45 protein-coding genes and 2 pseudogenes (2 of these 47 only partly in view) are annotated in these 57,155 nt (G+C 74.0%); 21 read left to right on the forward strand and 26 right to left on the reverse strand.

Annotation, left to right across the window (positions count from 1 at the left end):
- On the reverse strand, positions 1-105 hold the 5' portion of the coding sequence (locus ACIA5F_RS21465; protein WP_399355283.1) for a hypothetical protein. The gene continues 51 nt to the left of window position 1, outside the view; only the first 105 of its 156 coding nucleotides appear in the window; it begins with the start codon at positions 103-105; its stop codon lies off the left edge, out of view.
- A 431-nt stretch (positions 106-536) separates the two neighbouring features.
- Between ACIA5F_RS21465 and ACIA5F_RS21470 the strand changes: the two genes are divergently transcribed.
- Entirely contained in the window at positions 537-1,691 is a 1,155-nt protein-coding gene (locus ACIA5F_RS21470; protein ID WP_399355285.1) for a type ISP restriction/modification enzyme, read from the forward strand.
- Positions 1,692-1,857: 166 nt separating this feature from the next.
- Here ACIA5F_RS21470 and ACIA5F_RS21475 read toward each other — a convergent pair whose 3' ends face one another.
- Positions 1,858-2,127 (reverse strand): hypothetical protein, encoded by a 270-nt coding sequence (locus tag ACIA5F_RS21475; RefSeq protein WP_399355287.1) that lies wholly within the window; start codon positions 2,125-2,127, stop codon positions 1,858-1,860.
- A 270-nt stretch (positions 2,128-2,397) separates the two neighbouring features.
- Here ACIA5F_RS21475 and ACIA5F_RS21480 point away from each other — a divergent pair, with 270 nt between their 5' ends.
- The gene (locus ACIA5F_RS21480; RefSeq protein ID WP_399355289.1) at positions 2,398-3,513 is read left to right on the forward strand and encodes a protein kinase; all 1,116 of its coding nucleotides are present in this window, start codon (positions 2,398-2,400) and stop codon (positions 3,511-3,513) included.
- Between the two features lie 103 nt (positions 3,514-3,616).
- Here the strand turns inward: ACIA5F_RS21480 and ACIA5F_RS21485 are convergent, their stop codons facing one another.
- Positions 3,617-4,429, reverse strand: coding sequence for an SGNH/GDSL hydrolase family protein (locus ACIA5F_RS21485; protein WP_399355291.1), 813 nt, complete (start codon positions 4,427-4,429; stop codon positions 3,617-3,619).
- A 214-nt stretch (positions 4,430-4,643) separates the two neighbouring features.
- On the opposite strand from ACIA5F_RS21485, the gene ACIA5F_RS21490 reads away from it, so the two are divergent.
- Positions 4,644-5,744 carry a DUF5925 domain-containing protein gene (locus ACIA5F_RS21490; protein WP_399355293.1) on the forward strand — a complete coding sequence of 367 codons (1,101 nt, stop codon included), beginning with the start codon at positions 4,644-4,646 and terminating at the stop codon, positions 5,742-5,744.
- Positions 5,745-5,824: 80 nt separating this feature from the next.
- On the opposite strand, the gene ACIA5F_RS21495 is transcribed toward ACIA5F_RS21490, so the two are convergent.
- Positions 5,825-6,211: a GntR family transcriptional regulator gene (locus ACIA5F_RS21495; protein WP_399355295.1), complete on the reverse strand. Its 387-nt coding sequence runs from the start codon at positions 6,209-6,211 to the stop codon at positions 5,825-5,827.
- A gap of 351 nt (positions 6,212-6,562) precedes the next feature.
- Between ACIA5F_RS21495 and ACIA5F_RS21500 the strand changes: the two genes are divergently transcribed.
- A complete protein-coding gene (locus ACIA5F_RS21500; protein ID WP_399355297.1) occupies positions 6,563-7,648 on the forward strand; it encodes a lytic polysaccharide monooxygenase in 1,086 nt (361 codons plus the stop codon).
- A gap of 65 nt (positions 7,649-7,713) precedes the next feature.
- Here ACIA5F_RS21500 and ACIA5F_RS21505 read toward each other — a convergent pair whose 3' ends face one another.
- Positions 7,714-8,571: an esterase/lipase family protein gene (locus ACIA5F_RS21505; protein ID WP_399355299.1), complete on the reverse strand. Its 858-nt coding sequence runs from the start codon at positions 8,569-8,571 to the stop codon at positions 7,714-7,716.
- A gap of 302 nt (positions 8,572-8,873) precedes the next feature.
- Here ACIA5F_RS21505 and ACIA5F_RS21510 point away from each other — a divergent pair, with 302 nt between their 5' ends.
- Both ACIA5F_RS21510 and ACIA5F_RS21515 read left to right on the forward strand, forming a co-directional pair.
- The gene (locus tag ACIA5F_RS21510) at positions 8,874-10,061 is read left to right on the forward strand and encodes a DUF3533 domain-containing protein (RefSeq protein WP_399355301.1); all 1,188 of its coding nucleotides are present in this window, start codon (positions 8,874-8,876) and stop codon (positions 10,059-10,061) included.
- Positions 10,058-10,720, forward strand: coding sequence for an acetate uptake transporter (locus ACIA5F_RS21515; protein WP_399355303.1), 663 nt, complete (start codon positions 10,058-10,060; stop codon positions 10,718-10,720). Before ACIA5F_RS21510 ends, ACIA5F_RS21515 begins: the two co-directional genes overlap by 4 nt.
- Before the next feature lie 126 nt (positions 10,721-10,846).
- Here ACIA5F_RS21515 and adhE read toward each other — a convergent pair whose 3' ends face one another.
- Positions 10,847-13,495, reverse strand: coding sequence for a bifunctional acetaldehyde-CoA/alcohol dehydrogenase (gene adhE, locus ACIA5F_RS21520; RefSeq protein WP_399355305.1), 2,649 nt, complete (start codon positions 13,493-13,495; stop codon positions 10,847-10,849).
- Positions 13,496-13,818: 323 nt separating this feature from the next.
- Between adhE and ACIA5F_RS21525 the strand changes: the two genes are divergently transcribed.
- The 7 genes from ACIA5F_RS21525 to ACIA5F_RS21555 all read left to right on the forward strand — a co-directional run bounded on the left by ACIA5F_RS21525 (position 13,819) and on the right by ACIA5F_RS21555 (position 24,813).
- Positions 13,819-14,718, forward strand: a complete 900-nt coding sequence (locus tag ACIA5F_RS21525) for an alpha/beta fold hydrolase (protein WP_399355307.1) — start codon at positions 13,819-13,821, stop codon at positions 14,716-14,718.
- 287 nt (positions 14,719-15,005) lie between these two features.
- Positions 15,006-15,170 carry an FxSxx-COOH cyclophane-containing RiPP peptide gene (gene fxsA / locus ACIA5F_RS21530; RefSeq protein WP_399355309.1) on the forward strand — a complete coding sequence of 55 codons (165 nt, stop codon included), beginning with the start codon at positions 15,006-15,008 and terminating at the stop codon, positions 15,168-15,170.
- A gap of 29 nt (positions 15,171-15,199) precedes the next feature.
- Positions 15,200-17,461 carry a radical SAM/SPASM protein FxsBH, inactivated beta-hydroxylase extension form gene (gene fxsBH / locus ACIA5F_RS21535; RefSeq protein ID WP_399355311.1) on the forward strand — a complete coding sequence of 754 codons (2,262 nt, stop codon included), beginning with the start codon at positions 15,200-15,202 and terminating at the stop codon, positions 17,459-17,461.
- Positions 17,458-18,393 (forward strand): aminoglycoside N(3)-acetyltransferase, encoded by a 936-nt coding sequence (locus ACIA5F_RS21540; protein ID WP_399355314.1) that lies wholly within the window; start codon positions 17,458-17,460, stop codon positions 18,391-18,393. Before fxsBH ends, ACIA5F_RS21540 begins: the two co-directional genes overlap by 4 nt.
- 45 nt (positions 18,394-18,438) lie before the next feature.
- Entirely contained in the window at positions 18,439-19,812 is a 1,374-nt protein-coding gene (locus ACIA5F_RS21545; RefSeq protein ID WP_399355400.1) for a TIR-like protein FxsC, read from the forward strand.
- Positions 19,796-23,812 (forward strand): FxSxx-COOH system tetratricopeptide repeat protein, encoded by a 4,017-nt coding sequence (gene fxsT, locus ACIA5F_RS21550; RefSeq protein WP_399355316.1) that lies wholly within the window; start codon positions 19,796-19,798, stop codon positions 23,810-23,812. Before ACIA5F_RS21545 ends, fxsT begins: the two co-directional genes overlap by 17 nt.
- 107 nt (positions 23,813-23,919) lie before the next feature.
- Positions 23,920-24,813 carry a DUF4231 domain-containing protein gene (locus tag ACIA5F_RS21555; RefSeq protein WP_399355318.1) on the forward strand — a complete coding sequence of 298 codons (894 nt, stop codon included), beginning with the start codon at positions 23,920-23,922 and terminating at the stop codon, positions 24,811-24,813.
- Positions 24,814-24,966: 153 nt separating this feature from the next.
- Here ACIA5F_RS21555 and ACIA5F_RS21560 read toward each other — a convergent pair whose 3' ends face one another.
- The 3 genes from ACIA5F_RS21560 to ACIA5F_RS21570 all read right to left on the reverse strand — a co-directional run bounded on the left by ACIA5F_RS21560 (position 24,967) and on the right by ACIA5F_RS21570 (position 27,415).
- On the reverse strand, positions 24,967-25,446 hold the full coding sequence (locus ACIA5F_RS21560) for a hypothetical protein (RefSeq protein ID WP_399355320.1): 480 nt from the start codon (positions 25,444-25,446) through the stop codon (positions 24,967-24,969).
- 91 nt (positions 25,447-25,537) lie between these two features.
- Complete coding sequence (locus tag ACIA5F_RS21565) at positions 25,538-26,362, reverse strand: S1 family peptidase (RefSeq protein ID WP_399355402.1); 825 nt, start codon at positions 26,360-26,362, stop codon at positions 25,538-25,540.
- Between the two features lie 195 nt (positions 26,363-26,557).
- Positions 26,558-27,415 carry a DUF1684 domain-containing protein gene (locus tag ACIA5F_RS21570; RefSeq protein ID WP_399355322.1) on the reverse strand — a complete coding sequence of 286 codons (858 nt, stop codon included), beginning with the start codon at positions 27,413-27,415 and terminating at the stop codon, positions 26,558-26,560.
- Between the two features lie 751 nt (positions 27,416-28,166).
- Here ACIA5F_RS21570 and ACIA5F_RS21575 point away from each other — a divergent pair.
- Positions 28,167-28,613 (forward strand): cell division protein SepF, encoded by a 447-nt coding sequence (locus tag ACIA5F_RS21575; RefSeq protein ID WP_399355324.1) that lies wholly within the window; start codon positions 28,167-28,169, stop codon positions 28,611-28,613.
- 36 nt (positions 28,614-28,649) lie between these two features.
- Here ACIA5F_RS21575 and ACIA5F_RS21580 read toward each other — a convergent pair whose 3' ends face one another.
- Positions 28,650-29,822: an acyl-CoA dehydrogenase family protein gene (locus tag ACIA5F_RS21580; protein WP_399355326.1), complete on the reverse strand. Its 1,173-nt coding sequence runs from the start codon at positions 29,820-29,822 to the stop codon at positions 28,650-28,652.
- A gap of 264 nt (positions 29,823-30,086) precedes the next feature.
- The gene (locus ACIA5F_RS21585) at positions 30,087-31,880 is read right to left on the reverse strand and encodes an MFS transporter (RefSeq protein WP_399355328.1); all 1,794 of its coding nucleotides are present in this window, start codon (positions 31,878-31,880) and stop codon (positions 30,087-30,089) included.
- A 280-nt stretch (positions 31,881-32,160) separates the two neighbouring features.
- On the opposite strand from ACIA5F_RS21585, the gene ACIA5F_RS21590 reads away from it, so the two are divergent.
- A complete protein-coding gene (locus ACIA5F_RS21590; protein ID WP_399355330.1) occupies positions 32,161-33,276 on the forward strand; it encodes a glycosyltransferase family 39 protein in 1,116 nt (371 codons plus the stop codon).
- 294 nt (positions 33,277-33,570) lie between these two features.
- A complete protein-coding gene (locus ACIA5F_RS21595) occupies positions 33,571-34,653 on the forward strand; it encodes a phosphatase PAP2 family protein (RefSeq protein ID WP_399355332.1) in 1,083 nt (360 codons plus the stop codon).
- Between the two features lie 648 nt (positions 34,654-35,301).
- Here the strand turns inward: ACIA5F_RS21595 and ACIA5F_RS21600 are convergent.
- Positions 35,302-35,910 (reverse strand): annotated as a pseudogene (locus ACIA5F_RS21600) (transglycosylase family protein); the annotation flags it as partial.
- Between the two features lie 354 nt (positions 35,911-36,264).
- Between ACIA5F_RS21600 and ACIA5F_RS21605 the strand changes: the two are divergent.
- Both ACIA5F_RS21605 and ACIA5F_RS21610 read left to right on the forward strand, forming a co-directional pair.
- Positions 36,265-37,092, forward strand: coding sequence for a hypothetical protein (locus tag ACIA5F_RS21605; protein ID WP_399355334.1), 828 nt, complete (start codon positions 36,265-36,267; stop codon positions 37,090-37,092).
- A 213-nt stretch (positions 37,093-37,305) separates the two neighbouring features.
- On the forward strand, positions 37,306-37,707 hold the full coding sequence (locus ACIA5F_RS21610; RefSeq protein ID WP_399355336.1) for a hypothetical protein: 402 nt from the start codon (positions 37,306-37,308) through the stop codon (positions 37,705-37,707).
- Between the two features lie 40 nt (positions 37,708-37,747).
- On the opposite strand, the gene der is transcribed toward ACIA5F_RS21610, so the two are convergent.
- From der to ACIA5F_RS21630, 4 genes are all read right to left on the reverse strand, one after another.
- Entirely contained in the window at positions 37,748-39,205 is a 1,458-nt protein-coding gene (der, locus tag ACIA5F_RS21615; protein ID WP_399355338.1) for a ribosome biogenesis GTPase Der, read from the reverse strand.
- 75 nt (positions 39,206-39,280) lie between these two features.
- Positions 39,281-39,928: a lysophospholipid acyltransferase family protein gene (locus ACIA5F_RS21620; protein ID WP_399355341.1), complete on the reverse strand. Its 648-nt coding sequence runs from the start codon at positions 39,926-39,928 to the stop codon at positions 39,281-39,283.
- Positions 39,925-40,614, reverse strand: a complete 690-nt coding sequence (gene cmk, locus ACIA5F_RS21625; protein ID WP_399355343.1) for a (d)CMP kinase — start codon at positions 40,612-40,614, stop codon at positions 39,925-39,927. The genes ACIA5F_RS21620 and cmk overlap by 4 nt, the downstream gene beginning before the upstream one ends.
- Before the next feature lie 287 nt (positions 40,615-40,901).
- On the reverse strand, positions 40,902-41,990 hold the full coding sequence (locus ACIA5F_RS21630) for a prephenate dehydrogenase (RefSeq protein ID WP_399355345.1): 1,089 nt from the start codon (positions 41,988-41,990) through the stop codon (positions 40,902-40,904).
- 161 nt (positions 41,991-42,151) lie between these two features.
- On the opposite strand from ACIA5F_RS21630, the gene ACIA5F_RS21635 reads away from it, so the two are divergent.
- Together ACIA5F_RS21635 and ACIA5F_RS21640 are read left to right on the forward strand one after the other, a co-directional pair.
- A complete protein-coding gene (locus tag ACIA5F_RS21635) occupies positions 42,152-42,493 on the forward strand; it encodes a DUF952 domain-containing protein (RefSeq protein WP_399355348.1) in 342 nt (113 codons plus the stop codon).
- 80 nt (positions 42,494-42,573) lie between these two features.
- Positions 42,574-43,255, forward strand: a pseudogene (locus ACIA5F_RS21640) (DNA polymerase beta superfamily protein).
- A gap of 46 nt (positions 43,256-43,301) precedes the next feature.
- Here ACIA5F_RS21640 and ACIA5F_RS21645 read toward each other — a convergent pair.
- The 10 genes from ACIA5F_RS21645 to ACIA5F_RS21690 form a co-directional block, all read right to left on the reverse strand.
- Positions 43,302-44,351 (reverse strand): ADP-ribosylglycohydrolase family protein, encoded by a 1,050-nt coding sequence (locus ACIA5F_RS21645; protein WP_399355350.1) that lies wholly within the window; start codon positions 44,349-44,351, stop codon positions 43,302-43,304.
- Between the two features lie 203 nt (positions 44,352-44,554).
- The gene (locus ACIA5F_RS21650; RefSeq protein WP_399355352.1) at positions 44,555-46,000 is read right to left on the reverse strand and encodes a pseudouridine synthase; all 1,446 of its coding nucleotides are present in this window, start codon (positions 45,998-46,000) and stop codon (positions 44,555-44,557) included.
- 28 nt (positions 46,001-46,028) lie between these two features.
- Positions 46,029-46,733 (reverse strand): SMC-Scp complex subunit ScpB, encoded by a 705-nt coding sequence (gene scpB, locus ACIA5F_RS21655; protein WP_399355354.1) that lies wholly within the window; start codon positions 46,731-46,733, stop codon positions 46,029-46,031.
- Positions 46,730-47,839 (reverse strand): segregation and condensation protein A, encoded by a 1,110-nt coding sequence (locus ACIA5F_RS21660; RefSeq protein WP_399355356.1) that lies wholly within the window; start codon positions 47,837-47,839, stop codon positions 46,730-46,732. The genes scpB and ACIA5F_RS21660 overlap by 4 nt, the downstream gene beginning before the upstream one ends.
- Positions 47,840-47,883: 44 nt before the next feature.
- The gene (locus tag ACIA5F_RS21665; protein WP_399355357.1) at positions 47,884-48,399 is read right to left on the reverse strand and encodes a hypothetical protein; all 516 of its coding nucleotides are present in this window, start codon (positions 48,397-48,399) and stop codon (positions 47,884-47,886) included.
- Entirely contained in the window at positions 48,384-49,502 is a 1,119-nt protein-coding gene (locus ACIA5F_RS21670; protein ID WP_399355358.1) for a ParA family protein, read from the reverse strand. The genes ACIA5F_RS21665 and ACIA5F_RS21670 overlap by 16 nt, the downstream gene beginning before the upstream one ends.
- Positions 49,503-49,868: 366 nt before the next feature.
- Positions 49,869-50,984 (reverse strand): alanine dehydrogenase, encoded by a 1,116-nt coding sequence (gene ald, locus ACIA5F_RS21675; protein ID WP_399355360.1) that lies wholly within the window; start codon positions 50,982-50,984, stop codon positions 49,869-49,871.
- A 152-nt stretch (positions 50,985-51,136) separates the two neighbouring features.
- A complete protein-coding gene (locus ACIA5F_RS21680; protein WP_399355362.1) occupies positions 51,137-53,101 on the reverse strand; it encodes an AAA family ATPase in 1,965 nt (654 codons plus the stop codon).
- A 150-nt stretch (positions 53,102-53,251) separates the two neighbouring features.
- Positions 53,252-53,929, reverse strand: coding sequence for an NUDIX domain-containing protein (locus ACIA5F_RS21685; RefSeq protein ID WP_399355364.1), 678 nt, complete (start codon positions 53,927-53,929; stop codon positions 53,252-53,254).
- A gap of 86 nt (positions 53,930-54,015) precedes the next feature.
- Complete coding sequence (locus ACIA5F_RS21690; RefSeq protein WP_399355366.1) at positions 54,016-55,653, reverse strand: CTP synthase; 1,638 nt, start codon at positions 55,651-55,653, stop codon at positions 54,016-54,018.
- A gap of 517 nt (positions 55,654-56,170) precedes the next feature.
- On the opposite strand from ACIA5F_RS21690, the gene ACIA5F_RS21695 reads away from it, so the two are divergent.
- Positions 56,171-57,155, forward strand: the 5' portion of a protein-coding gene (locus tag ACIA5F_RS21695; RefSeq protein WP_399355368.1) for a glycoside hydrolase family 15 protein. 821 nt of this gene lie beyond the right edge of the window; only the first 985 of its 1,806 coding nucleotides appear in the window; the start codon lies at positions 56,171-56,173; the stop codon falls past the right edge of the window.

Raw genomic sequence — 57,155 nt, forward strand, 5'->3', positions numbered from 1 at the left:
GGTCCGGGTCGTCTGCGGGTGCCGCTGCTCGCGCGGGTCCCGGTCCTCCTCCAGGCGCTCGCCCTCGGCCTGCGACGGGGTCGAGTATTCGTCGTACTGGCTCATGGCCGCCTCCTCGTCGGAACACGCGGGTCCGGCACGCGCCCACCCGGCGCACGGGCACCCCGTACCCCGCATGTGCGGATACACCGAGCCTATCGCTTCGGCCGGTGAACGGCCCGGCCTCCCGGCACCCGCACCACCTCCGGCCCGCACCCCCTGTATCCCCCGGCATCCGGCCCGCGACCGCCTCCGTACGACCTAGTGCTGTGACCGGAAAGGTTTGCCGGTAGGCCCGCGGCGTCCGGTGCGACTGCGTTCGCTGCGCTCACTTCGTCTCGGCTCTTGCCTTGATCCTTCGGATGCCGAGCGCATCGCAAGGCGGAGGGTCACGGCTTGTACTGGACGTACTTGCGTGGTCCGACAACGCGGCGAGGCGCCGTGCCGGGCGTCGAGGGCCGGTGAACCTTTCCGGTCACAGCACTAGCATCGGCGCCGTGAGCGACGACGTACCGCTGCTGGACGATCTGATGCCCTGGGCCGTGGGCGGGCTGCGCCTGGGGCGGGAGTGGGTGGCCGCGCCCGACCCGGGGAGCCTGCGGGCCCGCTGGGCGGCCCTGGCCGGCGCCGAAGGGGCGGAGCAGGAGCGGCTGTTCCGCCCGAGCCGGAGCCGGACGCCCACCGCCGGGGCGGCGGCCCTGCCGGGGCAGCGCGCGGGCACCGCCCGGTTCGCCGACGCGCCCGGGGAGTTCCCCGAGCCCGTACGGGTGCTCCGCGAGCCCTTCGACGAGCAGTGGCTCCTCCCCGACCAGCGGCTCATCGACACGGCCCGCCCGGAGCTGTGGCGGGTCCGGGACGCGCACCAGCTGTTCGCCGTCGAGGTCCCGGAGCTGCTGGTGACCGCCCACCTCCCGGCCGGGCGGCTCGGGCGGGTCCGCCCCCTGTACCGCAGGCCGGGCGGCGCGGAGCCGAACCTCGCGCCCGGCCTGTGCTCCCTGCTCGGCGCGCGCCTCGGCGGCCGGGTCACCCCCGAGGACGTGCTGTGCTGGGCCCTCGCGGCGGGCCGCCCGGGGCCGCGCGGGTACGAGGTCCCGCTCGCCGCCGATCCGGGGTGCTGGCGGGCCGGGCTGGAGCTGGGCCGCCGGCTGCTCGCCGTCCAGCTGCGCGGGGGCCGTGGCGGTGAACCGCCCCGGCTGCCCGCCGGGCGCCGCCCGTACGTCCGCTCGGCGGTCCGGTCCTGGCCGCGGGGGCTCTCGTACGACGCCCCGGGCGAGAGCCTGGGGCTCGGGGACGGGAGCCTCTCCCCCGTCCCGGCCTGCGCCCGGGAGTACGAGGTGCGGGGCGTGCGGGTGCTGGACGCCTGGTTCGCCGCGCGGGTCGCCCACCGCGCGGCGGGGGTCGAGGGGCTGGCGGCGCTGGGTCCGGCCGGGTGGCCGCAGAGCTGGACCTCGGAGTTGTCCGCGCTGGTCACGACCCTGGCGCTGCTGGCCGCCCTGGCCCCGGAACGGGCCGCGTTCGCGCCGGGCCCGCCGCTGTCCGCCACGGCGCTGCGCGCCGCCGGGGTGCTGCCGCCGCCGCGCCGGGCCCGGCGCCCGGCCTCGGTGCTGGACCACCCCGAGGAGGGTCCGGGAGGGCAGTTCGCCCTGCTGTGAGCGGCGGGACCCCCGCCGGGTCCCGCCGCCGCCGGCCGGAACGCCGGACGGCGCCGCACCGGGGTGGGGTGCGGCGCCGGGACGGGTGTCGCGCAGGTCCGGGGAGCCGGGTGAGCCGGACGAGGACGAACGGCGGTGCAACGGTGGGAACGGTGGAACCGGGCAGTTACGAACGGCGGCTGCCGAAGAGCGTGCGACGCAGACGGCGCAGCGGCGCGAAGAGCGCGACGCGCGCGCCCCGGCTCCGCTGGCGGTGCGTGTGGTCGCGAGAGGTGAGCTCGCGCATCAGCAGGGTCGCCTCGGCGGTCTCGCGGTGCGGGACGGCAGGTCCGCCCAGCACGGCGAGATGGCGGTCGAGGCGCGAGCTGGTCGCGCTGCTGCCGCAGGTGATGGCAGGCACGCGGGGCGGCCTGCTGCGCATTGCTATCTGTTCCATGTCTCTCCCCACCCGTACGAGGGCACCCGGCCCGGGCAGGGTAACCCTATCGCCCCCGCGTCGGGCCCCGGTATCCCGGCGGCTCGAATGGTCCGTGCGGCAACCGGGAGTTGACGGCTGCCCGACGGAGCCTCCCCTCACTCCGCGTGCCGCAGGGCCGGGTTCGGGGCATCGTGCCACAAGTCCCGCCACGGAAGGGGCCAGTTGGCGCGAGCTGCGCTAACTTGAAGTGATCACCTGGTGACACATGGACACACGCAGGGGGCGCACATGAGTGGGAACGTGGGTGACGAGGGTGCGGAACCGGGCACCGATCGTGTCATCTCCGGCCGGTACCGGCTGCTGACGCCGCTGGGCCGGGGCCGTACGGGAACCGTGTGGCGGGCGCGGGACGAGGTGCTGGCCCGCGAGGTCGCCGTCAAGGAGGTGCGGGCGCCGGCCGGGCTGGACACGGCGGGCGCCCAGCGGCTGTACCGGCGGCTGGAGCGGGACGCGTGGGCGGCGGCCCGGGTCTCGCACCGCGGGATCGTCGCCGTCTACGACGTGGCCTCCGAGGACGGGCGGCCCTGGATCGTGACGGAGCTGGTGCGCGGGCTCTCGCTGGCCGACGTCCTGGGGTCCGGGGGGCCGATGGACCCGCAGCGCGCCGCGCACCTCGGGGAGCAGGTACTGGCCGCGCTGCGCTCCGCGCACGGGTCGGGGGTGCTGCACCGGGACGTCAGGCCCGGCAACGTGCTGATCGCCAACGACGGCCGGGTGGTGCTGAGCGACTTCGGGGGCGGGGGCCCGGAGGACTTCCCGGAGGACTCCCCGGAGCCCGTCGCGGCGGCCGGTTCCCCCGAGTTCCTGGCACCGGAGCGGGTCCCGGGGCGCGAGCCGGGGCCGGAGTCGGACCTGTGGTCGCTCGGGGTGATGCTGTACGCGGCCGTCGAGGGGGTCCAGCCGTTCCTGCGGGAGACCCCGGCGGCCACCTTGCGGGCGGTGGTGGAGGAGGAGGCGCCGCCGCCGCGCCGGGCCGGGCCGCTGGCCCCCGTCCTGGAAGGGCTGCTGCGCAAGGACCCGGCCGAGCGGCTCTCCGCGCCGGAGGCGGCCCGGATGCTGCGGGTGGTGGGCGCGGGCGGGACCGTACGGCCTCCCGGCGGGCCGGTGGCGGAGCCGGACACCCCGACGGCCACCGCGCACCACCACGACCACGGCCATGACCGTGACCGTGACGACGACGGCCACGCGCCGCAGGGCGGCGGGCCCTACGGGGTGCCCGCGGCCCCGGCGGAGGGGTCCGCACCCGGGTCGGGGCGGGAGGGGCGGGCCGGGCTGCTGCTGGCCGCCGGGGTCGCGGTGATCCTGCTGGCGCTGGCCGCGCTGGGCTGGCTGGTGCTGCGCTGACGCCGGGGGCGGGGCCCGGGGGGGCGGGGCCCGGGGGGGCGGGGCCTGCTCCCCCGGTGTCACCGTCCCGCCGGGTCCGGCGGGACGGTGTCCCGGGCGGCGCTCAGGCCGCGTTGGTGAGGACCGGCAGGTAACCACCGGACTGCCCGGCGGCGGTGGGGTGGTACGACTCGCCGATGTCGAGCCAGTTGACGCTGTGCAGCCACGCGCTGCCGGAGCAGATCTCGTGGCCGGTGAAGGCCGCGGCGACCCCGGCGAAGGCGAAGCCGTGGTCGGCGGCGCGCTTGGCGACGGCGGCGTTGAGGTGGTCGGCGGCGCCGTTGATGGCGGCGCGCTCGCCCTCGGTCAGCCCGGTGACGCAGGTGCCGTTCAGCTTGTAGAAGCGGGGGTAGCCGAGGACGACCACCCGGGCCTGGGGCGAGCGGCTCGCGATGGCGTTGTAGACCTGGTCGAGCTGGCCGGGGAGGGTGGCGTCCACGTACGCCCTGGCCTGGTTGACGCGTCCGACGCAGGTGGACTCGGACTGGAGCACACAGGTCGTCATCACGTCCGAGAAACCGGCGTCGTTGCCGCCGACGGTGATGCTGACGAGGTCGGTCCCGGTGTTGAGCGCGCCGAGCTGGCCGGAAAGGACGTCACCCGTACGAGCGCCCGAGCAGGCGGCGAAGGAGAAGGTCTTCGGGGCGTGCGCGGCGGCCCACAGGGCCGGGTAGGCGCGGCTGGTGCGTTTGCAGGCGCCGCTGGCGCTGTCGTAGTTGCCGGCGCCGACGCCGGAGGAGTACGAGTCGCCGAGGGCGACGTAGCCGAAGTCGGCCCGTTCCGAGGCCGCGGCCTGGCCCGCGCCGAACAGGGCGGCGCCCGCTGCCAGCAGCAGGGAGGTGGTCAGGGCGGCGAGGCGCGACAGCTTCTTGCTCATGTGTGCGGCTCCTTGTGGGGGGTTGCTCCTTCTTCCGTAGTACAACGAGCCGCGGTTATCTGGAAGTGTTCATGCCAAGAATGTTCGGGGTGGGGCCAGTGTCCGGATCTTCACCCCCCGAGGCGTTTCGGAACGGCAACCCTTGCGGGAAACCGGCACCCGTTCCGTCAGAACCGGGGTGCGTGGGGCCACTTCGTGCCGGATCATGGACGCCATGCCAGCCAACCCGTATGACGCGCTGCCGATCCGGCTCAACGTCGACGACAGCGACTCCCCGTCGGACGTCGTCGACGCGCTGTTCCTCGGCCGGTTCGCCTCCGGCGAGCAGCCGTACTCGCGGAGCGTGACGATCGAACGGGTGAAGGCCGAGGCCACCCTCCTGCCGCCCGGGGCCAGCGTGCTGCGCGCGGCGCGCGACAGCGACCGCAGTGCCACGCTCGCCGAGGGCGAGGGCTGGACCGTGCTCGTCTCCCGGTGGAGCCGGGGCGCGGACGTCACGGTGACGGCGGTCAGCGACCTCCTGGCCTCCAGCGTGCTCGGCGAGGCCACGGACGGGGCGCAGGACGAGCCCGAACCGCAGCCGGAGAACGTCACGATGGGCTTCTGGTACGTCTCCCCGCGCCGGGGCCCGTACCGCACGACCCGGCAGATCGCCGCGGGCACCTGGGCCGAGGTGCGGCCCAACTACACGGCGCCGGTGGCCGGGGCGATGGACCGGCTGATGAAGGTGACGCCCGACGACATCGCGGGCCGGCTGCTCCTGCTGCACGGCCCGCCGGGCACCGGCAAGACCTCCGCGCTGCGCACGCTGGCCCGGTCCTGGCGGGACTGGTGCCAGGTGGACTGCGTCCTCGACCCGGAGCGGCTCTTCAACGACGTCGGCTACCTGATGGACATCGCGATCGGCGAGGACGAGGGCACGTCGAAGGGCCGCTGGCGGCTGCTGCTGCTGGAGGACTGCGACGAGCTGATCCGCGGCGAGGCCCGCCACACGGCCGGGCAGGCGCTGTCGCGGCTGCTGAACCTGACGGACGGTCTGCTGGGCCAGGGCCGCAACGTCCTGGTCGGGGTGACCACCAACGAGGACCTCGAACGGCTCCACCCCGCGGTGGTCCGGCCGGGCCGCTGCCTGGCCCGGATCGAGGTCGGCCGGCTGACCCACCGGGAGGCGGTGGAGTGGCTCGGCACGGACGAGGGCGTCCCCCGCGAGGGCGCCACCCTGGCCGAGCTCTTCGCCCTGCGCCGCGGCACGACGGGCCCCGCGGCCCTGCTGCCCCCGCAGGGGCACGACGCGGAGGCCGGACTGTACCTGTAGGCCCCGCCCGGTCCGCGGCGGCGGCCCCGCCCGGACCCGCCCGCCCGCCCGGCGGTGAGGGCGCGTCAGCCGGTGTCGCGTCAGGCGGTGTAGCGGGCCCGGAGGGCGTCGGCGGCGGTGGCCGTGGCCGCCTCCAGGGAGAGTCCGAGCCGGTGGACGCGTTCCGCGTACGACTGGGCCGCGGCGGCGGCCTCCCGCGCGGACGTGTCGCCCGGGGCCGCGACGAACGTCCCGTTGCGGCCCCGCGTCTCGATCACCCCGTCCGCCTCCAGCGCCCGGTACGCCTTGGCGACCGTGTTGGCCGCGAGCCCGAGCTCCTGCGCGAGGCCCCGTACCGTCGGCAGCTTGAAGCCGGCCGGCAGCCTGCCCGACCGGGCCCGGCCGGAGATCTGCGCGCGCAACTGTTCGTACGGGGCGGGCGAACCGGCCGATCCGTCGAGGGTGATCTTCAGGGATGTCGGGGTCACGCGGGCGATTCTCCCCCATCACCGGGCGCCCCGGGGCGCCGGACGCGAAGCGGCGCGAAGCGGGGACGGCCCCGGACCCGCCGACGGTCCGGGCACGGACGGCGGCCGGCCGCGAGGCGGCGGGCACGGACCGGCCGGGGCGGCGCCGGCTCTTCCTGTGGGCCCGCTTAGCGCCTCCTTAAAAGGAGCCTAAGGATGACCGGCGCGGCCCCGGACCCGGCGGAACCGGGGGGCCGGGGGGCTAGCTTGGCGGGGCCGGGGAGAGCCGGGGGCGGCGCCGTCCGTACGGGAGGCGCCGTCCCCGGCTCGTTCCGCCGGCACACCCCGTCCCCGTCCGAAGGAGATCCACCCATGCCCGCACGCAGGACCCGCACCGCGACCCGTATCGCCGTCGCCGGCCTCGTCCCGCTCGCGGTGGCCGCGTACGCCACGGCTCCGGCCGCCGCCCACGGGTCGATGACGGACCCGGTCAGCCGGGTGGCGGCGTGCTACGCGGAGGGGCCGGAGGCCCCGAGGTCGGCGGCGTGCAAGGCCGCCGTGGCGGCCGGCGGGGTGCAGGCGCTCTACGACTGGAACGCGGTCAACATCGCCGACGCGGGCGGCCGGAGCCGGTCCCTGATCCCGGACGGGCAGCTGTGCTCGGCGGGCAACGCCAAGTACAAGGGCCTGGACCTGGCCCGCGCCGACTGGCCCGCGAGCCCGATGACGGCGGGCGCGCACACCTTCCGCTACCGGGGAACCGCCCCCCACCGGGGCTCCTTCGAGCTGTACATGACGAAGGACGGGTACGACCCGACGAAGCCGCTGAAGTGGTCCGACCTGGAGGCCGCGCCCTTCGCCAAGGCCACCGACCCGGGCATGCGGGGCGGCGAGTACGTCTTCTCCGCCACCGTCCCGAAGAAGTCCGGCCGCCACCTGGTCTACAGCGTCTGGCAGCGCTCGGACAGCCCGGAAGCCTTCTACACCTGCTCGGACGTGGTCTTCGGCAAGGACGGCGGGACCACGGCGGGCGGCGGTACGGGCACCACCCCCACGCCCACCCCCGGCACCGGCACCGCGCCCGCCCCGAAGCCCAGCGGCGGGACCACGGGCGGCACCGGCGGGACCGGTGGGACGCCCACCCCCGGCACCGGCGGGGACGGCCCGCGCCCCCAGGCCCCGACGGACCAGCAGATCTCGGACGGCTCGGGCAAGTCCTCCGTGGAGCACGACGGCCACGGGGACAACGACCCGAGGACGAACGGCAAGGCCGGCGCCGTACCGGTCGCCGCGCACTCCCCGTCACCGGCCGCCGGGGCCGCGGACCTCGCGGAGACCGGCGGCAGCGGAGCCACCCCGGTGATCGCCGCCGTCGGGGCCGCGACCCTGGCCGTCGGCGCGGCCGTCCTCTTCGGCATGGCCCGCCGCCGCACACCGGCGGACCGCGACGGCCGCTGAACCCGGTGGGCCCGGCCCGGCCGTGACCCCTCCCGCGGCCGGGCCGCGGACGGACCGCCCGCGCGTCAGTCGAGGACCGACGCGCAGGTGGTCCGTTCGGCGTTGGCCGGGTCGAGGGCGTTGAGCGCCTCGTGCCAGGCGATGCGGTCGGTGACCCCGATGGCCACGTGCTCGGAGAGGGCCAGCGGACACAGGTCCTGGAGCACGACGTTGCGCACGCCCGGCCCGTCGAGGAACTGGCTGCGGTACGGGGTGACCACCTGGTCGTAGCGGGTCGCGATCACGGTGTACTTCACCCCGGGCACGGTGTCCCCGCCCTGGTTGAGCCGGGTGAGGAAGGCGGAGCCCGCGATCTGGTCGGCGAGGGCGGGTGTCGCGGTGGTGAGGAGGTCCTCGGCGCCGGGGAAGTACGGGAGCAGCCCGGCGAGCCCGTGCAGGGTGGTCCCGTGGTTGTCGGGGGCGAGCCCGATCAGCGACTCGACCTTGGCGGCGCCGCCGAGGAACTTCAGGTAGTGGCGCGGCATCATGCCGCCCTGCGAGTGGCCGATGATGTCGGTCCTGGCCGATCCGGTGGCGGCGAGGACCTTGTCGACGAAGACGGCGAGCTGGGCGGCGGACCTGTCGACGGGGCCGAGTCCGTGGAGGAGCGGCACGCCGGGGAGCTGCCCGTAGTCGAGCGAGTAGACGCAGTACCCGCGCCGGACCAGGTACGGGGCGAGGCCCAGCCAGTTGTCGACGGAGTTCCCGAAGGTGCCGTGCACGAGCACGACGGGCCGGGGGTGGGCGGCGGAGGGCTTGCAGGACCAGTTGTTCCAGCCGCTGCCGGGCGCCGGGGCGGCCTGTGCGGCGCCGGTCGGGGCGGTCAGCGCGGCGGCGAGGGTGAGGACGGCCAGCGGGCGGAGCAGGCGTCGCCAGGGCAGCATCGTGTGATCTCCTTGCGGTTCGAGGGGAGGGGCGCGGGGTGGCGCGTCGACGTGTCGGTGCGTTGGTGTGTCGACGTGTTGGTGTGTCGACGTGTCGGTGCGGGGCCGTCCCGTGATCCGGATCACCGGGGCGCTGCTGCCGTCAAGTTACGGGCGAGTAGTGGAACGCGGAAGTTACGCGTCGGTAAAAACTGGTGCGGCGCCCGGCGCACCCGTCCGCGGGGCGCCCGCACACCGTCCACCGGTCACCCGTTCGGCTCTCCCCTGCTGCGGCCCGCCCCCGGCGCGCCGAGCGTGGGGGCATGACCCAGACCACCGACGCAGGCCCGTCCGGCGGCTTCCTCGCCGAGATCAAGGACGCCGTGACCACCCGCGCAGCCCTGCTGGTCCTGGGGGTGCTGGCGCTCCAGCTCGCCTTCATCACCTCGTACATCGGGGCCTTCCACCACCCCGGACCGCACGAGATCCCGCTCGCGGTGGCCGCTCCCGCCCCGGGGATCGCGGAGCGGACCGCGCGGCTCCTCGGCGATCTGCCCGGCAGCCCGCTCGACCCGCGCGCGGTCGCGGACGAGGCCACGGCAGTCGGCCAGGTCAGGAACCGGGACGTGGACGGCGCGCTGATCGTCGACCCGGCCGGTACGACGGACCAGCTGCTGGTCGCCGGAGGCGCCGGGACCTCGCTCGCGCAGGCCGTCGAGGAGGTCGTCGTGCTGGCCGAGGCGGGCCAGGGGCGCGCCGTCCGGATCGTGGACGTGGCTCCGGCGGCGGCGGGCGACGCGCGCGGGCTGAGCTCCTTCTACCTGGTCGTCGGCTGGTGCGTGGGCGGTTACCTGTGCGCCGCGATCCTCGCGATCAGCGCGGGCGCGCGGCCCGCGAACACGCACCGCGCCGTCATCCGGCTCGGCGCGCTGCTCGCGTACGCGGTCGTCGCCGGGCTGCTCGGCGCGGTGATCGCGGGCCCGGTGCTGGACGCGCTGCCCGGCAGCGTCCCGGCCCTGTGGGGGCTCGGCGCGCTGGTGGTCCTCGCGGTCGGCGCGATCACCCTGGCCTTCCAGGGGCTGGCGGGCGTGGTCGGCATCGGCCTGGCGATCCTGCTGGTGGTGGTCCTCGGCAACCCGAGCGCGGGCGGCGCCTACCCGTACCCGCTGCTGCCGCCGTTCTGGAGCGCCGTCGGCCCGGCCCTGCCGCCGGGCGCGGGGACGTACGCCGCGCGCTCCATCGCGTACTTCCGGGGCAACGGCGTGACCGGTCCGCTGCTGGTGCTGGCCGCCTGGGCGGTGGGCGGCGCGGTGGTCACCCTGGTCTGCTCGATGCTGCGCAGGGGGCGGCCGGGGCCCGCGGTGGGCAGCGGGCTCGATGCCGACCCGCCCTCCCCGGACCCGTACTCCCCCGGCACGCCGTCCCCGGGCGGGCCGTCCGCGGCCGGGCCGTCCGCGGCCGGGCCGTCCGCCGCCGGGCCGTCCCTCGGTGGAGAGGCGGCCGGGCGATGAACAGCCCCGTCCCGCGCAACCGTCAGGGCCCGGCCGCGCAGGCCGTGTCCGTCAAGCGGATGGAACCCAGCGCCCAGGCGCAGCTCGGCGCGCTCGGCCTCACCGGGTTCATCGTGGTCACCGTCCTCGCCACCGGGATCGACGCGGGCGTCCTCCCCGAGCGGCCGGGCCACGCGGTGCTGCCGGTGGTCGGCTTCTTCATCGGCGGTCTCGCCCAGCTCCTGGCCGGGCTCTTCCAGGCCCAGCGCGGCGACACCTGGCACGCCACGGTCTTCGGCGGCTTCGGGCTCTTCTGGATGGCCAAGGCGTGCCTGCTCCAGTGGGTGCTGCCGGCCACCGCCCCGGAGCTGCGCGGGGAGGTGAACGGGCTGTTCACGCTGCCCTGGGTGTTCGTGGTCTTCGTGCTGTGGATCGGCAGCTGGCGCATCCACCTGGTGCTGCTCTCCACCTTCAGCTGTGTCCTCGTCGTCTTCGTCGCCATGACGGTCACCGGCTTCACCGGGTCGCAGACCTGGAACCGGGTCACGGGCTGGAGCGGCCTGCTGGCCGCCCTCGGGGCGACGTACCTGCTCGCCGGGCAGATCCTGGCCGGCACCTGGGGCCGTCAGGTGCTCCCGATGGGCCGTTTCCTGGCCCCCGAGGAACAGCCGGAGGCCTGACGTCTGCCCCGTCCGGCCGGGCGCGGGCGCGCGCGTCAGGCCCGCCCGGGACGCCGTGTCCCGGGCGGGCCTGACGCGCTCTCCGTCCTCCGCCCTCCGTGTGCCGGGGCGGGGCGGGGCCGCCCGCTACTTCTTCGCGGCCTTCGCGGCCTCCGCCGCCCGGCCGGCCGGGGCGCCCTCGGCGTTGCCGTAGTACGCCTGCCGCATGAGCTGCTGCATGTCGTCGATCATCGGCATCCGCGGGTTGGCGGGGGCGCACTGGTCGGCGTACGCGTTCATGGCCTGGGCCGGGAGGGCCTCGACGAAGGCCCGCTCGTCCACGCCCTCCTCGGCGAAGGAGGCCGGGATGCCGCACTTGGCGCGCAGCTCCTCGACGGCCCTGGCGTAGGACTCGACGCCCTCGGCCGGGGTGGCGGCCGGCAGGCCCAGCAGCTTCGCGATCTCCTGGAACCGCTCCGGGGCCCGGTAGACCTCGGCCTTCGGCCACGGGGTGGCCTTGTGCGAGACCGTGCCGTTGTGACGGATCACGTGGGGCAGGAGCAGCGCGTTGGTGCGGCCGTGGGCGACGTGGAAGGTGTTGCCCAGGGTGTGCGCCATGGCGTGGACCAGGCCGAGGAAGGCGTTGGCGAAGGCCATGCCCGCGACCGTCGAGGCGTTGTGCATCCTCTCGCGGGCCTCGGGGTCGTTCGGGCCGTCCACGACGCATCGTTCGAGGTTCTCGAAGATCAGCTTGACGGCCTGGAGGCAGAGGCCGTCGGTGTAGTCGTTGGAGTAGGCGGAGACGTACGCCTCGGTGGCGTGCGTCAGGGCGTCGAAGCCGGAGTCCGCGGTCACGGTGGCCGGCAGGCCCATCGGCAGGACCGGGTCGACGATGGCGACGTCGGGGGTCAGCGCGTAGTCGGCGAGCGGGTACTTCTGGGCCACCGCCGGGTCGGAGATGACGGCGAAGGGGGTGACCTCGGAGCCGGTGCCCGAGGTGGTCGGGATGGCGACCATCTTGGCCTTGCCGCCCAGCGAGGGGAACTTGTAGGCGCGCTTGCGGATGTCGAAGAACTTCTCCTTGGTGTCCCCGAACTCCACCTCCGGGCGCTCGTACATCAGCCACATGATCTTCGCGGCGTCCATCGGCGAGCCGCCGCCGAGGCCGATGATCGTGTCGGGCTCGAAGTCGCGCATCATCGCGGCGCCGGCCCGGACGGTGGACAGCTCCGGGTTGGGCTCGACGTTGTCGATGACCTGGACGGCGACAAAACCCTCGCGGGCCTGGAGGATGTCGGTGACCTTCTGCACGAAGCCGAGGGCGACCATGGTCTTGTCGGTGACGATCGAGACGCGGCTGATGCCCTCCATCTCACCGAGGTAGCGGATGGAGTTGCGCTCGAAGTAGATCTTCGGCGGGACCTTGAACCACTGCATGTTGTTGCTCCGCCGTCCGATCCGCTTGATGTTGATCAGGTTGACCGCGGTGACGTTGTTCGACACCGAGTTGTGGCCGTACGAGCCGCAGCCGAGGGTCAGCGAGGGCAGGAAGGCGTTGTAGACGTCGCCGATGCCGCCGAAGGTGGAGGGCGCGTTGGCGATGACGCGGACGGCCTTGACCTTGCGGCCGAACTCCTCGACGAGCGCCTCGTCCTCGGCGTGGACGGCGGCGCTGTGGCCCAGTCCGTGGAACTCGACCATCGCGGCGGCCAGTTCCAGGCCGTGCTCGGTGTCGGACGCCTTGAGGGCGGCCAGGACGGGCGAGAGCTTCTCGCGGGTCAGCGGTTCGGCGTCGCCGACCTCGTTGCACTCGGCGAGCAGGACGGAGGTGCCGTCCGGGACGGTGAAGCCGGCCTGCTCGGCGATCCACTGCGGGGACTTGCCGACGACCGCCGGGTTCAGCTTGCCTCCGGCGCAGTCGGTGGCGTAGGCCGTCGTGCCGAAGACGAACTGCTCCAGCTTGGTCTTCTCGGCGGCGGTGACCACGTGGGCGCCGAGCCGCTCGAACTCGGCGATGCCCTTCTCGTAGATCTCCTGGTCCAGGATCACGGCCTGTTCGGAGGCGCAGATCATGCCGTTGTCGAACGCCTTGGAGAGCACGATGTCGTGGACCGCGCGGCCCAGCTTGGCGCTCCGGTGGACATAGGCCGGGACGTTGCCCGCGCCGACGCCCAGGGCCGGCTTGCCGCAGGAGTAGGCGGCCTTGACCATGGCGTTGCCGCCGGTGGCGAGGATGGTGGAGACGCCCGGGTGGTTCATGAGGGCGCCGGTGGCCTCCATGGAGGGGGCGCTCACCCACTGGACGCAGTTCTCGGGGGCGCCCGCGGCGACGGCGGCGTCGCGCACGATGCGGGCGGCCTCGGCGGAGCAGTTCTGCGCGGAGGGGTGGAAGGCGAAGACGATCGGGTTGCGGGTCTTCAGCGCGATCAGCGCCTTGAAGATCGTCGTGGAGGTCGGGTTGGTGACCGGGGTCATCGCGCAGACCACGCCGACGGGCTCGGCGATCTCGGTGATGCCGTTGATCTCGTCGCGGCGGATGACGCCCGCGGTCTTCAGGCCGCGCATCGAGTTCACGACGTGCTCGCAGGCGAAGAGGTTCTTGACCGCCTTGTCCTCGAAGATCCCGCGGCCGGTCTCCTGGACGGCGAGTTCGGCGAGGTCGCCGTGGCGGCTCAGCGCCGCCAGGGACGCCTTCTTGACGATGTGGTCGACCTGCTCCTGGGTGAACGTCTCGAACCGGTCGAGCGCCTTGAGCGCGCCCTGGACCAGTCCGTCCACCATCTCGTTGGCCTCCATGGCAGGAACTCCTTAGCTGTCGACCCGGCGTCCGAACCGGTGAATCGTTTCTCTGATGCCTCAATTCGACACCCGAAAAGGGGTGCGACGGGGCCGAAAAAGCCCTCACCCGGTGGGACGAAAGGCTGTTCACCACCGTTCACAGGCCCCCCATCAGCCCATGTGACCTGGGCATATTCCAGGGGACCAAAGACCCGCGTGCGCTTGTGAAAGCTTTCACAAGACATGGGGGCGAGTGCGCCCTGTCGCACGCCTTCCCCCCGCACGCACAATCTCCGTGACGACTCGCAGCGACGACCCGCACGGCCGTGAGGGAGGGGTCCATGGGCCACCAGGTCCGCACCGCGGACGGACGCGCGCTGACGGTGGAGCGCTGGGGCGACCCGGAGGGCAGGCCGGTCCTCCTCCTCCACGGCACCCCCGGCAGCCGCCTGGGCCCGGCCCCCCGCGGCATGGTCCTCTACCAGCGCCGGATGCAGCTCATCGCCTACGACCGGCCCGGCTACGGCGGCTCCGACCGGCACCCGGGCCGCACCGTCGCCGACGTGGCCCAGGACGTGGCCGCCGTCGCCGACGCCCTGGGCCTGGACACCTTCGCCGTGGCCGGCCGCTCCGGCGGCGCCGCGGGCGCCCTGGCCTGCGCCGCCCTGCTCCCGGACCGGGTCACCCGGACGGCGGCCATGGTGGGCCTGGCCCCCCGGGACGCGGAGGACCTGGACTGGTTCGCGGGCATGGCCGCCTCGAACGTACGGGAGTACACCGCCGCCTCCGCCGACCCCGAGGGGCTCGCGGCCCGGCTGATCCCCCGCGCCGACGGCATCCGCCGGGACCCCGGACGGCTCCTGGACGAGCTGCGCCGGGAGCTGACCGACAACGACCGCATGATCGTCTCGGACGCCGGTCTACGGGCGATGCTGCTGCGGAACTACCGCGAGGGGCTGCGCACCTCGGCGTACGGCTGGATCGACGACGCCCTCGCCTTCAGCCGCCCCTGGGGCTTCGACCCCGCCCTGATCCGCTGCCCGGTGCTGATCTGGCACGGGGAACTCGACGTGTTCTCCCCCGTGGGCCACTCCCGCTGGCTGGCCCGCCGCATCCCGGGCGCCACCACCACCATCGAACCCGCCGCCGCGCACTTCGCCGCCCTGCGCGCGCTGCCCGACGTACTGAACTGGCTGCTGCGGGAGACACCCGTGGCGGCGGCCGGGCAGCGGTCCGCCTGACCGGCGCGCCGGGCGCCCGGCGGCACGCGCGGCGGCACGCCCGTTACCGGTGCCGGGCGCCCGGCAGAGGAATGGATCTTGCTGTCCGGCGGGCGGCCGAATGCGGACGGCAAGGGAAAGGACCGGGCCTTTCTGGAGCGCTCGGCCACTTTCCCTAGAACGCTTGACCATGCGTCATGTCCAGCTTGCCGGTGGGGTGGGGCCGAGTAAAGTCGCCCCTTGACACCAGCATGTCGCTGTTGTCATTCACCTGCCCATTCCGTATGGGCTTCCCCAAGGACGGTGTCGTGAACACTTCCGCAACCCCCGCGGCCTCCACGGTCAAGACCCCCCGGGTCCCGCTCGACCGGATCGACGTGCGCAGCGCGTCCGCGGTCACGGCTCTCGGCCGCGTCCTTCCCTCGGAATCCGGGCGCCCGTCCGGGACCCCCCTCTTCAACTCCGCCCTCTGAGACCGGAGTACGCGCTCTAGACTGGTGGAATGACCGGCCTGATCGCTTTTCGCGAGATCGTCCTGAAAGTTCACAGCAGATGCGATCTCGCCTGTGATCATTGCTATGTCTACGAACACGCAGACCAGAGTTGGCGAGCCCGGCCGAAAGTGATCTCGCCCGAGGTCGTTTCCCGTACCGCGTCGCGGCTCGCCGAACACGCCCGCGCCCATGCGCTCCCTTCCGTCACGGTGATCCTGCACGGGGGAGAACCCCTCCTCGCGGGCCCCGGACGGCTCCGGCTCGTGTGCGAGGAATTCACCCGCGCGCTCGCGGGCACCGCCGCGCTCGATCTCCGTATCCACACCAATGGGCTCCAGCTCGGAACCCGTCATCTCGACCTCTTCGCCGAATACGGCGTCCGCGTCGGCATCTCCCTCGACGGGGACCGCGCCGCCAACGACCGCCACCGGCGTTTCGCGGACGGGCGCACCAGCCACCCGCTGGTCCTGGCCGCCGTCGCCCTGCTCCGTTCCGAGCCCTACCGCCACCTCTACCAGGGCCTGCTCTGCACCGTGGACGTGGCCAACGACCCCGTCGCCGTACTGGACGCGCTGGTCGGACTCGACCCCCCGCGCGTGGACTTCCTCCTCCCCCACTCCACCTGGGAGACGCCCCCGGCCCGCCCGGACGGCCTGCCCGACGCGTACGCGCGCTGGCTGCTGCGGGTCTTCGACCACTGGGAGCGGCTGGAGCGCCCGGTGCCCGTACGGCTCTTCTCCTCCCTGCTCTCCACCCTGCGCGGCGGCCCCAGCCTCACCGAGTCCCTCGGCCTCACCCCCACCGACCTCGTCGTGGTCGAGACCGACGGGAGCCTGGAGCAGGCCGACTCCCTCAAGAGCGCCTTCGACGGGGCGGCGGCCACCGGCTTCAACGTCTTCGACCACGCCTTCGACGAGGTCGCGGCCCATCCCGGGGTGCGCGCCCGGCAGCTGGGCCTGGCCGGTGTCAGCGCCGCGTGCCGCGCCTGCCCTGTCGTACGTTCGTGCGGCGGCGGGCTCTACACGCACCGCTACCGGAGCACCAACGGCTTCGACAACCCCTCCGTGTACTGCGCCGACCTGCGCGAGCTGGTGGACGGGGTCGAGGGCCGCACGGCGCTGCGGGAGACCGCCCCGGAGCTGACCGATCCCGCCGCGCTCGCCCGGTCCCAGCAGGAGCTGACCCGCGTCCTGCTGGCCCGGCTCCACGCGGACCTGGCGGCCGGGCCCGGCTGGGCGCGGGCCTGGGAGCTGCTGGCCGAGGTGGAGCGGGCCGGGGAGGCGGGCGCGGACGCGCTGGACGCCGTACTGGACCACCCGTTCACCCGGAGCTGGGTACTGGCCGCCCTGGACGCGGGGCGCGAGGGGCGCCGGGACGCCGGGCACGCCGGGCACGCCGCACGGAGGCTGACGGCGCTGGCCGCCGCGGCCGTGCTGCGGGGCGGGCTGGAACTGCCCGCCGAGGTGCTCTACCGGGACGGGGAGGTGTACCTGCCGACGCTGGGGCTGCTGCGGCTCGGGGAGCCCGGTACCGACGGCCGGGCCGCGCTGCGCGCCACCGACGAGGGGTACGCGGTACGGGACGGCCGCGCCGAGCACCGGTTCGGCCCCGCGCGGGGGGACGCGCGCTGGCAGCCCGTACGGCGCTGGTCGCCCGGCCCGGACGCGGCCCCGGTGGCCCTGGAGGACCTCGACCCGTACCGGAACTGCTTCGCCCGCCCGCCCCGGCTGCGGCTCGGCGCGGGCGAGGCCGAGGAGTGGCGGGTCAGGCTGGCCGGGGCGTGGGCGCTGCTGCGCGGGGCGGTGCCGGCGCAGGCGCGGGCGGGCGCCGCCGGGCTGACCACGCTGACCCCCCTGGCGGGCGGCCCCCGCTCGGGCGGCCGGGGCGAGGCGGGCCGGCACGGGCCGGGGGCGCTGGGGGTCCCGTACGCGGCCGGGACCCGGGAGACGGCGCTCGCGCTGCTGACCGGGGGACGCCGGGCCCGGCTCCGGGCGCTGACCGAGGTGGCCGACCTGTACGCGCTGGACGGCGAGTGGCAGCACCCGTCGCCGTGGCGGGAGCACCCGGTCCCGGTGTCGCGGCTGCTGGCCGACGCGCACGAGCAGGTGGCGGTGGAGGCGTACCTGCGGGCCACGGGGGACGCCGGACCGGGGGGCGCGGACCGGGTGCACCGCGCCCTGGACCGGCTGTCGGCCGCGGCCGAACTGACCGTCACCGGCAAGCGGCTGGTGGCGGAGCTGCGCCGGGAGCTGACGGAGGCCGGGGCATGAGTCCCCCGGCCTCCCCCGGCGCCCCGGCCCCACCTCCCGCCCCGTTCGCCCCTGCTCTCCCCCACACCCCGGCCTCCTCACCCGCCCCCGGTAACACGGCAGCCCCGGCCAACGTGCCCGGCTCCAGTGCCCCAACGGCCCCTGCCGCCCCGGCCGGCGCCCCCGCGCCGGGTGTCCGGCTGCGGCTGCCCGGAGTACGGCCCGGGGCGCGGCTCCTGGTGCACGCCTCCCTCGCCGGGACGGGACTGCGCGCCGGGCCGCTGCGCGACGCCCTGCTCGGGGCCCTCGGCCCGCACGGCACCCTGGTGGTCCCGGCCTTCACCCCGGCGAACTCCACCACCTCCACCGCCCACCTGGAGCGGATCGCCGGGCTCTCCGGGCCACAGGTGCGGGCCTTCCGCGCGCGGATGCCCGCCTTCGACCCGGCGCGCACCCCGAGCGAGGGCATGGGCGTCCTCGCCGAGGCGGTCCGCACCGCTCCGGGGGCCGTCCGCAGCGCCCATCCGCAGACCTCCTTCGCCGCCCTCGGGGCGGACGCGGAACGGCTCTGCGCCGGGCACCGGCTCGAAAGCCATCTGGGGGAGGACTCCCCTCTGGGAAAGCTGTGCCGGGAGGGGGGACAGGTACTCCTGATCAATGTGGGATTTTCGGTCTGTACCGCTTTCCATCTCGCGGAGTACCGAATTCCCGACCCCCCCTTGCGCATGTACGAGTGTGTGGTGAAGGTGAACCTTCCGGGGCGGCGGCGGGGGAAGGAGTGGAGGGGGTTCGAGGACGTCGTGCTGGACGACGGCGATTTCCCGGAGATCGGCAGGTCGTTCCCGGAGCCCCGGTTGCGCAGGGGGCGGGTGGGAGGGGCCCCGGCCGTGCTCTTCTCCGTCCCGGACGCCGTCGGTCACGCTCTTGACTGGATGGCCGGGAACAGACGCTGACCGACCGGACCGCGGGGGTGTCCTGCGCGGCGGCTGCCGGAAATGATGGTTCTTCGCTCGCATTCCTTTCGGGACGGGGGTCGTGTGCCCGCATCAGTGCAGCCGTACTTCTTTCTCAGTTACGCGCATACGCCACGGTTCGGAGCAGGCGGTCCCGATCCCGACATGTGGGTCGATCACCTCTTCCGCGACCTGTGCAGCCATGTCATGGCGCTGACCGATCTGCCCGCCGGGTCGGACGCCGGGTTCATGGACCGGGAGATCCGCAGCGGTGAGGGCTGGTCCGAACGGCTCGGGGCGGCGCTCGCCACCTGCCGGGTCTTCGTCCCGCTCTTCTCGCGCCGGTACTTCGCCAGCCAGATGTGCGGGAAGGAGTGGTTCGCCTTCGCACAGCGCGCCATCCGGCAGAGCGCGGTCAGCGACCGGCCGGCCGAGGCGATCGTGCCCGCGCTGTGGGTACCGGTCGCGCCCGCGCAACTGCCGCTCCCCGCCGAACGGCTGCAGTTCAACCACAACACCTTCGGCGAGCGGTACGTCACCGAGGGCTTCTACGGCCTGATCAAACTCCGCAGTTACGCCGAGGAGTACGAGCGGGCCGTCTACGAGCTGGCCAAACGGATCGTGCGGGTCGCCGAGTCCGTCCGCCTCGACTCCATCCGGCCCGTGGACTACCGGGTGGTGCCGAGCGCCTTCGGGCCCGCCGGCAGCGGCGCCCGCACCCTCCAGGTGACGGTGGCGGCGGCCTCCCGGCACGATCTGCCGGAGGGCCGCAGCCCCGAGTACTACGGGGAGAGCGCGCTGGAGTGGAACCCGTACCATCCGGCCTCCCGCAAGCCCGTCGCCGTCGTCGCCGAGGACCTGGTGCGCTCCCTCAACTACCAGACGACGCTGGCCTCCTTCGACGACGAGACCGGTCCCTTCGACACCAAGCAGCCGCCGGTCCGGCCGGAGATCCTGATCGTCGACCGCTGGTCGGTGCGGGACGAGCGGCGCAGGCGGCGGCTGGCCGCCTTCGACCAGGAGTCCCGGCCGTGGATCAACGTGGTCGTGCCGTGGAACCGCTCCGACCACCAGGGCCGGTCCAAGGAGAGCGAGCTGGCCCAGCGGCTGGAGGAGACCATGCCGGTGAAGATGGGACAGGGCCGGGCGGCCTGCCGGGCCGCCGCCAACGGGGTGGCCGACATGGAGACCCTCGGACAGATCCTGCCGCAGGTCGTCGAGGCCGCCGCCCAGCAGTTCCTCAGACACGCCCAGGTGTACCCGCCGACCAGCGGCACGCCCACCGAACGGCCCCGGCTGCTGGGGCCGATGGGGATGGACGGACCGCCCGCGCCACCCCCTCGGGCCCCCTTCCCGCCCGAGGCGCAGAGCGACCACGACGACACCGACCGGGGGGACGCGGATGACAGCCGACCGTGAAGGCCGTACCAGCGGTGACGACCGCGACAGCCGTGACAGCCGTGACGGACAGATCATCACCTTCTACTCGTACAAGGGCGGTACGGGCCGCACGATGGCGCTGGCCAACACCGCCTGGATACTCGCCGCCAACGGCAAGCGGGTGCTGGCCGTGGACTGGGACCTGGAGGCCCCGGGCCTGCACCGGTTCTTCCACCCCTTCCTCGACCCCTCCACCCTCGGCGCCACCACCGGGATCATCGACCTGATCGGCGAGTACGCCTGGGCGGCGACCAGCCCGGCGCAGCGCGCGGGCGACTGGCACAAGGACTACGCGCGCATCCGGCCGCACGCCGTCTCGCTCACCCCCGAGACCCTGGGCTGGGAGTTCCCGGACGGCGGCACCCTCGACTTCGTCTCGGCGGGCCGGCAGAACCGCGAGTACTCCGCGACCGTCTCCACCTTCGACTGGGACAACTTCTACGACCGGCTCGGCGGCGGCCTCTTCTTCGACGCCCTGCGCGCCGACATGAAGAGCGCCTACGACTACGTCCTGATCGACAGCCGGACCGGGCTCTCCGACATCGCGGACATCTGCACCGTCCACTTACCGGACGTCCTGGTCGACTGCTTCACCCTCTCCGACCAGTCCATCGACGGCGCCGCCGCCGTCGCCCGGCAGATCGACGAGCGGTTCCACGGCCGGGGCATCCGGATCTACCCGGTCCCGATGCGCATCGACGAGGGCGAGAAGGAGAAGGCCGACGCGGGCCGGGCACTGGCCCGGATCAAGTTCGACCGTTTCCCCGGCGGGCTCCTCGGGGACGAACTGACCTCCTACTGGGGCGCGGTGGAGATCCCGTACCGCCCCTACTACGCCTACGAGGAGACCCTGGCCACCTTCGGTGACGAGGCCGGGCTCACCAACTCCCTGCTCTCCGCCTTCGAACGGCTCACCGCCGTGGTCACCGAGGGCGCCGTCACCGCCATGCCGGCCGTCGGCGAGGAGGTGCGGCTGCGCATCCGGGACGCCTTCACCCGGCGCCGTCCGGCCCTGCCCGCCGACCTGTTCCTCTGCTACGTCGCCGAGAACCGGATGTGGGCCGACTGGATCGAGTCGGTGCTCACCCGGGCCGGTTTCCGGGTCGTGCCGAGGGACGTCTCCGCCGGGCCGGTCCCCGGGGCGGTCTCCGCCGGGTCCACCCTGGGCGGCGCGGGCCTCGGCCTCGACACCACCGCCGCCCGGACGGTGGTGCTGCTCTCCAGCGCCTACCTCAAGTCCGCGCGGGCCGTGGAGGTGTGGGAGCGCACGGCCGCCGAGGACCCGACCGGGGCCCGCCGCCGGCTGGTCCCCCTGCGCGTGGGCGACGTACGGCTGTCCACGCCCTACATCGACCGGAACCCGGTGGACCTCTTCCGCCTCGACGAGGCGCACGCCACCGCCGCCCTGCTGCGGGCGGTGGAGCGGGCGCCGGCCCTGCCCGACCCCGCGGGCGGCGCCCGGCCCGGCCCGCGGTTCCCGGGGACGGTCCCGAAGATCTGGAACGCGCCGCCCCGCAACCCGGGGTTCACCGGGCGCGGCATCGTCCTGGAGCGGATGCGCGACCGGCTCGGCGGCGGGATGGCCGTGGTGCTGCCGCAGCCGCAGACGCTGTACGGGCTGGGCGGTGTGGGCAAGACGCAGGTGGCGCTGGAGTACGTGCACCGGTTCATGGCCGACTACGACCTGGTGTGGTGGATCTCCTCGGAGCAGCCCGACGACGTGGTCGCCGCCCTCGCGGAGCTGGCCGTACGGCTGGGGGCGCAGACCGGCGAGGACATGTCGGCCGCGTCGCGGGAGGCGATCGACCTGCTGCGGCGCGGGGTGCCGTCCGCGCGCTGGCTGCTGGTCTTCGACAACGCCGACGACCCCGAGTCGCTCAAGCGGTACTTCCCGCCGGGCGGTCCGGGCCATGTCCTGGTGACCTCCCGCAACCAGTCCTGGTCGCAGTACGGTGACGCGCTCCCGGTGGACGTGTTCCTGCGCGAGGAGTCCGTGGAGCACCTGCGGCGCCGGGCCCCCGGGCTCTCCGGGGACGACGCGGAGCAGGTGGCCGTCGCGGTGGGGGACCTGCCGCTGGCCGTCGAGCAGGCGGGCGCCTGGATCGCGGAGACCGCGACCCCGGTCCCGGCGTACATCGAGCAGCTCGCCCGGCAGGCCGCCCGGGTCCTGGCGCTCAACCAGCCGCCCGGCTATCCGGAGCCGGTGGCCGCCACCTGGAACGTGTCCATCGAACGGCTCCAGTCCCGCTCCCCCGCGGCCGTGCGCCTCCTCCAGCTGTGCGCCTTCTTCGCGCCGGAGCCGATCTCGGCCAACCTCCTCTACAGCAAGGAGATGATCGACGCCCTCAAGCCGTACGACGCCTCCCTCCAGGAGAAGCTCGTGCTCGGCCGGGTGATCCGGGAGATCGGCCGGTTCGCGCTGGCCAAGGTCGACCAGGTCGGCAACAGCATCCAGGTGCACCGGCTGGTGCAGGCGGTGATCCGGGCGCAGCTCTCCGAGGAGGAGCAGCGCGAGGCCCGGCACGCGGTGCACCGCATCCTGGCGGGTGCCCGGCCGGACGACGACGAGCCGATCGACAATCCGGAGACCTGGCCCCGGTTCACCACCATCTGGCCGCACCTGGCGCCCTCGGAGGCCCGGTTCTGCAAGGAGCCGGAGACGCGCCGGCTCCTGATCGACCGGGTGCGGTACCTGTGGAAGCGCGGCGACTTCAAGGCCGCCCACCAGCTCGGCGAGGAGCTGCGCGAGGACTGGAAGGAGACGCTCGGCGGCGACGACCTCCAGTACCTGTACCTGCGGTTCCACCTCTCCAACATCCTGCGCTCGCAGGGCCGGTTCGTGGAGGCGATGGAGCTGGACGAGGTCACCCTGGAGCGGCAGCGGGCCGCGCTGGGGCCCTCGCACCCGCACACGTACATGACCACGAGCGGGCTGGCGATGGACCTGGGCGCGATGGGCCGCTACGGGGAGGCGATGGAGCTGGCGACGGCCGCGCACGAGGGGTTCGGCCAGATCTTCCACGAGGCGCACCCGCGCACCCTGGCCGCCGCGAACAACCTGGCCCTGAACCTGCGGATGGTCGGGCGGTACGCGCGGGCCCGGGAGATCGACCAGGAGGTCTTCGACCGGCGCACCGAGGTGCTGGGGCCGGAGCACCCGTACACCCTGTCCTCGGCGCAGAACCTCGCCCGCGACCTGCGCGAGGTGGGCCGGTACGACGATTCGGTGCAGTTGCTGGGCCGGACGTACGAGATCTACAAGCGGACGCTGGGCCGGGCCTTCCCGGGCACCCTGTCGGCGGCGAAGAACCTGGCGGTCTCGCTGCGCCGGGCGGGGGACCTCCAGGACGCGCTGCGGCTGACGACGGCGACCCGCAACCGCTACCGGGCCAAGTACACCTCGGTCAACCCTGACCTGCTGGCCTGCGACCTGAACCTGGCCTCGGACCTGTTCGCGACCGGTGACCCGGACGGGGCGCGGGACCTGGCGCGGGAGGTGGTGGACGAGTACGTGAAGGTGCCGGGCGAGCGGCACCCGTACACGCTGGCGGCGGTCAACAACCTGGCGGTCTTCCACTGGGGCGCGGGGGACGCGGGGGCGGCCGAGCCGATGCTGCGCCGAACGGTCCGCCTGATGCGGGAGGTCCTCGGCGACGAGCACCCGCACACCGTCTTCACCGATCTCAACCTGGCCAACGTCCTCGCCGCCCTGGGTGATCCGCGGGGGGCCCTGGAACTGGAGCGGCTCGCGGTGGCGCGGCTGCGCGAGGCGCTGGGGGCGCACCACCCGGAGACGCTGGCGAGCGCCTCGAACATGGCGGTCAGCCTGGACGCGCTGGGCCACGAGCAGGAGGCGGCCCGGGTCCGCGCCGAGGCGGTGGCCGAACTGACCAGGCTCCTCGGCGAGGAGCACGGGCTGACCCGTTACGCCCGCGACGAGCGCCGGGTCCACCGGGACCTGGAACCGCTCGCGGTGTGATCCGTACCGGGCGGTGGGGCGCGTTTCCCCGCCGCCCGGCCGTCCGCACCCCGGCCGCCCGCCGACGGGCGGCCCGACAGCTGACTGGGGGCGCTGTGACCGACAGCATGACCTTTCACAACGAGGACCTGCCCGGGCTCTTCCACCACACCGACCGGGCGGCGATCTCCCGGCAGCGCGAGTCGGCCCGGGCCACGCGGGCGCAGCTGGTGCTGCTGGTGGTGGCCGCCGGGGCCGCCGCCCTGCCCTCGGGGCCCGCGCTGGGCTCGTCGCGCCTGTTCGGGCTGGTGAGCGTGGCCGCGTACGCCGGGGTGCTGGCCGTGGGCGCGCGGTCGACCAGGCGCCGGGCCCGTCCGCAGTGGCAGCTCAACCGCAGCGCGGCGGAGTTCGTCAAGTCCCTGGCCTGGCGGTACGCGGTGCACGGGGCGCCGCTGGGCAGCGATGCCGCAGATCCGGACGCGGTGTACCGGGCGCGGCTGGAGGCGGGTCTGGACGAGCTGCGCAAGATGGGCTGGGAGGACCCGCGCGGCGGGGCGGTGCCGGCGGGCGGTGAGATCACCGCCGCGATGCGCCGGCTGCGCGGGCTGGGCTACCGGCTCCGGCGGGAGACGTACGTCCGGGACCGGCTGATCGAGCAGCGCACCTGGTACCGGCGGCGGACGGAGGTCTCCCGGCGGGCGACCGCGCTGTGGTCGTGGACGATCGTGGCGCTGACCTGTCTGGCGCTGCTGTTCGCGCTCCTGGGGTCGTTCGGGTCGGGTCCGGGACCGGGGCTGACGGGGCTGCTGAGCGCGGCGGCGGCGGCCGGGATCGCCTGGAACGAGGTGCGCCGCCACCATCCGCTGATCGAGGCGCACACGCTGGTCGAGCAGGACCTGGCGGCGATGATGGTGGTGATGCAGACGACCGTCACCGAGGCCCAGTGGCCGTCCGCCGTCTACGAGACCGAGCGGTACGTCTCCCCGCAGCACACGGACTGGCTGGCCCGGCACAGCAGCTGACGGACGGTCTCGCGCACGGACCGCGCACGAGCCGCGTACGGGGGCCCGTGCGCGGCGGGCCGGGCGGGCGGCCGGGGTGGCGCGGCCCGGCGGGCGGGCCGGGGGCGCGTGCGGGGCGGTCGCGGCGCGGCCGTGCGCCGGGCCGGTCGCGGGTCAGTCGCGGGCCACGCCCTCGCGCCAGACGACGGTGACGGGCTTCCCGAGCGCCCGCGCGTAGGCGACGATCTCGCCGGTCCCGCCGTGTCCCCGGGCGGGCAGGCCGTCCCAGACGGCGACGAGCCGGTCGCAGGAGTCGGCGATGTAGGTGCCGGCGGCGTAGTACGCCTCGTCGGTGGAGCGGGCGAAGTCCATCCGGACCTCCTGGGTGGCCCGGTGCCTGAGCCACCGGTAGTGGGCCAGGGCCCCGGCGTCCGCGAAGCCGTCCTCGTAGTCCCCGCTGGGGATCACCGCGGTGAGGTCGGCGCCGCACTCCAGGGCGATGTCGGCGAAGAGCTGGTCCGCTCCCTCGGCGAGGCTGGAGAAGGCCTCCAGCGGCCCGCCCTGCCCGGCCAGGACGGCCCGCAGGCCCCTCTCCACGTGGCCGAGCGCCTCACCGGGGATCGACCGGTGTCCGGTCACGCCGATGCGTTTCATACGCGGAACCTCCCCCGGGAAACACCCCTGGACATCGTCCCAGAAGGCGGGAGGACGTCCAGGGGTGCGGCGGGGGCGCGTGGGCCTACGGTCAGTAGACGCTGACCCCGTAGGCGTTCAGGGCCTCGACCACGGGCTGGAAGTAGGTGGTCCCGCCCGAGGAGCAGTTGCCGCTGCCGCCGGAGGTGAGGCCGACCGCGCGGGAGCCCGAGTAGAGCGGGCCGCCGCTGTCACCGGGTTCGGCGCAGACGTTGGTGCGGATCATGCCGTAGACGACGTCGCCGTTGCCGTAGTTGACGGTGGCGTTGAGGCCGGTGACCTGGCCGCTGTGGGTGCCGGTGGTCGAGCCGCGCCGGGTGACCTGCATGCCGTTGGTGGCGTCGACGGCGCTGGTGATGTCCTGGCCGCCGACGGTGCCCGGCGGCTCCGGGGTGCTGCTGGCGTAGCGGACGAGGCCGTAGTCGTTGACCGGGAAGCTGGTGCCGGCGGTCGGGCCGATCACGGTGGTGCGGGCGGAATTGGCCCACCAGGTGCCGGCGCCGTCGGTACAGTGCCCGGCGGTGAGCACGTAGTACGTACTGCCGCTGCGGACGTTGAAGCCGAGCGAGCAGCGCCAGCTCGTCGCGTAGATGGCGTCGCCGCCGGTGAGCAGTTTGGTCAGCTTGCCCGGGGTGCGCTCGATCCTCAGGGCCCCGGCGTCGGGACCGGCCTCGCGCGTGATCCGCGCGAGGGCGGCGGCGGAGACGGTGGAGTCCGCGGTGACCACGAGGGTCCCGTTGACGGGGTCGGTGTGCCAGGCGGTCCCGGCGACGTCGGCCCGCAGGACGGATGCCCCGGCCGAGGCGAGCCGGTCGGCGCTGAAGCCACCGCTCGGGGTGTCTGCGGTGGCCACGGTGGGCGCGGCGAGGGCGGCCATGGCGGCCAGCCCGGTCGTCACGGCCAGCAGCCTGGTACGGGTGATGCTTCTGATCCTCACTTCTCGTCCTCCAGGAAGGGGTCGGGGGGCCCGGCCTTCGTGGGGTGCCCGGGCCCGTGAGGCGCAGTCGGGGGCATGGCGGGCGCACGCATTCCCGCCGTGCTCCTGACAAGCACTGACGGGAGTGTGCTGGCGTCAGATACCGGTAGCAAGGGCGCCTTTCAGCCTCCGTTCACCCGCCTCGACCGCGAACGGCAGGGTGTTCCCGGGGGGTGGGAAGGGACAGATGAAGTGGTCCGCGAAGGCGCAGGGCGGCAGCAGGGCCCGGTTGAGGTCGACGGTGACCGAGCCGTCCGGGGCCGGGACGCCCGGCCGCAGGAAGCGGAAGCGGTAGCTGGTGCGCCCGCCGGTGGCATCGCCGAAGACGGCCCAGAGGCTGCCGTCGACCTCGTCCACGGCGACCTGGAGGGTGTGCTCGACGCCTTCGAAGGCGAAGTCCAGTTCGCCGCCGAGGTCGAGCCCGCGCGCCCGCCCGTCCGCGTTCTCCACCTGGACGGTCCGGTCCCCGCCGTACGGCCGGAAGCGGCCCGGCAGGGCGAAGGCCGGGTCGTACGGGGTGGCCTCGATGCCGGTGAAGGCGCGGCGGGCGGGTGCGGCGGGGTCGAAGACGCGGACCGCCCACTCCCCTTCCCGCCGGATCACGACGAGCCTCACCTCGCCCGCGGCGAGCCGGGAGTGCGCGGGCGGGCCCTCGTCGGCGGCGAGGACGGCGGACCCGGTGAAGGGCTCGTCGTCGAGGCGCAGACCGTCCTCGGGGGCGGCGGTCAGGCTCACTCCGCCGTCGGTGGCGCGCCAGCGCCCCGGAACGGCCGGAATTCGACCTGCCGGGTGGTCGGCGAGCCAGTGGGTGCCGGTGAGGGAGAGGGGGCCGTCGGGGGCGGACACGATGGCCACCCGGTGCTCGTGCCACTCCTGCCAGGCCGTGCGGCCGGCGGGGACTTCGGGGCCGGTGGGGGCTGTGGTGCCGAGGGGATCTGCGGGGTCGTCGCTCATGCCGGTCAACCCTTCCACACCGGTCCGGGCGGGAACCGCGCGGTACGCCGTCCGGTCCCGCCGCCGTCCGACGGGCCTTCGGCCGCCACGGCCCCCGGGGAGGGGGCGGGCGCGGCGGCGCCGCGTGGACGTCCGGCCGGGGTCGCGGTAGGGGGTGGCGGGCGGACCGGTGCGGCCCCGCCCGGCGGGTGCGGGCACCCCGGCCGCGGCCCTCGTCGCGCGCGGCGGACGGGCGGCGGGCGCGTGGCGGGCGGAGGCGGACGGTGGCCCGCCGGGAGGCCGGCACGGGCCCGGACCGGGTCCGCGTCAGCACGGCTACGGCTCACCCTGTCGCCATTGGTGACGAACCCTCACGAATGGGTTACGGCGGACCGAAGCACCCATCCGGGTACACAGGAGCGGGCCGCGCCACCGGCTCACCCCCACCCTTCCGACCAATGCGGACAAAAATGGATGAGCCATGACGACCCACCCTCCCCGTGCACCGCACAGGGACCCCCCGGGCGTCACATCGAGCCATGCCCTTCACTCGTACGGCTGAATCAGTCACCCGTACGGAAGCAGTGGTCGTATTTTCACTCAGTCAGCAGCGGTAGCCGCCGAAATCCTTGGCCGCGCACCGGATGTTCTGCACCAGTACCGTCACGAAACCCCTGCACGGCGACTATCCACTTGGCGCGTTGTCAGCATGATGAACGACCATAGGGGCAGCGGATACGAAGACAACTGACCTCGGTGAAAGGAGGCGTCCATGGGTTCGGTACGCAAGGCGAGTGCCTGGCTGGGTCTCGTGGAGGACAACGACGAGCGTTACTACGACGACGACTACGCGGAGGCGGCCCAGGGTTCGGTGGCCGGCCGCGGTGAGCAGTGGGTCACCGACGCGCGGGTCAAGGTGGCCTCCGAGTCGGCCGTCGAGCAGGGCCGGCGGATCGCGACGGTGACCCCGGACGGCTTCCGTGACGCGCGGGGCATCGGCGAGCTGTTCCGCGAGGGCGTCCCGGTGATCGTCAACCTGTCGTCGATGGACCCGGGCGACGCGAAGCGCGTGGTCGACTTCGCGGCCGGGCTGACCTTCGGACTGCACGGCTCGATCGAGCGGGTGGCCACCAGGGTCTTCCTGCTGACCCCGGCCGACACCCAGATCGTGAGCGGCGAGGCCGGCGGCCGTTCCCGTGACTTCTTCAACCAGAGCTGAGTCCGGGGGCACCTCCCAGCGGTAGCTGGGGGACCCTCACCGGAAGGCGTCCAGACCGGTGAGCGCCTTGCCCAGGACCAGCTGGTGCATCTCGACGGTGCCCTCGTAGGTGAGGACCGATTCGAGGTTGGTGGCGTGCCGCATGACGGGGTATTCGAGCGAGATCCCGTTCGCGCCCAGGATGGTCCGCGCGGTCCGGCAGATCTCGATGGCCTCGCGGACGTTGTTGAGTTTGCCGAAGCTGATCTGTTCCGGCCGCAGGGTGCCCGCGTCCATCCGCCGGCCCAGGTGGTGGGCGAGCAGGAGGCCCTTGTGGAGCTCCAGCGCCATGTCCGCGAGCTTGGCCTGGGTGAGCTGGAAACCGCCGATCGGCTTCCCGAACTGCTCCCGCGTCCTCGCGTACCCGAGCGCGGACTCGAAACTGGCGCGCGCCGCGCCCATCGACCCCCAGATGATCCCGTACCGCGCGTGGCTGAGACAGCCGAGCGGCCCCTTGAGCCCGGTGACGCCCGGGAGGACGGCGTCCGCGGGCAGCCGTACGCCGTCCAGCACGAGTTCGCTGGTCACCGAGGCGCGCAGCGACCACTTGTGCGTGATCTCGGGGGCGCTGAAACCGGGACTGCCGGTGGGGACGACGAAGCCCCTGATCCCCTCGTCGGTCCGGGCCCACACCACGGCGACGGCCGCCACCGAGCCGTTGGTGATCCACATCTTGCGCCCGTTGATCACCCAGTCGGTGCCCTCGCGCTTCGCGTACGTGCGCATCGCGGCGGGGTCGGAGCCGGCGTCGGGCTCGGTCAGCCCGAAGCAGCCGATCAGCTCACCGGCGGCCATGCCGGGCAGCCAGCGCCGTTTCTGCTCCTCGGAGCCGTACTTCCAGATCGCGTACATGGCGAGGGAGCCCTGTACGGAGACCAGCGAGCGGATGCCGGAGTCGGCGGCCTCCAGTTCCAGGCAGGTGAGGCCGTACTGCACGGCGCTGGCGCCCGCGCACCCGTAGCCCGTCAGGGACATGCCGAGCGCGCCGAGGGAGCCGAGTTCGCGGGCCAGCTCGCGGATGCCGGGGAGTTCGCCGCTCTCGTACCACCCGGCGACGTACGGGAGCACCCGGTCGGCGGCCCAGTCCCGGACGGTGTCGCGGATCGCGAGGTCCTCGGGGCCGAGCAGCTCGTCGAGGCCGAGCGGGTCGTGGGGCAGGAACGCGGACACGGGGCCTCCCGGCGGCCTGGGACGGTCGGGGTCCCCGGCCTGCCCGGCCGGCGGAACCCGGCAGCGCGTCGCGTGCGCCGCCGCGCCGACGCTAGACGCCAGGCTCCCCCCGCGTCCACCCCTCCCCACCGGCCACACCCGGCCCGCCCGGCCGGAGTCCGGGCGCCAGGACCCGTCCTGACGGACCGCCACCGGGGCGGAAGGGGGCCGGAGCCCCGACGGACCGGCCGTCACGACGGGTACGGGCGGCGGGCGGGCGCGGGGTCAGCGGGGGCGGTGCGAAAGGCCGACGGCGGACGGGTCCGCCTGGGCCGGGGAGGCGAACGTCGCGGCGCACGGGGCGGCGGCCCCGCCGGGGCCCTGGGCGGACGGCCCGTCGGCGGGGTACGGGCCGGTCGCCGTGCCCGGCTGCGCGGGAACCCGTACGGTGCCCCGGCCCGGGATCTCGGCCTCGCCCTCGGTCCCGGCCTCGCCGTTGGCGGGGTCGCCCTTGGCCGGGTCGCCGCACTCCATGGCCCTCGGCAGCTTCAGTGCCATCACGGCGCCGGCCAGCAGCAGCCCGGCGCTGACCACGAGCGTGACGTGCAGCCCGTGGACGAAGGAGTGGCGGGCCGCGGCGTGCAGGGCCTCACCCGCCGGACCGCCGAGCCGGGCGGCGATCTGGTACGCCTCGCCGAGGGAGTTGGCGGCGCCCGCGGACTCCGCCTCCGAGACCCCCGGCACCCCCGCGAGCCCCGGCGCGTACGCCGCGTTCATCACGCTGCCGAGCAGGGCGATGCCCATGCCCGCGCCGAGCTGGTAGGAGGTCTCGCCGATCGAGGCGGCGCCACCCGCGGTGGCCGCCGGGGCCTCGCTGAGCATGGACTCGTACGCGGCGAACAGCGTCGTCTGGAGTCCGAAGCCGAGCAGGACGAAGCCGACGGTGAGCAGGACGGGCCGGTCCTCCAGACCCATGAACGTCAGCAGCAGCACGGCGAAGGCGGTGAGCAGGAAGCCCAGCGAGACCATCGTGCGCGGCCCGGTCCGGGACAGCGTGTAGGAGCCGGTGGCGCCCGCGGCCATCGCGGCGAAGGTGAGCGGCAGCAGCCGCAGGCCGGTCTCCAGCGGGCTCAGGTGCAGCACCAGCTGGAGGTACTGGACGGCGATCAGCTCCAGGCCGACCAGGGCCAGCATGGCCAGCACGATGCAGCCGACCGAGGTGGAGAAGGCGGCCCGCGAGAACATCCGCATGTCGATCAGCGGGTGCTCGCGGCGTTTCTGCCGCCGGACGAAGAGGATCAGCAGGGCCGCGCCGATCGCCAGCGGGGCCAGCGCCTGGGGGTCGAGGAAGTCCCGTTCGGCGCCCAGCCGCTTGATGCCGAGCACGGAGCCCAGCACGCCGGCCGCGGCCATCAGCGCGCCGAGCACGTCCCACGGGCCGTCCGAGGAGCCCTTGGACTCGGGCAGCAGCCAGCGTCCCAGCGGCAGGATCAGGGCCATCAGCGGGATGTTGATGAGGAAGACCGAGCCCCACCAGTAGTGCTGGACGAGGAAGCCGCCGAGGACGGGTCCACTGGCCGCGCCGATGGCGGCGACAGCGGTCCAGATGCCGATGGCCAGGGCCCGTTCCCGCCGGTCGGGGAAGACCTGGCGCAGGATCGACAGGGTGGCGGGCATGATCATCGCGCCGCCGATGCCGAGCAGGGCGCGGGCGGCGATGAGGAGCTGGGCGTCGTCGGCGAAGGCCGCTATGGCCGAGGCGACGCCGAAGAGCCCGTAGCCGAGGAGGAGGATCCGGCGGCGGCCCACCCGGTCGCCGAGGGTGCCGAAGAGGATCAGCAGCGCGGCGCAGACCAGCGGGTAGGCGTCGACGATCCAGAGGAGTTCGATCGAGCCGGGGCGCAGGTCCTCGGTGACGGCGGGGACGGCGACGTGCAGGATCGTCGCGTCGAGCGCGACGAGGACCAGACTGACGCAGAGGACCGCCAGGACGACCCAGCGGTTGGCCCCGCCGGAGGCCGCGCCGATCCGCTGCCGGAGGGAAGGGGTCCTGGCGTCGGCCACGTTCTTCCCCGACATGCATGTACCTCCCAGATGATCCCTCGCACCCGGCGGACCAGCGTCTTGTGGAGCCACGGGGGTGATGTGCTGTGCGGCGTCCTACGGGGTCCGGCATCGACACGCGAGTGGACGGTCAGCGTACGCGAGTTCGTCTGTCCCACACGTGGCCAAGCTCTCATCCCGGCGCCGCCCGCGGTGTGGTGTGCGCCACTCGGCCCGCCTCCCGGTTCCCCCGCGTGCGCGTGCGCTCACACCCCGTGGTTCCCGCCGTGGCCGTGGGCCCGCGCCACCGATAATCATGCCTGTGAAAGATCTTGGATTTCGCCGGGCCGCGCCCGCGCTGGCCGTCTTCGCCGCGGTCCGGCTGCTCGGGCTGACCGTGCTCGCGGTGTGGACGGCGGTGGCCGGGACCAGCGCGCACACGCTGCTGTCGGCCCGCTGGGACTCCCTCTGGTACGCCCGGATCGCCGCGCGGGGGTACGGGTACGAGGTGGTCCTCCCCAACGGTGACGTCCACTCGAACCTGGCCTTCTTCCCGCTGCTGCCCTGGCTGGAGCGGCTGGTGGCGGCGGGGAGCGGGCTCTCGCACGGCTCGGCGGGGCTGGTGGTCTCGGCGGTGGCGGGGCTCGCCGCGGCCTGGGGGATCTTCGCGGTGGCGGACTCCCTGTACGGCCGCCGGGTGGGGGTGCTGGCGGTGGCGGCCTGGGCGGCGCTGCCCGTCGGGATCGTGCAGTCCATGGCGTACAGCGAGTCCCTCTTCACGGCGCTGGCCGCCTGGGCGCTCCACGGGGCCCTGCGCGGCCGGTGGCTGACGGCGGGTCTGCTCGCGGCCGGAGCCGGGCTGACCCGCCCGGTCGGGGCCGCGGTGGTGGTGGCGGTGTGGGTGGCCGTGGCACTGGCGCTGCGGCGCGGGGAGCGGTCGTGGCGGGCGGTGGCGGGCGCGCTGCTGGCTCCGCTGGGGGCCGGGGCGTACGTGCTGTGGGTCGGTGCGCGGACGGGCGGCGGGCTGTTCGGCTACCTGGACGTGCAGGCCGGCTGGGGCAACGGCTTCGACGGCGGCTGGGCCTTCGCCCGTTTCGTCGGGGCGAAGCTGGCCTCCTCCGCCTTCCTGGCCGGGGTCGGGCTGGTCGTGGGCGTCGCCCTGGTGCTGTGGCTGTACGCGCTCTGCGTACGGCAGCGGCAGCCGGCCGTGCTGCTCGTGTACGCCGGGATCGTGGTGGCGCTGGCGCTGTGCGCCTCGGGGTACTTCGGCTCCAAGCCCCGGCTGCTGCTGCCGGCCTTCCCGCTGATGCTGCCCGTGGCGGTGGGGCTGGCCCGGTGGCGCACCGGCCGGGCGGCGCTGACGCTGGGCGCGGTGGCGCTGGCCTCGGCGGTCTACGGGGCGTTCTGGCTGGGCGGCTCGGGGCCGCCGTAGGGCTCGGCAGGGCTTCCCGCGGCGCCGGTCCGGGGCGGGTGACCGGCACCGGAAAACGGAATGCACCACTCCCTTTCTCCTTCCGGAAAAAAGAATTGGACTGCGGCAATAAAATAAAGGTAAGGATGCGAAATCATTGGCAGGTCGCCGGATCGGGTCCGCTTCGACCGCCGCCGGAATACTGCCGGAATAGCGGGAACCACGTCCTGCGTGAGACCAACTCCACATCACATGGTCATCACAAAGCCCGTGATTCGCCCGGGTCGGCCATCGACGCGCGGTAACGTCGATTGAGTGCGTACCGACCGAATCCTGACCCGTCTGGAGCGGGTGTTCGCCCGGCTGGACCGGGAACCAGAGCGACCGGCCCATCTGCAGACCCCGCGGATGAGCCGGCACCGCGTCGTGCTCCTGGCGTCGACCCTCGCCTTCTACCTCGCGATCGTGGTGGCCGTCCTGACCACGTCCTGGCTCGTCCGGCTGGACTGGCAGGTCATGTTCTTCCGCCCCTACGAGCAGTGGCCGCAGCTGCACGCCTTCCTCGACTACCTCGTCGTCCTGGGCCAGCGCGGCCCCACCGCGGTCATGGTGGCTGCCTGGCTCGGCTGGCGCTCCTGGCGGCAGCACACCCTGCGCCCGCTGATCACCCTCGGTGTGGCGCTGCTGCTGCTCAACGTCACCGTCGGTTCCGTCAAGCTCGGCCTCGGCCGGCTCGGCCCGCACTACGCGACCGAGATCGGCTCGGCCGAACTCTTCGCGGGCGGCGATATATTTCCCTCCGGCCACACCGCCAACGCCGTCGTGACCTGGGGAATCCTGGCCTATCTGGCCTCCACCGTGGTCACCCGGCGGGTGCTGTCCGTGGTCTCCGCCGTCGTCTCGCTGAGCGTCGGCGCCACCACGGTGTACCTCGGGACGCACTGGGTCAGCGATGTGCTGCTCGGCTGGTCCGCGGGGCTGCTGATCCTGCTGGCGCTGCCCTGGTTCGAGCCGCTCATCGCCCGCGCCGAGGCGTACGTCTTCGACCTGCGCGCGCTGCTGCGCCGCGCCGCGGAGACCGGGCGGATGCCCGCGCCGGTCGTCTCCGTGCTCACCCCGCTGCTCTCGGCGGGCGGCAAGTGGCAGCTCCGGCCGGCCCGTGAGGCCGCTCCGGAGCCCGCCGCCGCGCCCGCCGTCCCGGGCCTCGGCGCCCCCGGCTGCCCCGGCGCCCCGGCCCCGCACTCCCCGGCGCCCCGGCCGGCCGCGCACCTCGCCGCCCGGCCGCACCTGATCCGCTCCGAGCGGACCCCGGTCACCCCGAACGGCAGCCGCCGCCCGGCCCACGCCGAGCGGGCCGCCGGGCGGGGCACCGCGGCCCGCCCGGCCGGCGGCGGCTGACCCGGCGCACCCTCGCGGGGGCGGTACGCACACCCCACCCCCGCACCGCCTCACCCCGTACGCCTCGCGGCGGGCCCGGTCACCGGCCGGGCCCGCCGCGGCGCGTTCCCCGGCCCCCGCCCGGACGGCCGTCAGCGGCGCGCCCGGACATTCGTCCATCCCGGGTCACGCTTGTGTCACGGATTGTCGACAGCCGTCCGGCCCCGAAGGCGGTACGGGGAATTACTTTCCGAACCGGCAGAACTCGTGCGCGAATTCTGCCGATTTTCCGCCGGATTTCCGTGAATTCCGGCCGGACTTTCCGACCGGGACCGTCGGTACGGACCGGCCGGACCCGCTGAACCCCCTCGATTCCCTTACGTCTTCTTCACTGCCGCGGACCGCGCGGCACGTGCCAGGAGATCCCGCGCGGCCCCGATCCGTTCGGTGGGCCCGGCCGGTTCCACGACTTCGAACTCACAGCCGAGCGGCCGGAGAGGTGCCGGCCGGGACCGGGGTGGCGGTCGCCGGTGCCGGAACCTCCGGGACCGGGACGGCAGGCGTGCCGGAGGGAGCCGGGGAGGTGACGGCCGGGGCCGGAGTGACGGTCGCCGGGGCCGGGGAGGTGACGGCCGGAGTCGGGGACTGAGGCGCCAAAGGGATCTGAGGGGCCTGAGGTGCCGGGGAGGCGGGCGGGAGGGTCAGCATCGTGCCGGGCCTGAGCGGCGCCTCCGGGTCCGGTCCGACCAGCGCCCGGTTCGCCTCGTACAGCGCCCGCGGGCCGCCCCGCACCCGGCGCCCGGCCGCGACGGAGACCAGCGTGTCGCCCTCCCGCACCACGTGCATCCGCCCCGCCAGCCCGTACCGCTTCGAGCACACCGGCCACGCGTCCCAGCCCTGGACGGGCAGGATGTCCTCGGCGACCCGGATCTGCTGTTCGCGGGCCGCGAGGTCGGCCCGGGGCGCGAAGCGCAGCCCGCCGTACTCCTCCCAGGTCGGCTGCCAGAACTGCAGCCCGCCGTAGAACCCGTTGCCCGTGTTGACCGACCACCGTCCGCTGCTCTCGCAGTCGGCCACGCAGTCCCAGGGCCACTCCCCGCCCGGCCCGCAGTCCCCGGGCCCGCTCCCCAGCACACCGGGCGAGCCGGGGTGGTGCGCGGCCCCCGCGGGACCGGGCGCGGGCGGGGGCGGCGCGGCGGACGCGCCCGGCGGGAGGACGAGGACCAGTGCGGCCACGGCGACCGCCGGTGCGGCCCGCCGGTTCCGGAGGTTGGGCACCGGGTCACGGTACGCGGCGCCCCGCCGCGCCTCCCGGCCCGCCACGCGGCCCGGCCCGTTCCGTTCCGTTCCGCACCCGGCCGGCCGACCTGCGGAGCCGGGCACCGAACGGCCATCCACAGACATCAACTGGTCAGGACCGGAGCGTTGTTGACACGAAAGCGAAGCTCCGGCCGCGTGTTTCACCCCTGCGGGGGCCCGGTTCGATTTCGTTCCCTCAAACGGCGTGACCCCGGCCGCCGCTCACCCGTTGAGCCCGGAGAGCCGGGAGCCGCCCGGCCCCGCCCGTATGCCGAGACGGACCGGTCCACCGGCCGCCCGTCGTCTAGTCCGAGGAGCCACACCGTGCCGCGCATGCTCGACGTCAGTGATGAGGTACGTGCCGAGATCGGTGACGAAGAAGCCGACAGGCTGCTCGTCGGCGACGACGCGCCGCGCAGTTACGACTGCACCTCCTGCCGCACCCCGGGCGACCCCGAGAAGGACCGCACCAGCACCGTGCTGTTCGTCGGGGAGGAGACCGCCGTCCTCGCCTTCGCCCATGCGGGCTGCATCCCCTCGCAGGTCGTCACCGTCTCCGAGGAGCAGCTCCAGGGCGCCGTCCGCACCATCACCGGCGACGGCCCGGCCCCCGCCGTCGTCCCCGCCCCGGCCTCCGGCGCGGTGCCGCAGGCCGCCCCCGGCCCGAACACCCCCGGCGGGCAGGCCGTCCTCGGCATCACCAGCGGCCTCGTCCTGATCGGCGGCGATCTGCACCCGGCCCTGGTCGTCGAGCCGACCGCGCCCATCGCCCGCCCCGGCAGCGACGGCCCCGGTGACGACTTCCTGCCGCTCCTCATCGAGCAGGGCTTCGTCCCGGTCACCGACACGGCCCAGCTGCCCTCCGCGCTGTCCGGCTGGTCGGTGCTGCTCGCCGGCGGCCAGCTCCACGCCGTGCTCCAGCCGGGCGCCGAGGGCGGCGGACCGGTCGCCTGGTGGCAGGCGCACCAGGCGCTGTCGGTGACCGACGGCTGGCGGACCGCCGTCAACAAGACCCAGCGCGTCCTGGTCTACGCCGCGCCCGTCGGCTCCATCGGCCAGCAGCCCCGCGAGGACCTGCTGCGCGACGCGCTGGACAAGGCGGCGGCGGGCGGCCAGCTCGTGGCCGCCTCGATGCCCCTGGCGGGCACGCCGAACGCCTGATCCCCTCCACCACCGCCGAAGCGACCGCCGGGTCTCCGCCGAGGAGGCCCCGCGGGCATGCGCCGGGGGTGCGCGGCCCGTCCCGCGCACCCCCGGCGATCTGCGTTTTCTCCCCGCGTCACCCCGCATCCGCAGGGCCCTGGTGTCGTTGGCTGATACGTGCACGCATACGACTCCTCCCGCGCCCCGTCCTCTCCGCGCTCCCTCACCCCGATGCGCCCCGCACGGGACCGGGACAGCGCCCCGGCCGTCTCGCACACCCCCATCTTCGACAAGCTGTACGCGGAGTACCTGCGCGCCTTCCGGACCCTGCCGGGCGACCGGACCGGCGAGGAGGACCTCGGCTTCGCGGGGTTCTCGTACGGCAGCCCGTACGCCGGTGGCGGGTACGGACACGCGTACGGCGTCGGCGGGTACGGGTACGGCGGCCGGAGCGGTTCCGCGTGGCAGCAGCCCGAGCCCTGGCAGCCCTCGTACACCCCGCTCCCGCAGCCCTCGTACGCGCAGCCCCGGCAGGTTCCGGGCGGCCCCGGACATGGCGACGGGCGGCAGCACCAGAACGGGACGCACCACGTCCCGCCGGCCCTGCCGCCCGCTCCGCGCCGGGGCTACTGACCCCGGAGCGTGTGCCGGGGCCGCCTGACCCCGGAGCGCCCTACTTCTTCTTGTGCTGGGAACCGCGCTTCTCGCGCACCCGCACCGAGATGTGGATCGGGGTGCCCTCGAAGCCGAACTCCTCGCGCAGCCGGCGCTCGATGAAGCGCCGGTAGCCGTGCTCCAGGAAGCCGGAGGCGAAGAGGACGAACCGCGGCGGCTTGCTGCCGGCCTGGGTGCCGAAGAGGATGCGGGGCTGCTTGCCGCCACGGACCGGGTGCGGGTGGGCGGCGACGACCTCGCCGAGGAAGGCGTTCAGCCGGCCGGTGGGGACACGGGTCTCCCAGCCGTCCAGAGCCGCCTCGATGGCCGGGACCAGCTTCTCCATGTGGCGGCCGGTGAGCGCCGAGACGTTCACCCGGGGCGCCCAGGCGACCTGCTGCATCTCGGTCTCGATCTCGCGTTCCAGGTAGTAACGGCGCTCCTCGTCGAGCTCGTCCCACTTGTTGTACGCGATCACGATCGCACGGCCCGCCTCGACGGCCATGGTGATGATGCGCTGGTCCTGGACGCTGATGTTCTCGGTCGAGTCGATCAGGATGACCGCGACCTCCGCCTTCTCGACGGCGGCGGCCGTGCGCAGGGAGGCGTAGTAGTCGGCGCCCTGCTGGAGGTGGACGCGCTTGCGGATGCCCGCGGTGTCGACGAACTTCCAGGTGACTCCGCCGAGCTCGATCAGCTCGTCGACCGGGTCGCGGGTGGTGCCGGCCATCTCGTTGACGACGACACGGTCCTCCTTCGCGACCTTGTTGAGCAGCGAGGACTTGCCGACGTTCGGGCGGCCGATGAGCGCGATCCGGCGCGGACCGCCCACGGCGGTGCCGAAGGTCTGCTCGGGCGCCTCCGGCAGGGCTTCGAGCACCGCGTCGAGCATGTCGCCGGTGCCGCGGCCGTGGAGCGAGGAGACCGGGTGCGGCATGCCGAGGCCCAGCGACCACAGGGAGGCCGCGTCGGACTCGCCGCTCTGGCCGTCGACCTTGTTGGCGCACAGGACGACGGGCTTGCCGGCCCGGCGCAGCAGCCGGACGACGGCCTCGTCGGTGTCGGTGGCGCCGACCTTGGCGTCGACGACGAAGACGACCGCGTCGGCGGCCTCGATGGCGTACTCGGCCTGGGCGGCGACGGAGGCGTCGATGCCGAGGACGTCCTGCTCCCAGCCGCCGGTGTCGACGACCTTGAAGCGGCGCCCGGCCCATTCGGCCTCGTACGTGACACGGTCGCGGGTGACGCCGGGCTTGTCCTCGACGACCGCCTCCCGGCGGCCGATGATCCGGTTCACCAGGGTCGACTTGCCGACATTGGGGCGGCCGACGACGGCGAGGACGGGCAGCGGGCCCGCGCCCGCCTCTCCGAGGGCGCCTTCGACCTCCTCGATGTCGAAGCCCTCTTCCGCGGCGAGCTCCATGAACTCCGCGTACTCGGCGTCGCCAAGTGCTCCGTGGTCGTGCTGGTCGTTCATGAAGTCCGTTCCTCGTCGTTCGTGGTGATCGGTGGTCCCCGCGCAGCGCGGTTCCACTACTGTTTCAAGTTTGACTCAGCGCCCGGTGAGGCGCTTGGCATCGGCCAGGTGGGCCGTCAGCCGGTCCTGAATGCGTTCGGTGGCCTGGTCCAGCGCGGTCCGCGTCCGGCGTCCGGTGCCGTCCCCGGCGTCGAAGGCCGAGCCGAAGACGACGTCGACGCGGCTGCGGAAGGGCGGCAGCCCGCCCACCAGCCGGCCCCGGCTCTCGGTGCTGCCCAGGACGGCGACGGGCACGACGGGCGCGCCGCTGCGGACCGCGAAGTACGCGAGCCCCGCGCGCAGCGAGGCGAAGTCGCCCTCGCCCCGGGTGCCCTCGGGGAAGATCCCCAGGGCCCCGCCCTGCTCCAGCACGCCCAGGGCGTTGCCGATCGCGGTCCGGTCGGCCACGCCGCGGTCCACCTTGACCTGCCCGATCCCTTCGAGGAAGGGGCCGAGGGGCCCCACATACGCTTCCTTCTTGATCAGGAAGTGCAGCGGGCGCGGGGCGGTGCCCATCACCATCGGGCCGTCGATGTTGTGGGAGTGGTTCACGGCGAGGATCACCGGGCCCGTGGCGGGCACCTTCCAGGCTCCCAGCACGCGCGGCTTCCACAGCCCGTACATGAGCCCGATGCCGATGCGCCTGCCGACCGCCGCGCCCTTGGCGGAGGGCGTCCGGCTCATGCGCCCTGCCGTTCCGCGACGAGGGTCACGACGCACTCGATGACCTGGTCCAGGCTCAGCTCGGTGGTGTCCACCTCGACGGCGTCGGCCGCCTTGGCCAGCGGGGAGGTCTTCCGGCCGGAGTCGGCCGCGTCCCGCTTGACCAGGGCTTCCCTGGTGGCCGCGAGGCCCGCGGCGTCGGCGCCGCGCAGTTCCCCGCTGCGCCGGGCGGCGCGCGCCTCGGGCGAGGCGGTCAGGAAGATCTTGAGGTCGGCGCCGGGCAGGACGGTGGTGCCGATGTCCCGCCCCTCGACGACGATGCCGCCCGCGGCGGCGGCGATGGCGCGCTGGAGCCCGGTGATCCGGGTGCGCACCTCGGGGACGGCGCTGACGGCGCTGACCTTGGAGGTGACCTCCTGGGTCCGGATGGGCCCGGCGGCGTCCAGGCCGTCCACGGTGATCGTGGGGGCGGCCGGGTCGGTCCCGGAGACGATGGCGGGCTTGCCCGCGGCGACCGCGACGGCCTGCGGGTCGTCGGTGTCGACACCGTTGGTGATCATCCACCAGGTGATGGCCCGGTACTGGGCGCCGGTGTCCAGGTAGCGCAGCCCGAGCTTGGCGGCAACGGCCTTGGAGGTGCTGGACTTGCCCGTGCCGGAGGGACCGTCGATGGCGACGATCACGGTGGACGGAGCTGCGGTTTCCACGGTGCGGGCACCTTCCTGGTTGCGCGTACGTGTCCGGGCGCGCCAAAGCGCCCCTCTTCAAGGTTACCGGCCCCCGGCACCCGGTGCTCCCGCCGCCGCGGGCACCGGTCCGGGCCGGGGGGCGTGACGGCCGCCGCCGGGGCCCGTGGACCCTGAGGCCGGGGTCCTCGCCGAGGGCCCCGGCGCGGGGCGGACCGGCCCCGGCGGGGGCCCGCCGCGCACGGCGGACCGGCGGGGTGTCCGGCCCGGCGGGGCCCTGCGGGCCGCCGGGCCGCATCCGTCGCGGGCTACTGCTGGCGCAGCGCCCAGCCGCGTTCGCGCAGCTGGGCCGTGAGACCCGCCACAGCCCTCGGCTCCACCATGAGCTGGACCAGGCCGGCCTGCTGGCCCGTGGCGTGCTCGATCCGGACGTCCTCGATGTTGACCCCGGCCCGGCCCGCGTCGGCGAAGATCCGGGCCAGCTCGCCCGGCTGGTCGCTGATGAGCACGGCCACCGTCTCGTACACCGTGGGCGCGGCGCCGTGCTTGCCCGGTACCCGGACCCGGCCCGCGTTCCCGCGCCGCAGCACGTCCTCGATGCCCGCCGCGCCGCCGCGCCGCTTCTCCTCGTCGGCGGACTGGAGGCCGCGCAGTGCCTCGACGGTCTCCTCCAGGTCCTGGGCGATCCCGGCCAGGACGTCGGCCACCGGTCCCGGGTTCGCCGACAGGATCTCCACCCACATCCGCGGGTCGGAGGCCGCGATCCGGGTCACGTCCCGGATGCCCTGGCCGCAGAGCCGCACCGCCGTCTCGTCGGCCTCCTCCAGCCGGGCCGCGACCATGCTCGACACGAGCTGCGGGGTGTGCGAGACCAGCGCCACCGCCCGGTCGTGCGCGTCGGCGTCCATGACCACGGGTACGGCCCGGCACAGGGCGACCAGCTCCAGCGCGAGGTTGAGCACCTCGTGGCCGGTGTCCCGGGTCGGGGTCAGCACCCAGGGCCGGCCCTCGAAGAGGTCCGCGGTCGCCGCCAGCGGCCCCGAGCGCTCCTTGCCGGCCATCGGGTGGGTGCCGATGTACGCGGTGAGGTCCGCTCCCAGCGCCGTCAGCTCCCGGCGGGGCCCGCCCTTGACGCTGGCCACGTCCACGTACGCCCGTGCCGTGCCCCGTGCGATGGCTCCGGCGAGGGTCGTGGCCACGTGGGCCGGCGGGACGGCCACGATCGCGAGGTCCACGCGCCCCTCGGGGGGGTCGTCCGTGCCGGCGCCGAGGGCGGCGGCCGTCCGGGCCTGGGTGGGGTCGTGGTCGACGAGGTGGACGGTGATCCCGCGGGCGGTCAGGGCGAGCGCCGCGGAGGTGCCGATCAGTCCGGTTCCGATGACGACGGCGGTTCTCAACGGGCGCTCCAGGGGTACGTGGCGGCGGGGCGACGGCGGCCCCCGGCCCAGGGTAGCCAGCCCGCACGCCCCGAGGGCCCGCCGGGCCGTCGCGGAGCGGGCCACCGGGGACCGGGTCCGGGCGCCGCCGCCGTGGCCGGCGCTGCGGTAGAACGGTCGGCATGATCTTCCACCTCGTCCCGCTCGCCGACCGGGCCGCCGCGCCCGGTCTCCCGTACGCCCCGTCCTCGCTCGGCTCCGAGGGGTTCGCGCACTGCTCGGCCGACCGCCCCACCGTCCTCGCCGTCGTGGACGCGCACTACGGCGGCCTGCCGGGGACCCTGCTCGCCGTGGAGCTCGACGAGGGCGCCCTGACCGCCGAGGTCCGCCGGGCGGACGGGCCCGGCGGCCGTCACCCGCACGTCCACGGCCCGCTGGAGCGGAAGGCCGTGGTCCGCCTCTGGGAGGTCGTCCGCTCCCCCGGCACCCCGCCCGTACTGGCCCCCTGGCCACCGGCCGCCTGACCCGGCGCGGCGGCCCCGGCCCGGCCCGGCCACCCGTATCTCGCTCGCGTCACCGCAGGTCAAGCACCTAGTCTCCCGGAATGGACGGACTGACTCTGGTACGGGACCACACGGTCTACCGCTGCGTGACGGGTTCCCGGGCCTTCGGCCTGGCGACGGAGGCCAGCGATACCGACCTGCGGGGTGTCTACCTCGCCCCGACGCCGCTGTTCTGGCGCTTCGAGAAGCCGCCGACGCATGTGGAAGGCCCTCGGGACGAGGAGTTCTCCTGGGAGCTGGAACGTTTCTGCGAACTCGCCCTGCGCGCCAACCCGAACATCCTGGAGTGCCTGCACTCCCCGCTGGTCCAGGACACCGGTCCGGTCGGCGAGGAGCTGCTCTCCCTCCGCGACGCCTTCCTCTCGCGCCGGACCCACACCACCTTCACCCGGTACGCGGTCGCCCAGCGCGCCCGGCTCCTCGCGGACCTGCGGGTCCACGGCGCCCCGCGCTGGAAGCACGCCATGCACCTGCTGCGCCTGCTCCTGTCCTGCCGCGACCTGCTGCGCACCGGCCGTCTGGACATCGACGCGAGCCCCTACCGCGACCGGCTCCTCTCGGTCCGGCGCGGGGAGCTGACCTGGGACGAGGCCGGTGCGTGGATGGCCCGTCTCACGGAGGAGGCCGACGCGGCCCTCGCCTCCACCCGTCTCCCCCCCGGACGCGGACCACGCCCGGGTGGCGGACTTCCTCCTGCGCACCCGCCGGGCATCGGCCGCCTGACCCCGCCCTTGCCGGACCGGCGGGGACGAGGACGGGGCGGTGCGGGTCACGCGTCCCAGAGCGCGCCGAAGGCCAGCAGCTCGTCGCGGTACTCGATGCGGTCCCGCCACTCCCGGGGCCAGGCGTCCGCGCCGAGGTGGGCGCCCGCGAAGGCCCCGGCGAGGCAGGCGATCGAGTCCGAGTCGCCCGCCGTGCAGGCCGCGCGGCGCAGTGCCAGGAGCGGCTCGTCCGGGAACAGCAGGAAGCACTGCAGGGCCGTGGCCAGGGCTTCCTCGGCGATCCAGCCGTCGCCCGTGGTCAGGCAGGGGTCCGTCTCCGGGGACGGGTCGCGCAGCGCCGCCGCCAGCCGGTCCAGGGCGGCGAGGCAGTCGTCCCAGCCGCGTGCGGCGAAGGACTCCGGCGAGGCGTCACCGGCCGTGCGCATCCACAGGTCGCCGAGCCAGCGCTCGGGGTAGCGGGTCCGGTTCTCCAGGGCGTACGCGCGCAACTCCGCGACCAGGCCGCGCACCCGCGTGCCCCGGGCCAGCAGGTGCACGGCCCGCGCCGTCAGGTCGGAGGCCGCGAGCGCCGTGGGGTGGCCGTGGGTGAGGGCCGACTGGAGCTGGGCGGCGCCCGCCCGTTCCTCCTCGGTCCAGCCGGGGACCAGCCCCACCGGCGCCACCCGCATGTTCGCCCCGCAGCCCTTGGAGCCGGTCAGGCTGGCGTCCCGCCAGTCCCGCTCCGGCCGGTCCAGCAGTGCGCAGGCGGTCATGCAGGTGCGGCCCGGGGCGCGGTTGTTCTCCGGGGAGTGGAACCAGTCGACGTACTCCTCCCGCACCGGCCGGGTCAGCGTCAGCGGGCCGATCGGGCCCCGCTCCAGGGCCGTCCGTATGCCGCGCGCCAGGGCCAGCGTCATCTGGGTGTCGTCCGTGACGAACGCGGGCCGGGGAAGCCGCATCTCGCGCCACGGGCCCGTCTTGGCCAGGATCGACGGCACGTCGTTGAACTCCGTCGGGAAGCCGAGGGCGTCGCCCAGGGCCAGGCCGATCAGGGCGCCCGTCGCGGGCCGCTTCGCCGCGGCCTCCGTGGCCGCCGCGGTCGTCGTCTGCGTCGTCATCGTGCGGGGTCCTCCTGGGGAACGGGACAGGGGGCGGCCGGAGCGTGGTCGCGGGTCCGAGTACAGCACGGCCCTCCCCCGCCCGGCCGGCCGGCCCTGCCGCCGTCGGCCCGGCGCCCTTTCCTGGCGAGCGAAGAGCCCGCGGCGCCGTGGGGCGTCGCGGGCTCTTCGTGTTCCGGATGGCGGCCCGGGGGCCGCCGGTGTTACAGGCCGACCTCGCGCATCAGCATGCCGACCTCGGTGTTGGTCAGGCGGCGCAGCCAGCCGGACTTCTGGTCGCCCAGCTCGATCGGCCCGAAGGAGGTCCGTACGAGCTTCTCGACCGGGAAGCCGGCCTCCGCCATCATGCGGCGGACGATGTGCTTGCGGCCCTCGTGGAGGGTGACCTCGACCAGGTAGTTCTTGCCGACCTGGTCGACGACGCGGAAGTGGTCGGCGCGGGCGTAGCCGTCCTCCAGCTCGATGCCGTCCTTGAGGCGCTTGCCGATGTCGCGCGGCAGCGGGCCGGTGATCGCGGCCACGTAGGTCTTCTTCACGCCGTACTTCGGGTGCGTGAGGCGGTGGGCCAGCTCACCGTGGTTGGTGAGGAGGATGATGCCCTCGGTCTCGGTGTCGAGCCGGCCGACGTGGAAGAGACGCGTCTCACGGTTGGTGACGTAGTCGCCGAGGCACTGGCGGCCGTCGGGGTCCTCCATCGTGGAGACGACGCCGGCGGGCTTGTTCAGCGCGAAGAACAGGTGCGACTGGGTGGCGACGGTCAGGCCGTCCACCTTGATCTCGTCCTTCGGCTGGACGCGCTTGCCCTGCTCCAGCACGATCTCGCCGTTGACCTCGACGCGGGCCTGCTCGATGAGCTCCTCGCAGGCGCGGCGCGAGCCCATGCCGGCCCGGGCGAGCACCTTCTGCAGGCGCTCGCCCTCCTGCTCGGCGCCCGGGAAGGTCTTGGGGGTGTTGATCACGGGCTTGTCGGCGTACCGGTCGCGCACGCGCTCCTCGATCCGCGCGTCCAGCTCGCGCGGGCGGGACTGGCCGCTGCGGCTGCCGGGACCGCGGCGCGGGCCGCCCGCCCCGCCGATGCCGGGGGTGCGGGAGGTCTTCGGGCCGCCCTTGGCACCGCCGCGCGCCGCGTCACCACGGGCACCGCCACGGTTGCCGTCGGCCGCGCCACGGGCACCGCCGCCACCGGCGCGGGGTCCGCCGCGGCCGTTGCGCTCGCCCTCGGGGCCCACGTCGTAGCGGCGCTCCTCGGGGCGCGGGTTGCGGGGGCGCTGGGGCGCCTGGTCGCGGTCCTGGTCACGGTCGCGCGAGCCGCCCGCGGGGGACGGGCCGCCGCGGTAACCGCCACCGGAGCCGGAGCCGCCACTGGAGCCGCCGCGGTAACCGCCGCCGGAGCTGCCACCGCTGGACCCGCCGCGGTAACCACCGGAGCCGGACCCACCGCCTGCCCCGCCGCGGTAGCCACCGCCGGAGCTGCCACCGCTGGACCCACCGCGGTGACCGCCACCGCCGCCGCTACCGCCGGAGCCGCCACCGCGGTAGCCACCGCCCGTGCCGGAGCCGCCGCCGCGGGAGGAGTTGCCGCCACGTCCGGCGCCACCACCGCCGCCGCTGTTCCTGTTGCCGCCGTTGCCGTTGCCGCTGCTTCGCATCAAAGTTCCGTCGTCTTGTCGTCGTCATTCACATTTCTGGGGCGTACGGTGCCTCCAGATCGAACGACGGCACACCTTCTTGCGTCTCGGCTTCGATCGCGTCCGCCTCGGGGAGGAAGGGCGCGAGCTCCGGGAGCTCGTCCAGGCCGTACAGGCCCATACGCTCCAGAAAGTAGTTCGTCGTCCTGTACAGGATCGCACCTGTTTCGGGTTCCGTCCCCGCCTCCTCCGCCAGACCCCGCTGGAGGAGGGTCCGCATGACCCCGTCACAGTTGACTCCGCGGACCGCCGAGACCCGTGACCGGCTCACCGGCTGGCGGTACGCGACGACCGCGAGGGTCTCCAGCGCCGCCTGGGTGAGCCGGGCCTGCCGGCCGTCCAGGACGAAGCTCTCGACGGCCGGGGCGTACCGCGCCCGGGTGGAGAAACGCCACCCGCCGGCGACGAGCCGCAGCTCGAACCCCCGGCCCGAGGCCGTGTACTCGTCGGCCAGCTCGCCCAGGGCCGTGGCGACCTCGCGCGGGGCACGTCCGAGGACCTTGGCGAGGTGGATCTCGGTCGCGGGCTCGTCCACGACCATCAGGACGGCCTCCAGGGCGGGCTTCAGCGCGAGCCCCTGCCCGGCTCCGGTGGAACCGGTGGCCCCGGCCCGCCCCGCCGCCTCGTGCCCCCTGTGCACCTCGGCCGCCTCGTTTTTCTCCGTCACCCGGCCCGCCCCGCTCCCGTCGCTCATTGCCTCGCCTCCACGATCCGGTCCCTCTGGCCGCTCTGCCCGCTCCGGTCACTCCGGTCACTCCGGTCGAACTCGTCGGTCACGGCCGGCACCACGTCCCCGTCCCCGCCGCTCCAGCGCACGGTGAGGGTCCCCAGGGCCTCCTCCTGGTCCAGGACCACCGCCCTCTCCCGGTAGAGCTCCAGCAGGGCGAGGAACCGCGCGACGACGGTGAGGGGGTCGGCCGCGTCCTCGGTGAGTTCCCGGAAGGTGGCCTCGCCGTGCGCCCTCAGCATCCGCACGACGATCCCGGCCTGTTCCCGCACGCTGACGAGCGGCGCGTGCACGTGGTCGACGTACACCTGGGGTGCGGCCCGGGGCCGCATGGCCCGCGCCGCCAGCCGGGCGAGCCCCTCGGGGCCGATGCTGATGACGACGTCGGGCAGGAGCGCGGCGTGGTGGGGTTCCAGTCCGGCCGTGCGCGGGTGGCGCAGTTCCTCGGCCTCGGCCCGCCGCGCGAAGATCTCGGCGATCCGCCGGTACGCCCGGTACTGGAGCAGGCGCGCGAAGAGCAGGTCCCGGGCCTCCAGCAGGGCGAGGTCGGCCTCGTCCTCGACCTCGGCGACGGGCAGCAGCCGGGCGGTCTTCAGGTCGAGCAGGGTGGCGGCCACGACGAGGAACTCGGTGGTCTGGTCGAGGTCCCCCTCGGGCCCCATGGCCCGGATGTGCGCCATGAACTCGTCGGTGACCCGGGAGAGGGCGACCTCGGTGATGTCGAGCCGGTGCCGGGAGATCAGCTGGAGCAGCAGGTCGAAGGGGCCCTCGAAATTGTCGAGCCGCAGCGTGAACCGGCCGCCGCCGCCACCGGCCGCCGCGGGTTCCGGGGGCGCGCCCGGCGGGACCGGGGCCGGGCAGGCCGGGTCCGAGGAGGCCGGGTCCTCGGGGGCACCACCCGGCCCGGAAGTCCGCTCCCGCCCCTCGACGGCCCCGGCTGCGGGCCCGGGCACCGCGCCGCTCCCGGGCCCGCCCCCGGGAGACGGGCGGCGTCCAGGGGGCTCCTCGGGGCCTGCGGGGCCGTGCCCCGGGAGGCGGCGGGCGGGAGGGCCGGTTTCGGCTGGCAGGGGCATCGTGGTCCAGGTGGTGCGGAGGGGAGGGTGCGCGTACGGCCGGTTCAGCGGCCCCGCAGGCGCCGTACGAGGATGCTCGCGTCCCCCCGGGATTCGAGATCGGCGAGGACGACCGCCACCGCCTCGCGGACGATCCGGCCGCGGTCGACCGCCAGCCCGTGTTCCCCGCGCAGCACCAGCCGCGCGTGTTCCAGGTCCATCAGTTCCTCGGCGGAGACGTAGACCGTGATCTTCTCGTCGTGGCGCTCGCGCCCGCTGGGCCGCCGGTTGGCGCCCCGGCCCTGTCCCTTGCCCCGCCGGCCCGCTCCCGCGGGGGCGACGCTGCTGACAGAACCTTCCTGCGGGCGCCGGGGGCTCCCGACACCGGGCGCGCCCGGCTCGGCGCCGGGCCCGGTCTCCCGGCCGCGGCCCTCGCCCGGGGCGTCCTCGGCCGGGCCGCCCGGCTGTTCCGCGGCCGGCGGCTCCTCGCCCCCGCGCCGCGGCGAGGACGACTGGAGGGCCATCCCCCCGGTCGTGCGGAACAGTTCGTCGGCTCCGGGCAGACTCACTCGGCGTGACACCGGGCGAGCACCTCCCTGGCCAGCTGGCGGTAGGCGGCGGCGCCGACGGAGTTGGAGGCGTACGTGGTGATCGGCTCACCGGCGACCGTGGTCTCCGGGAAGCGCACCGTACGGCCGATGACCGTGTGGTAGACGTGCTCGTCGAACGCCTCGACCACCCGCGCCAGCACCTCCCGGCTGTGCACCGTACGGGAGTCGTACATCGTGGCGAGGATGCCGTCGAGCTCCAGCTCGGGGTTGAGCCGCTCCTGGACCTTCTCGATGGTCTCGGTGAGCAGGGCCACCCCGCGCAGCGCGAAGAACTCGCACTCCAGCGGGACGATGACCTTGTGGGCCGCCGTCAGGGCGTTGACGGTCAGCAGGCCGAGCGAGGGCTGACAGTCGATCACGATGTAGTCGTAGTCGGGCAGCAGGGGCTTGAGCGCCCGCTGGAGCGTCGACTCGCGCGCGACCTCGCTGACCAGCTGGACCTCGGCGGCGGAGAGGTCGATGTTGCTCGGCAGCAGGTCCATGTTGGGGACCGCCGTCTTGAGCAGCACGTCGTCCGCCGACATGCCCCGCTCCATGAGCAGGTTGTAGACCGTCAGGTCGAGTTCCATCGGGTTCACGCCGAGGCCCACGGAGAGCGCGCCCTGCGGGTCGAAGTCGACGAGCAGCACGCGGCGTCCGTACTCGGCGAGCGCGGCGCCGAGGTTGATGGTCGACGTGGTCTTGCCCACGCCGCCCTTCTGGTTGCACATCGCGATGATCTTCGCGGGACCGTGGCCGGTCAGCGGGCCCGGGATGGGGAAGTACGGCAGCGGGCGTCCGGTCGGGCCGATCCGCTCGCGGCGCTGGCGGGCAGCGTCGGGGGCGAGGGTGGCCGCGTACTCGGGGTCCGGTTCGTACTCCGCGTCGGGGTCGTAGAAGTGCCCCTCGGGCACGTTGTCGTAGTCGGCGAAACCGGTGGGCTTTTCGCCGCTGGGGTCGCCGGCCCTGGAGTTCACGTCTAGGCCGTCCATGCTCTTTCGGGGCGTCGTCATGTGCTGGTGGTTTGCGAAGGTGCGGACCGCGACGGAGCCGACCGCTTCGAGCCCGGCAGGGCTCTGGCCCCCCGCAGGCACCCCTGCTCGACCACCTCCAGGAGTAAATGTCGACTCATTCACAAGTCGTCTTACCTCCTCGGATGTGACCAGGACACTTATCGATAGGTCAGCGTGGCGCCATGCCGACGGTTGGCGACTCTATGGCGTGTCACCACCCAGCGGCAACACAATCCGCCGGACGCGGCACGTTGTGTCGGCAACCGAACACCACTCTGTCAAGGGTGTACGAGCCGCCACCGAGAAGTTCCACAGGTGTGCGAAAGGGTTAAAGGGTTACGTTCGCGGCGAGTTGAGCGGCCCGCGCGCGTACCCGCGAACACGTCCGGCCGGACCTCGGGGCAAGGTCCGGCCGGATACGTGAGATTGACGTCAGTCGTTGACGGTTCAGCCGAGCAGCGTGTCCAGCGGCAGCGTGGGCAGGCCGTGGGCCTCGGCGACCGGGCCGTAAACGACCTGGCCGTCATGGGTGTTGAGGCCCAGCGCGAGCGCCGGGTCACGCCGCAGCGCCTCCACCCAGCCGAGATTCGCGAGCTGCACGATGTAGGGCAGCGTGGCGTTGGTCAGCGCGTAGGTGGAGGTGTTCGGCACCGCGCCCGGCATGTTGGCGACGCAGTAGAAGACCGACCGGTGGACCGGGAAGGTCGGCTCGGCGTGGGTGGTCGGACGGGAGTCCTCGAAGCAGCCGCCCTGGTCGATCGCAATGTCGACAAGGACACTTCCGGGCTTCATCCGGGAGACCAGCTCGTTGGTGACCAGCTTCGGGGCCTTCGCACCCGGGATCAGCACCGCGCCGATGACGAGGTCGGCCTCCAGGACCGCCTTCTCCAGCTCGTAGGCGTTGGAGACGATCGTCTGGATCTTCGTGCCGAAGATCTTGTCGGCCTCGCGGAGCTTGTTGATGTCGCGGTCGAGCAGGGTCACGTGGAAGCCCATGCCGATGGCGATCTGCGCGGCGTTCCAGCCGGAGACGCCGCCGCCGATGACGACGGCCCTGGCCGCCGAGGTGCCGGGCACGCCGCCCGGGAGCACGCCGCGGCCGCCGGCCGAGCGCATCAGGTGGTAGGCGCCGACCTGCGGGGCCAGCCGGCCCGCGACCTCGGACATCGGGGCGAGCAGCGGGAGCGCGCGGGAGGCCAGCTCGACCGTCTCGTACGCGATGGCGGTGGTGCCGGAGGCCAGCAGGGCGTCCGTGCACTCGCGGGAGGCCGCCAGGTGCAGGTAGGTGAAGAGGGTCTGGTCCTTGCGGAGGCGGTGGTACTCCTCGGCGATGGGCTCCTTGACCTTCAGCAGGAGGTCGGCGGTGGCCCAGACCTCGTCGGCGGTGCCCAGGATCTCGGCGCCCGCGGCCACGTACTCGGCGTCGGCGATGGAGGAACCCGCACCGGCGTCCTGCTCGATGAAGACCTGGTGGCCGTTGCGGACCAGCTCATGCACGCCGGCGGGCGTGATGGCAACCCGGAACTCGTTGTTCTTGACCTCGCGGGGGATGCCGACCTTCATCGTCGATCACGGTCCTTGGCTCAGGGGATGTTCAGGGGCACTTACCTACATACCCGCCCACAAGAGTGCGCAACGGGATGCACCACGGGATGACGTGGTGGAGCCAGTCTAATGAAGGATGAGGCCCTGTCTAGCCTTGCAAACCAATAACCTCAGTCGGAACCACTACGGATTTCGCAGGCAGCGGGGTCATCTCCCAGCAATCTGTCAGCTGCGGAGCGGTGCAGCCGCGCGGCGGCGGGGTCTCCCAGCCGGTCCAGCGTGTCCGCCAGCCGCACCTGGAGCGCCGCCTGGAGCCGCAGGTCCCCCGCCCGGCGGGCCAGCTCCACCGCCTCCCGGCAGGTGTGCAGGGAGTCCGCGGGGCGCCCCGCGTACTCCTGGACCCGCGCCATCTCGCTCAGCGCCTTCGCCTGGCCGGGCACGTCGGTGAGCCTGCGGTAGCCCGCGCCGGCCGCCCGCCAGCTGCGCAGCGCGTCCCCGTACCGCCCGGCGTAGGTGTGCACGTTGCCCAGGCGTCCGTACAGTCGCGCCTCGTCCGCCCGCTCCCCCCGCGCCTGGGCCTGGGCGAGCGCCCGGCCGAACCAGTCGGAGGCCCGGTGCCAGTCCGCGAGCTCCTGGTAGGCGCCACCCACGGATTCCATCGCGCGGCCCGTCGCGTACGGGTCGTTCGCCGCCCGGCCGGCGTCCAGCGCGGCCCGGTACCGTTCCAGCGCCTCCTGGGTCCGGCCTGTCCCGGCGTCCAGGTCGGCCAGGTTCAGCAGCGCGGCGGCCTGTTCCCGGTGCAGCTCCCGGCGCTCGGCCACGTCCAGGACCAGCCGGTGCAGCCCGTACAGCTCCGGGGCGGCCCCGGCGGTGCCTCGGTGTCCGGCGAGGGCCCGGACCAGGGCCGCGACCAGCCGGCGGGCCAGCGTGTCCAGCTCGCCGTCGGCCACGGCCGCCGCCGCGGCGGCGGACAGCGCGGGCAGCCGGGTGTCGAGCCAGGCCGCGGCGGCCCGCCGGTCGGCGAAGCGCAGCGCGCGCGGCAGCCCGTCCATCCGCTCCCGCACGTCCTCCTCGACGTCGGTGGCCATGGCCTCGCAGGAGCGCAGCAGCCGTACCGTGCGCTCCAGCATCCTGGCGCGGGCCAGCTGGACCTCGGCGGGCCGTTCCTTGGCCTCCAGCAGGGCCCGCAGCAGCGGCGCGAGGCAGCCGGGCAGCTGGAAGAGGCCGTCCTCGGCGGGGCGGACCAGGCCCAGCCCGGCGAAGTCCTCCAGGGTCGACTGGGCGGCGGCCACGGAGCAGCCGGCCAGGGCGGAGGCGGTGTGGGAGTCGACCAGGCCGGCGGGGGCGAGCGGCAGCAGCCGCAGGGTCCGCTGGGCGGGCTGGGGCAGGGACTCGTAGACGAGCCGGAGGGCGCGGGCGAGCGGTCCGCCGGCGCCGGGCGGCATGTCGTGGAGCTGCTTGGCCACGTCGGCGACGGCGGCCTTGGGGTGGGCGGCGAGCCAGCCGCCGACGAGGGCCAGCGCGGCGGGCTGGCCCCCGCACGCCTCGGCGAGGGTCTCGGCGGCGCGGGGATCGACGGTGACGCGGATGTCGCCGATGCGCCGCCCGAGCAGCTCCACGGCGGAGGGGGTGTCCAGCCCCCCGAGGGTGCAGGGCCGCACGTCCGGGATGCCGGTGAGCGGCCCCCGCGCGGTGACCACGACCAGGCACTCGGGGTTGTCCGGCAGCAGGGCGTCGACCTGTTGCGGGTCGGCGGCGTCGTCCACCAGGACGACCACGCGGCGGCCGGCGAGCGCGGTGCGCAGGGCGGAGCTCAGCTCGTCCTCCCCGGCCCCGGGCGGGGTGGGCTCCCCCAGCGCCTCCAGCAGGCCCCGGACGGCCTGCTCGGTGGCGACGGGCCCGCCGCCGGGCACGGTGAGCCGGGTCCGCAGGACTCCGCCGGGGTACTGGTCGGCGACCTCGGCCACGAACGCCTCGGCGAGGGCGGTCCGGCCGGACCCCGGCCGCCCGGCGACGAGCAGCACCCGCGCCCTGGGTGCCTTGGCCTTCCGGCCCGAGAGGGTGTCGAGCCCGGTCCGTGCGATGTCCTCGCGCAGCTCCTTGAGCTCACGCCGCCGCCCGACGAAATCCGTCACGGATCCGCTCCTCTCGCTGCCTCGGGTTGCGAGCGTAGTTCACGCAGAGCGACGACCCGGGTGGAGCGCGGCGGGCACATCCCCCGATCGGATCAGCCGATGGTCACACCGACACCCGTCAGCGGGCCGCCGCCGGTCACTGACGGGCCGCTACGCCTCGTACGGGCGGGCCGGCCAGGGGGACAGGGCCGGGCGCAGGGCGTCGAGGCCGTCCGCGGCGAGGGCGGCCGCCAGGGCCAGGACGCCCGTGATCAGGCCCGGGTTGCCCAGGTCGCCCGCGAGCACCCCGCGGACCAGCTCGTCGAGCGGGACCCGGGCGAGTTCCATGTCGGCCTCCTCCCCGGACCCCTCGAACCGCTCGCCCTCCGCCTCCGTGAGCTCCCGGGCCAGGAAGATCCGGACGGCCTCGTCCGACCCGCCCGGCGAGGAGAAGAAGTCGACCAGCACCCGCCAGTCCGCCGCCTTGACGTGCGCCTCCTCGTACAGTTCGCGCTGGGCCGCGTGGAGCGGGTTCTCCCCCGGGACGTCCAGCAGCCCGGCCGGAAGCTCCCACAGCCGGTGCCGTACGGGGTGGCGGAACTGGTGCAGGACCAGGACCCGGCCCCGCTCGTCGAGGGCGAGCACGCAGACCGAGCCCGGGTGCGCCTGGTAGTCGCGGCGGGCCACCGAACGGTCCGGCATCCGCACCTGGTCCGAGCGGACCGCCGTCTTCGCGCCCTGGAACGGGGTCCGCGAGGCGATGACCTCCCACGACTCCGGTGTGTCCGCGAGCCCGGTCCCGGTTCCGGTCCTGCCGCCGCTGCCGTCGATGTCGTTGCCCATGGCCATGGCCAGTACCTTCCCGAGAACACGCCAGCCGGGGCACGATCCGTGCCCCGGCTGTCTACGTTATGCGGTGCGGTCCGGCCGGACCCTCACTTACCGGCCTGCTGGCGCTCCACGGCGGCCTTGACCAGGCCCGCGAAGAGCGGGTGCGGGCGCGTCGGGCGCGAGCGCAGCTCCGGGTGGGCCTGGGTGGCCACCAGGTAGGGGTGCACCTCGCGCGGGTACTCGACGTACTCGACCAGCTTGTTGTCCGGGGAGGTGCCGGAGAAGACGAGGCCCGCCTTCTTCTCCAGCTCGCCGCGGTAGGCGTTGTTCACCTCGTAGCGGTGCCGGTGGCGCTCGTCCACGTACGCCTGGTCGCCGTAGACCTCGCGCACGATGGAGCCCTCGGCGAGCTTCGCCGGGTACATGCCCAGGCGCATGGTGCCGCCCAGGTCGCCCGCGCCCTCGACGAAGGCGAGCTGCTCCTCCATGGTCGAGATGACCGGGTGCGGGGTGGAGGCGTCGAACTCGGTGGAGTTCGCGTCCTCGATGCCCGCCAGGTTGCGCGCGGCCTCGATGACCACGCACTGGAGGCCCAGGCAGAGGCCGAGCAGCGGGATCTTGTTCTCGCGGGCGTAGGTGATCGCGCCCACCTTGCCGTTGACCCCGCGGTCGCCGAACCCGCCGGGCACGCAGATCGCGTCCACGTCGCCCAGCTGCGCCGCGGCGCCCGCCGGGGTGGTGCAGTCGTCGGAGGTGACCCACTTGATCTGGACGCGGGCCCGGTTGGCGAAGCCGCCGGCGCGCAGCGCCTCGGTCACCGACAGGTAGGCGTCGGGCAGGTCGATGTACTTGCCGACGAGCGCGACCTTGACCTCGTGGTCGGGGTTGTGGACCCGGTCGAGCAGGTCCTCCCAGACCGTCCAGTCCACGTCGCGGAAGGGCAGGTCGAGCTTGCGCACGACGTAGGCGTCCAGGCCCTCGGTGTGCAGCACCTTCGGGATGTCGTAGATCGACTTCGCATCGATCGCCGCCACCACGGCCGCCTCGTCCACGTCGCACATCAGCGAGATCTTGCGCTTGATGGAGGTGGGGACGTCACGGTCGGCGCGCAGCACGATGGCGTCGGGCTGGATGCCGATGTTGCGCAGGGCCGCGACCGAGTGCTGGGTCGGCTTGGTCTTCAGCTCGCCGGAGGGGCCGATGTAGGGCAGCAGCGAGATGTGCACGACGAAGACGTTGTCGCGGCCGACCTCGTGGCGGACCTGGCGGACGGTCTCCAGGAACGGCAGCGACTCGATGTCGCCGACCGTGCCGCCGACCTCGGTGATGACGACGTCGACGTCGTCGGTCGCCATGCGCCGGATGCGGTGCTTGATCTCGTTGGTGATGTGCGGGATGACCTGCACGGTGTCACCGAGGTACTCGCCGCGCCGCTCCTTGGCGATGACCTGCGAGTAGACCTGGCCGGTGGTGACGTTGGCCGAGCCGTCGAGGTCGACGTCGAGGAAGCGCTCGTAGTGGCCGATGTCCAGGTCGGTCTCGGCGCCGTCGTTGGTGACGAACACCTCGCCGTGCTGGAAGGGGTTCATCGTGCCGGGGTCGACGTTCAGGTAGGGGTCGAGCTTCTGCATCGTGACCCGCAGCCCGCGCGCCTTCAGCAGCGCACCCAGGCTGGAGGCCGTCAGACCCTTGCCGAGGGAGGAAGCGACACCCCCGGTGACGAAGATGTGCTTGGTCGTCATGGCTGTGCTGTTTCGAAAAGCAGCGGGCGGCGTCGCCAAGAGGGGGCTCCCGTGGTCGCGAGGTGAGGTGAGTCCGGCGCCGGCCACCGTCGATCCGGAAGGGTCTCTGGGGGCGCCGAAGCTGCGGTTTCGGGGCTCCTGATTCGCACAGGCAGACCACCGGTCCACGGGGTACCAGCCTATCAGCGCCCGGGCCGGTCCGCCTCCGGCCACGCGGCGCGGGCGGTCCCGGGCCGCCCCCTACGTGATACCGGAAGGGCTCTGACGTGACATACGCGCTGTTCACCCATTCGGCCTAGCCGCATTCTTCCTACGCTTAAGGGGATCACTAGGGTGCCGTCATATCCTGCTCGGATATTGCGCACATCGCCGCCGAGCAGTCCGGCAGACGGCCTCACCAAGCCGGCATACGGAAATCATGGGCTCGTCGCGGTGATCCCTACACGCAGGAGACCGCGCAACCGCGCAATGCAAGCGCCCTTCGGGGCGGACGTGGCCGTTCGACTGGAGATGCAACGTGTCCGGGCGCATCGAGGATTACGCACTGATCGGGGACATGCAGACCGCGGCGTTGGTCTGCCGGGACGGGGCTGTGGATTGGTTGTGTCTGCCCCGCTTCGACTCCCATGCCGTCTTCGCGAGCATCCTCGGCACCGAGGATCACGGGTTCTGGCGGATCGGCCCGGCGTTCCCGGCCGGCTCCGCGGCCCCGCGCGCCGACCGCCGCCGCTACCGCGGCGACTCGCTGGTACTGGAGTCGGAGTGGGACACCCCACGCGGCACCGTCCGAGTGATCGACTTCATGCCGCCACGTGAGGACCACGCGCCGCAGCTGATCCGGATCGTGGAGGGCGTGAGCGGGCGTGTCCCGATGCGCTCCGCCCTGCGGATGCGGTTCAGCTACGGGCGCGTCGTGCCCTGGGTCCACAAGGTGGACGGCCGTACCGTCGCCGTCGCCGGGCCCGACTCGGTCTGGCTCGACACCGAGGCGCAGACCTACGGCAAGGACCTGACGACGTACTCCGACTTCACCGTCGGACCCGGCGACCGGGTGGCTTTCAGCATCAGCTGGCAGCGCTCGCACCGGGGCGCGCCACAGGCCCCCGACCCCGAGGCGGCGCTGGAGTCCACCACCGAGTTCTGGCGCGAGTGGGTCGCGCAGTGCACGTACCACGGGCCCTACCGGGAGGCGGTGGTCCGCTCGCTGATCACCCTCAAGGCCCTCACCTACGGCCCCACGGGCGGGATCGTCGCCGCGCCGACCACCTCCCTCCCGGAGGAGATCGGCGGGGTCCGCAACTGGGACTACCGCTACACCTGGCTGCGGGACGCCGCCATCACCCTCTCCTCGCTGCTGCGCACCGGCTACCGCGAGGAGGCCCGCGCCTGGCGGGAATGGCTGCTGCGCGCGGTGGCCGGGGACCCGGAGAACCTCCAGATCATGTACGGGATCGCGGGCGAACGGGAACTCGGCGAGACCGAGCTGGACTGGCTCCCCGGGT

This window comes from Streptomyces sp. NPDC051567, assembly GCF_044454165.1.
Lineage (GTDB): Bacteria > Actinomycetota > Actinomycetes > Streptomycetales > Streptomycetaceae > Streptomyces.

Excerpts from the sequence above, each read along its gene's own strand:
- ACIA5F_RS21490 (WP_399355293.1), top strand. The coding sequence starts at position 4,644 with ATGCCAGCCAACCCGTATGACGCGCTGCCGATCCGGCTCAACGTCGAC.
- ACIA5F_RS21570 (WP_399355322.1), bottom strand. The coding sequence starts at position 27,415 with ATGAGCGACGACCCCGCAGATCCCCTCGGCACCACAGCCCCCACCGGC.
- ACIA5F_RS21635 (WP_399355348.1), top strand. The coding sequence starts at position 42,152 with ATGATCTTCCACCTCGTCCCGCTCGCCGACCGGGCCGCCGCGCCCGGT.
- ACIA5F_RS21515 (WP_399355303.1), top strand. The coding sequence starts at position 10,058 with ATGAACAGCCCCGTCCCGCGCAACCGTCAGGGCCCGGCCGCGCAGGCC.
- ACIA5F_RS21510 (WP_399355301.1), top strand. The coding sequence starts at position 8,874 with ATGACCCAGACCACCGACGCAGGCCCGTCCGGCGGCTTCCTCGCCGAG.
- adhE (WP_399355305.1), bottom strand. The coding sequence starts at position 13,495 with ATGGAGGCCAACGAGATGGTGGACGGACTGGTCCAGGGCGCGCTCAAG.
- ACIA5F_RS21610 (WP_399355336.1), top strand. The coding sequence starts at position 37,306 with ATGCGCCCCGCACGGGACCGGGACAGCGCCCCGGCCGTCTCGCACACC.
- ACIA5F_RS21505 (WP_399355299.1), bottom strand. The coding sequence starts at position 8,571 with ATGCTGCCCTGGCGACGCCTGCTCCGCCCGCTGGCCGTCCTCACCCTC.
- ACIA5F_RS21545 (WP_399355400.1), top strand. The coding sequence starts at position 18,439 with ATGGTTCTTCGCTCGCATTCCTTTCGGGACGGGGGTCGTGTGCCCGCA.
- ACIA5F_RS21650 (WP_399355352.1), bottom strand. The coding sequence starts at position 46,000 with ATGCGAAGCAGCGGCAACGGCAACGGCGGCAACAGGAACAGCGGCGGC.
- ACIA5F_RS21485 (WP_399355291.1), bottom strand. The coding sequence starts at position 4,429 with ATGAGCAAGAAGCTGTCGCGCCTCGCCGCCCTGACCACCTCCCTGCTG.
- ACIA5F_RS21590 (WP_399355330.1), top strand. The coding sequence starts at position 32,161 with ATGCCTGTGAAAGATCTTGGATTTCGCCGGGCCGCGCCCGCGCTGGCC.
- ACIA5F_RS21620 (WP_399355341.1), bottom strand. The coding sequence starts at position 39,928 with ATGAGCCGGACGCCCTCCGCCAAGGGCGCGGCGGTCGGCAGGCGCATC.
- ACIA5F_RS21575 (WP_399355324.1), top strand. The coding sequence starts at position 28,167 with ATGGGTTCGGTACGCAAGGCGAGTGCCTGGCTGGGTCTCGTGGAGGAC.
- ACIA5F_RS21475 (WP_399355287.1), bottom strand. The coding sequence starts at position 2,127 with ATGGAACAGATAGCAATGCGCAGCAGGCCGCCCCGCGTGCCTGCCATC.
- ACIA5F_RS21605 (WP_399355334.1), top strand. The coding sequence starts at position 36,265 with ATGCTCGACGTCAGTGATGAGGTACGTGCCGAGATCGGTGACGAAGAA.
- fxsT (WP_399355316.1), top strand. The coding sequence starts at position 19,796 with ATGACAGCCGACCGTGAAGGCCGTACCAGCGGTGACGACCGCGACAGC.
- ACIA5F_RS21685 (WP_399355364.1), bottom strand. The coding sequence starts at position 53,929 with ATGGCCATGGGCAACGACATCGACGGCAGCGGCGGCAGGACCGGAACC.
- ACIA5F_RS21500 (WP_399355297.1), top strand. The coding sequence starts at position 6,563 with ATGCCCGCACGCAGGACCCGCACCGCGACCCGTATCGCCGTCGCCGGC.
- ald (WP_399355360.1), bottom strand. The coding sequence starts at position 50,984 with ATGAAGGTCGGCATCCCCCGCGAGGTCAAGAACAACGAGTTCCGGGTT.
- ACIA5F_RS21690 (WP_399355366.1), bottom strand. The coding sequence starts at position 55,653 with ATGACGACCAAGCACATCTTCGTCACCGGGGGTGTCGCTTCCTCCCTC.
- scpB (WP_399355354.1), bottom strand. The coding sequence starts at position 46,733 with ATGAGCGACGGGAGCGGGGCGGGCCGGGTGACGGAGAAAAACGAGGCG.
- der (WP_399355338.1), bottom strand. The coding sequence starts at position 39,205 with ATGAACGACCAGCACGACCACGGAGCACTTGGCGACGCCGAGTACGCG.
- ACIA5F_RS21525 (WP_399355307.1), top strand. The coding sequence starts at position 13,819 with ATGGGCCACCAGGTCCGCACCGCGGACGGACGCGCGCTGACGGTGGAG.
- ACIA5F_RS21565 (WP_399355402.1), bottom strand. The coding sequence starts at position 26,362 with ATGGCCGCCCTCGCCGCGCCCACCGTGGCCACCGCAGACACCCCGAGC.
- ACIA5F_RS21585 (WP_399355328.1), bottom strand. The coding sequence starts at position 31,880 with ATGTCGGGGAAGAACGTGGCCGACGCCAGGACCCCTTCCCTCCGGCAG.
- ACIA5F_RS21660 (WP_399355356.1), bottom strand. The coding sequence starts at position 47,839 with ATGCCCCTGCCAGCCGAAACCGGCCCTCCCGCCCGCCGCCTCCCGGGG.
- ACIA5F_RS21555 (WP_399355318.1), top strand. The coding sequence starts at position 23,920 with ATGACCTTTCACAACGAGGACCTGCCCGGGCTCTTCCACCACACCGAC.
- fxsBH (WP_399355311.1), top strand. The coding sequence starts at position 15,200 with ATGACCGGCCTGATCGCTTTTCGCGAGATCGTCCTGAAAGTTCACAGC.
- ACIA5F_RS21540 (WP_399355314.1), top strand. The coding sequence starts at position 17,458 with ATGAGTCCCCCGGCCTCCCCCGGCGCCCCGGCCCCACCTCCCGCCCCG.
- ACIA5F_RS21480 (WP_399355289.1), top strand. The coding sequence starts at position 2,398 with ATGAGTGGGAACGTGGGTGACGAGGGTGCGGAACCGGGCACCGATCGT.
- ACIA5F_RS21560 (WP_399355320.1), bottom strand. The coding sequence starts at position 25,446 with ATGAAACGCATCGGCGTGACCGGACACCGGTCGATCCCCGGTGAGGCG.
- ACIA5F_RS21645 (WP_399355350.1), bottom strand. The coding sequence starts at position 44,351 with ATGACGACGCAGACGACGACCGCGGCGGCCACGGAGGCCGCGGCGAAG.